Genomic DNA, 56,084 nt, shown 5'->3' on the forward strand with positions numbered 1-56,084 from the left:
TTTTCACAGCCCCCTACGGAATACGATATATGCACACGTATGGGGGGCTGGTATTTGTTTATAAGATACTGAATGTCGACTCTGCGGAACGCAGAGTCGACATTCGGCACGAATCAGTGCGCGGTGGGGGTGGGGACGACGCTCATGCCGAGGGCTTCGGCGAGCACGACGGCCTGACGCTCGTCGATGGTGGCGCCGCGCAGGCGCACGTCGGCCGGGTCGACACCCGTGAGGTCGCTGCCGACGAGGGAGGCCGCGGTGAAGTCGGCGCCGGTGAGCACCGCGGCCGAGAGGTCGCAGCCCTCGAAGCGGGACTCGGCGCACCGCGCCTCCCCGAGATCGGCCTCGCGCAACCGCACGCCGCGGAAGTCGGCTCCGCGCAGCTCGGCTCGCGACAGCCCGGTGAACGCCCAGTTGCCGCCTTCCACCTTCAGCAGCGCGAAGTCGCAGGAGTGGAAGGTGCTGCCGGTGAGCTTGCACCGCAGGAAGGTCGTGTCGAAGAAGTTGCAGCCCTGGAAGGTGCAGTTCACGAACGCCGAATCGGTGTGCTCGCTGACGTTGAACTTCACCGAGCGGAACGTGCAGCCGGTGAAGGTCGCGCCGGTGGAGCGCAGCTCCGTCATGTCGACGTCGACGAACTCGACGTCGACGAACTCGACGCCGTCGAGGTCGCGACCGTACCAGTCCTCACCGCGGACGATGCTCTCCGTGCTCACCCGTCGAGCCTAGCCATCGACCGCCGACACTCCCGCCCGCCCGGTCTCAGTCCTGGTTGCTGAACGCGGCGTCGAAGGACGCGGTGGGCGTCTTCCAGAGCAGCGAGCGGATGTAGCCGACGGCCTCCTTCGCACCGTGCAGGCGGTCCATGCCGGCGTCCTCCCACTCGATCGAGATCGGGCCGGTGTAGCCGATCGACTCCAGGGCGCGGAAGGAGTCCTCCCACGGCACGTCGCCGTGCCCGGTGGAGACGAAGTCCCAGCCGCGGCGCGGGTCGCCCCACGGCAGGTGCGAGCCCAGCACGCCGGCGCGACCGTTGCGCGGGCGCAGGCGTGTGTCCTTGCAGTCCACGTGGTAGATGCGGTCCTGGAAGTCGACGATGAAGCCGACCGGGTCGATGTCCTGCCACATCATGTGCGACGGGTCCCAGTTGAAGCCGAACGCCTTCCGGTGGTCGATGGCCTCGAGGGAGCGGACCGACGACCAGTAGTCGTACGCGATCTCCGACGGGTGCACCTCGTGCGCGAACCGCACGCCCTCGCCGTCGAAGACGTCCAGGATGGGGTTCCAGCGGTCGGCGAAGTCCTGGTACCCGGCGTCGATCACCGAGGCCGGCACCGGCGGGAACTGCGCCACGTAGGGCCAGATCTTCGATCCCGTGAATCCGACGACCGTGTCCACACCGAGCTTGCGGGCGACCTTCGCGGTCAGCTTCAGCTCCTCGGCAGCGCGCTGCCGCACGCCCTCGGGGTCGCCGTCGCCCCACACCTTGGAGCCGACGATCGCCTGGTGGCGGAAGTCGATCGGGTCGTCGCAGACCGCCTGGCCCTTGAGGTGGTTGGAGATGGCCCACACCTTCAGCCCGTAGCGGTCCAGGATGTCGAGGCGCCCCTGGAGGTACGCGTCGTCCTCCGCCGCACGCCACACATCCAGGTGCTCGCCGGACGCGGCGATCTCGAGGCCGTCGTAGCCCCACTCGGACGCGAGCTTAGCCACCTCCTCCAGCGTGAGGTCGGCCCACTGGCCGGTGAACAGGGTGACCGGGTGCGTGCGACCCGATTCGGCGTCAGTCATCAGTTGGTTCCCATCTCGATCCACGTGCCCGCCTCGGCGGAGTCGAGCACGGCGTCGGTGATCTGCACGGCGCGCAGGCCGTCGGTGAAGCGCGGCAGGCCGTCGGGGTCCTCCCCCGCGACCGCCGCGTAGCTGTCGGCGACGAACGCGTTGAACGCGTCCTGGTATCCCTGCGGGTGCCCCGAGGGGACGACGCAGAGCCGGGCCGCGTCAGCACTCAGCTGATCGCCGTCGCGCGGGATCAGGAGGCTGCCCGAGCGGCGCCCGACCCAGAGGGTCTCCGGCTGCTCCTGGTCGAAGGCCACGCTCTCCGCGGTGCCCGCGATCTCCAGCAGGAGACGGTTCTTGCGGCCCGGGGCGACCTGCGAGACGAGCAGGGTCCCGAGCGCGCCGCCCTCCGTCTCGATGACCACCGCGACGGCGTCCTCGGTCGTGATGGCCGAGTGCGACGCCCGCTCGGCGAAGACGGTCTTCTTCGTGGCGGAGACGCGGGAGACGCGGTCGCCCGAGACGAACTCCACCAGGTCGACGAGGTGCGAGCCGATGTCGGCGAACGCACGCGAACGACCGCCCTGCGCCGAGTCGACCCGCCAGTTGTCGTCACCGGATCCGAGGAGCCAGTCCTGGAGGTAGGAGGCGTTGATGCTGAGCACCTGCCCGGCCTGGCCGGAGGCGAAGCGGTGACGCGCCTCCCGCACCATCGGATGGAAGCGGTAGACGAACGGCACGGTGGCGACGCGCCCGTCGGCGGCACGGACCAGCTCCCGCGCATCGGCGGTCGTCGTCGCGAGCGGCTTCTCGCAGATGACGTCCTTGCCGGCCGCCAGCACCGCTCCCGCCTGCGCCGCGTGCAGGGCGTTCGGCGTGGTGACGTGCACCACGTCGATGCTGTCGTCCGCGAGCAGCTCGTCGAGCGATCCGTACGCCCGGGCGACGCCCAGCCGGTCGGCGGCCGCTGCGGACTTCTCCGGCGTCGACGACACGATGCCCGCCAGATCGGCCCGGGCCGCGCGTGCGGCCCGGGTGTGGACCTCGGCCATGAAGCCGCCGCCCACGATGGCGACCCGGAGGCGTTCGCCCGCCCGGCTCTCCTCGCGGCGGGTCAGCCCGCCGTTCGTCGCGTCTCCCACAGTCACGTCTCCCCTCCCGCGCCGGCTACGCCAGCGTCGCCGCTCGGGGGTCCCAGTCCTCGGGGAGGGCCGGAGCCACCTGCACGGTGCTCTCGATCTCGACCGGGACGCCGGACGTACCGGCCTCGATGGTCGCGACCATCACGTCGAGCACGTGGAACGCCTGCTCGCCGGAGGCGCGCTCGGGCACGCCGGCTCGGATCGCACGTGCCAGCTCGACCACGCCGGTGCCGCGGGTGGAGGTCGACCCGGTCGAGGCGACCGACTCCTCGCCGTCGGCGCCGTGGATGAGCAGCTCGCCCTCGAACGTGTTCGGGTCCGGTACCACGAGGGTGCCGTCGACACCGGCGACCTCGAAGAGCGTGCGGCCGAGCTTCGAGTCGAAGCTGAAGATCGCCTGTGCGGTCTGGCCGCTCTCGAACTGGTAGAGCGCGGACACGTGGGTGGGGACGGTGACCGCGAACTCCTCGCCGGCGCGCGGTCCCGAGCCGATGACGCGCGTCTCGCGCGACTTCGAGGCGACGGCCGTGACCCGCGCGACGGGTCCGAACAGCTGGACCAGCGCGGTGAGGTAGTAGGGTCCGATGTCGAACAGCGGACCCGCCCCCTCCTGGAACAGGAAGTCGGGGTTGGGGTGCCACGACTCCGGGCCGGGCGACTGCATCAGGGTGAGCGCGGTCAGCGGGGCGCCGATGCGTCCGGATTCGAGCAGACGTCGGGCGGACTGGATGCCCGCACCCAGGAAGGTGTCCGGGGCCGTCGCGACGCGGAGGCCACGGGCGTGCGCCGCCTCCAGCAGCTCCTGCCCGCTCGTGCGCTCGAGCGCGAACGGCTTCTCGCTCCACACGTGTTTGCCGGCGGCGAGCGCCTGCAGCGCGACCTCGACGTGCACCTTGGGGATGGTCAGGTTCACGACGATCTCGATGCCATCGTCGGCCAGGAGCTCCTCCACCGTCCCGAAGCCCGGAACGCCGAACTTCTCGGCCTGGGCGCGGGCCCGCTCCTGGTCGATGTCCGCGACGAAGCGGACCTCGAGGTCGGGGAACGTGGTGAGGTTCTCGAGGTACTGGGTGCTGATGACGCCCGCGCCGATGACGCCGACGCCCACGCTTCCCGCGCTCATGCGAGGCCCTTCTCGGTGAGGAAGGCGAAGCTGTCGGCGACGGCCTGGAACCGGTCGCCGCGCGAGTCGTCGAGCTCGACGACGCGCAGGGCGTTCGGAGCGGCGGCGATGATCTCGGCGATCGGGAGGGATCCCGCGCCGACGGCGACCTGGTCCTTGGTCTCCGTCGTGCCGGGGCCGTCCTTGATGTGGAGGGCGACGACGCGGTCGCCGAGGGCGGGGAGCAGCGTGAGCGGATCGTGGCCGCCGACGGTGACCCAGTACGTGTCGACCTCGAGCACGACCTCCGGCGCGAGCTTGCCCGCGAAGAACTGGAGGGCGGTGGTGCCCTCGATGGTGCTCTCGAGCTCGTGGGCGTGGTTGTGGTAGCCGGCGCGGACGCCGTAGCGGGCGGCGACCTCGGCCGCCTCGTTGAGCTGCTCGGCGATCGCGGCGACGTCTGCCGCCGTCTGCCAGCGCTCCGGCGCGACGTAGGGGTCGATGACGGTCTGGATGCCGAGGTCGCGTGCGGCGCCGAAGACCTCGTCGAGGTCGGCGCCGATGAAGCCCTGGTGGGTGGTCGGAGCCGTGAGGCCCGCCTCGGCGAGTCCGTCGCGCAGCGCGTCTCCGAAGGAAAGGAAGGCGAACGGCTCGACCTGGGTGAAGCCGATGTCCGCGATGCGGCGCAATGTGCCGACCGTGTCCTCGGTCAGCAGCTCGCGGACCGTATAGAGCTGCACGGAGAGTTTTGACGTCGACACAATGCTCCTCGTCGAGTGGTGGTGCGGATGGATGTCGCCAAGTGGCGGTGACCCCATTCAAGTCGGACTTCTGTCGATTGTCAATCAAAAGTCGCATACATGCGAATGATCTTTGGACGGAGCGCGACACGTGTGGTTCAATGACCGCATGACCGACACCGCGCGCGAGACGGGGCTGGTCGCGACGGACGCCGCCGACCTCCTGGCGATCCTGCGCGACGGCGTCCCGCGCACGCGCGCGCAGCTCGCCGAGCTGACCGGCCTGGCCCGCTCGACGGTCGCGGTGCGCATCGATTCGCTGACGGCCTCCGGCCTGATCGCCCCGGCAGGCGACGACGTGTCGACCGGCGGGCGACCCCCCGCGCGCGTCCGCTTCAATCCCGCCTCGCGCATCGTGATCGCCATCGACCTGGGCGCCACCCACGGCGTGGTCGCACTGGCCGACCTCGCCGGCGACATCCTGGCCCGCGACTCCCAGCGCCTGCGCATCTCCGACGGCCCGGAGGCCGTGCTCGACTGGGCGCTCGCGAGCGCCCGACGGCTATACAGGGCCAGCGGCCGCTCGGACGACGACCTCGTCGGGGTCGGCATCGGCGTTCCGGGCCCGGTCGAGCATTCGACGGGGCTTCCGGTCAACCCGCCGATCATGCCCGGATGGGACCGCTTCGACGTGCCCGCGTACGTCCGCCGCGTCTTCGATGTGCCCGTGCTCGTCGACAACGACGTCAACCTGCTCGCCCTGGGCGAGCACGCCCGCGTCTGGCCGGAGCAGACGGACTTGCTGTTCGTCAAGGTCGCGACGGGCATCGGCGCCGGTCTGATCAGCGGCGGCCGCCTCCAGCGCGGCGCACAGGGCTCGGCCGGCGACCTCGGCCACGTGCGGGTGCCGTTCGGCGCGGACACCCCGAGCCACGGCGCGCAGGACGCCGACCTGGAGGCTCTCGCCAGCGGGCCCGCGATCGCCCGATCGCTCACGGCGGCCGGCATCCCGGCCGAGACGACGGACGACGTCGTGGATCTCGCCCGTACCGGCAATCCGGTCGTCCAGCAGGCCATCCGCCAGGCGGGCCGCGACCTCGGCGAGGTGGTGGCCACCTGCGTCAACCTCCTGAACCCGTCGATGGTGATCGTGGGCGGCGGGCTCTCCCGCGTCGGCGAGCAGCTTCTCGCCGGAGTGCGGGAGGTCGTCTACCAGCGGTCGACTCCACTCGCCACCCAGCACCTGACGATCACGGAGTCCCGCTCGGGCGAGACCGGCGGCGTGATCGGCGCGGCGATCATGGTGATCCAGCACGTGCTCGATCCCGGCTCCGGTGCAGTGCGGGCGCTCTCGCGCTGATCTCCCCATCCGACCTCCTCCGTCCACCGACCATCGAATCGATTCGATCCGCTCCATCCCCCCTCTGAAAGGAACCTCGTGACCACCGAATCCCCCTCCTCCGGCACCGTCGCCGGTCGACCCCTGCGCGCCGGTGTGATCGGCCTGGGCTGGGCCGGTCAGCAGCACATGGAGGCGTACGCCACCCTTCCCGGCGTCGAGCTCGTCGCCATCGCCGGCATGGAGGACGAGCCGCGCGCCGCCCTCGGTGAGAAGTACGGCGTCGAGCGCCGTTACCGCGACTGGAAGGACCTCGTCGCCGACGGCGACCTCGACGTGGTCAGCGTCGCGGTCCCCACCTTCCTGCACGCACCGATAGCCGTGGGCGCGCTCGATGCGGGCATCCACGTGCTGAGCGAGAAGCCGATCGCACGCACGGCCGCCGAGGCGCAGACGATGGTCGACGCCGCGCACCGCTCCGGGCGCGTGCTCGAGGTCGCCTTCAACCACCGTCGCCGCGGTGACATCGAGGCTCTCAAGGCCGCGATCGACGACGGGCAGATCGGCCGCCCGTACCACGCCCGCGCCACCTGGCTGCGGCGCGCGGGCATCCCCGCCCTCGGCAGCTGGTTCACCAACCGCGAGATGGCCGGCGGAGGCCCCCTGATCGACATCGGCGTGCACGTGCTCGACTACGCGCTCCACCTCTTCGGCGAACCGCAGGTCGTCGCCGTCTCCGCTGTCACCCACTCGGAGCTCGGCGTGCGCGGCCGCGGCGGCTCGTCCGGCGGCAAGCAGCAGGTCGGCTCGGCGTACGAGGTCGAGGACCTCGCCACGGTCCTCCTCCGTCTCGAGGGCGGCGGCTCGATCGTGCTGGAGACGAGCTGGGCAGCCTACCGCCCCGCCGGCGACGAGTTCGGCATCACGCTCTACGGCACCGAGGGCGGCGCGGACCTCCGCGTGGTCGACTACGCCCCGGCCGGCGAGCTGACCGTCTTCACCGGCGACGGGGAGGAGACGGCGGATGTCCAGGTGACCGCCGATCCCGGCCGCGGCCACCTCGCCGTCGTCGAGACGTTCCTGGAGCATGTCGCCGACGAGGCGAACTGGGCCCGCTGGGACGGCTCCCTCGCCCTCGACCGGGCACGGGTGATCGACGCCGCCTACGCCTCGGCCGAGCGCGGAGCGGAGGTGCGCCTCCAGCCGGCGACCCAGGGCGCCGACGACGACACCGACACCCACACCCACACCCACACCGCGAAGGGAGCCTGACCCATGACCGCTCTGCGCGTCACCGTCTGGAACGAGGGGGTCCACGAGACGACCCAGCCTGCCATCGCCGCCATCTACCCGGACGGCATCCACGGCGCCATCGCCGAGGGCTTGCGTGAGCTGCTCGGCGAGGAGGTCGTCGTGCGCACCGCGACCCTCGCCGACCCCGAGCACGGTCTGAGCGAGGCCGCACTGGCCGAGACCGACGTGCTGCTCTGGTGGGGGCACATCGCGCACGACCAGGTCGCCGACGAGGTCGTCGAGCGGGTGCGCGAGCACGTGCTCGGCGGGATGGGCCTCATCGTGCTCCACTCGGGCCACTTCTCGAAGATCTTCATCCGGATGCTGGGCACCACCTGCTCCTTGCGGTGGCGCAACCCCGAGGGCGGCGAGCGCGAGCTGGTCTGGAACGTGAACCCCACGCATCCGATCGCCGCCGGCGTCGAGCAGCCGATCGTCATCGAGGCGCAGGAGATGTATGGGGAGTTCTTCGACATCCCCACGCCCGACGACCTGGTCTTCATCAGTTCGTTCACGGGTGGGGAGGTGTTCCGCTCGGGCGTGACGTTCACGCGCGGTCGCGGCAAGATCTTCTACTTCTCCCCCGGCGATCAGGAGTACCCCGTCTACTTCCACGCGCAGGTGCGCCGCGTCCTCGCGAACGGCGTGCAGTGGGCCGCACCCGTCGCCAGCGCTCGCCTGGCCCCCGCCGTCTCCAACCCCGAGCCGGTCTGACGCACCCGCGGCGAACGGAGGGGATCGCCACCGGTCCCGGCCCGATCTCCTCCGTTCCCCGCAGGGCAGACTGAGCACATGACCGACGCACTCGCGACCCTCCCCTCGCCACGGCATCCCGACCCCGCCGACGCCCCTTCTCTGCGGTGGGGTGTGCTCGGCCCCGGTGTGATCGCCGGGGACTTCACGGCGGCGATCCACGCCCACACCGGCCAGCGGGTGGTGGCGTGCGGGTCGCGTTCCGCGGAGCGCGCCGCAGCATTCGCGGCCCAGCACGGCGTGGCGCGGGCGCACGGATCGTACGAGGCGCTCGTCGGCGACCCCGATGTGGATGTCGTCTACATCGCGACCCCGCACAGCGAGCACCTCGAGCACGCACTGCTGGCCATCGCCGCGGGCAAGCACGTCCTCATCGAGAAGCCGATGGCCGTGACGGCGGACCAGGCGCGACGCATCGTCGTCGCGGCACGCGCCGCGGGCGTGTTCGCGATGGAGGCGATGTGGACGCGCTACCTCCCGCAGACGGACATCGCCCGGCAGCTCCTGGACGACGGGGCCCTGGGCGAGGTCCGGGTGGTGACGGCGGATTTCGGAGGCAATGCCACGTATGATCCGGCCGGGCGGCTCTGGAACCCCGCACTGGCCGGTGGAGCCCTCCTCGACCTGGGCGTCTACGTCGTGTCCTGGGCGTCGTTCGCGCTCGGCGCTCCGGCGGGGATCATCGCCAGCGGGTCCCTCGCGCCCACCGGCGTCGATGAGCAGGCCGCCCTGATCCTCAGCACGGTCTCCGGAGCGCAGGCCCTCCTCAGCACCAGTCTGCGCGTGGGCACTCCCTCGCTGGCGACGATCAGCGGAACGGCCGGGCGCATCGAGACCGACGCGCCGTTCTGGGGACCGAGCGGCCTGCGCGTCCATCGCGCCGACGGCTCCCTCGCTGCGCACTGGCGCGACCCGTACGGTCGCCCGCACCGGCAGGGGATGTCCTACGAGGCCGCGGCGCTCGCCCGCTTCGTCGCCGAAGGCCGCACCGAGTCGCCCCTCCATCCGCTCGACGAGGCGGTCTCCACTCTCGCGACGATCGACGAGGCGCGCCGCCAGCTCGGCGCCGCGGGCGTGGGCTGACCGCGGGCGTCTCCCGGGCGAGGCACAATGGAGAGGTGCTCGACCCTGCCCAGACCCGTACCGCCGACCTCTACCGGCCGGGCGTGCTGGCGGACCTCGGCCCGGTGCGCGCAGCTGCACCGGCACCCGTCCCGGTGATCCCCGCGGTGCCCGATCAGACCGGGCACCTCGCCCGCGTCGTCGCGCGGTCGAGCGACCGCGTGGGCTGGCTGCGCGCACGCAGCCGCGGCATCACGGCCACCGACGTCGCCAAGCTCTCCACCCCGCGATCGCTGCGCGCCGCCGTCTACGACAAGCTGCACGGCAGCGGCTTCTCGGGCAACTCGTTCACTCAGCACGGCCGCGTGCGTGAGCCCGAGATCGCCGCCTGGGTGGCGGCGACGCACGGCATCCAGCCCTCCGACGCGCTCTTCCACGCCGAGCGCGACCGGCGCCACCTGGCGACCCCCGACGGGCTCGCGGTGCGAACGGATGAGCGCATCGAGCTCTGCGAGATCAAGACGACCAACAAGCCGTTCCGGAGCATCCCGCGCAGTTACCTGCGGCAGATCTGGTGGCAGCAGTACGTGCTGGGGGCCGAGCGCACCCTCTTCGTCTGGGAGCAGCACGACGGTTTCGTCCCGCTGCACGACGAGCCTGAGTGCCGCTGGGTCGACCGCGACGACGCCGAGATCGCGAAGCTCGTCGCCCTCGCAGGCGACCTCATCGAGCTGCTCCGTCAGGCGACGGCTCCTCCGGTCACGGCGCCGACGCCTGCTCCCGCACCGGCCGCGTCCCTCTACTGAGCGCCAGCGAGTAGACGGCGATCCAGGCGATCGCGACCGTGGTCCCGATCAGCTCCAGCCAGGCGCCGACGTCGGTCGCGACGTGGACGATCGCCAGCATCCCCCCGACGATCGTGATGACCGCGACGGCGACACAGCTGGCGAGCGAGAACCGGGCCACGCGCGGCAGCCGTGCGGCGCAGGCGACCTGGAGCATCGCGTAGCACGCCGCGGCGAAACCGAGCACGGCGGAGACGGTGTGGGTGAGGTCCTGCACCGTCGAGCGGGGGTCGGCGATCGGCACCGGACAGTTCGCCGTGCAGGTCACCTGCGAGGCCACGACGAAGCAGACGGCCGCGAACCCCAGGCTGAGCGCGGGGGCCCAGCGGTCCAGGGGGCGCACGCGCGAACGGACCTGGCCGCTCGCGAGGGCGATGGAGAACCCGCCGACCGCGACGAGCAGGAGCGCGATCCGGAACATCCCGGCCGTCGGGGCGCCCTCCGCGCCCAGTTCGCTCACGTAGACCGGACGCGAGACGGTGAGTCGCGCGGCCCAGATGATGGTGAGTCCGCCCAGCACCGAGATGGTGCCGATCGCGTGCAGGATCGGCACGGCACGGTCCCATCCGCGGGCCAGTGGCGGCACCGCGAACGGCTGGCGCACGATGCGCAGGAATCGCTGCACGCTGGGCTCCTCGGGTCGGGTCGAAGCATCCTAACGCGACCCTCGCTGGAAACGTCCTGGGGGTATTCGAAACAGAGTGTTCACATGCGGTGACCCCGGCGTAACACCGGTGACGCAATCCCGGGATTGACTGGGTTCAGCTGATCGCGCCGCCGGAAGGCGCGAGCGGAGGCGACCGACGAGGGGACGACGAATGCCGAAGACCATGCGGGCCGCACTCCTGGACGCCGCGGGCAGCCCCGAGTCCCTGCGGATCGGCCAGACCGATTCCCCCGATCGTGTCAACGCCGAGTTCCTCGTGAAGGTCGTCGCCGCCGGTGTGAACCCGATCGACGCGAAGACGCGAGCAGGTCGTGGAGTGTTCGACGCCATCCACTCGTTCCCCGCGGTCCTCGGGCACGACTTCAGCGGCGTGGTCGTCGAGTCGCCCTACAGCGCCCATCCGCTCCGTCCCGGCGACGAGGTCTTCGGGATGGTCATGGTGCCGCGTTTCGGCGGCACGTACGCCGAGTACATCTCGGTGCCGAGCCTCAGCGTCGTCCGCAAACCGTCCACGCTCTCGCACATCGAGGCGGCAGCAGCTCCGCTGTCGGCGCTCACCGCCTGGGGCATGGTGGTCGAGGTCGCCAAGGCGCACGAGGGCCAGCGGATGCTCATCCACGCGGGCAGCGGCGGCGTCGGGCACTTCGCCGTGCAGTTCGCCTCCTACTTCGGTGCCCACGTGATCGCGACGGCCTCCGGCTCCCACGCATCCTGGCTGCGCACGCTCGGCGCGTCGGAGGTCGTCGACTACTCGACGACGCGGTTCGAGGACGCCGTCCGGGAGGTGGATGTCGTGATCGACCTGGTCGGGAACGTGCACGACGACACCGGATCGCGCTCGTTGAAGGTCCTGCGACCGGGCGGTCTGATCATCAACGCGCCCACGGGGAGCTGGCCCGGCTTCGACGACGAGGTCGCAGCGGCCGGGGTGCGGGGAACCCACTACCGCGTCGCCCCCGACGGCAACACCCTGGCCGTGATCTCCCGCCTGCTGGAGGCGGGGAACGTGCGCGTGCACGTCGACCAGATCTACGGGCTGGAGCAGGTCGCCGACGCGCATCGCGCCGTGGAGAGCGGCCACACCCGCGGCAAGGTCGTGCTCAAGGTCGCGGAGGGGTAGACCCCCGCCAGCGGACGCGTCAGGCGACCGACGCGCGCTCCATCACCCAGTCGTCCTCCCAGCGCTCTCCGACCAGGAAGCGCTTGGAGCCGACACGCTCGAAGCCGTGCTTGCCGTAGAAGCGCTGGGCGCGCGCGTTCTCCTCGTTGACGCCCAGCCACATCCCCTCGGCTCCCGCGGCGGCGGCCTCGCTCACGCTCTCGGCCATCAGCCGGCCGGCGATCCCTTCCCCGTGGTGGCCCGGGAGCACGTAGCACTTGCTGAGCTCGGCGGTCGGGCGCACCCGGATCGCCCGCCGCACATCCTCGTCGGACGGCTCGCCCAGGATCACCATCGTGTAACCGATCAGTTCTCCCGCCTCGTCCTCCGCGACCACGAGTCGACGCCCCGGGTCGGCGACGTACTCGGCGAACCTCTCGGCGGACAGGACGGTGGCGATGAACTGCGCCTTCGCCTCCTCCGTCGTGTGCGGCGGGCAGGCGAGAGGGAAGGTCACGGCGGCGACGGAGGCCAGCGCGGCGACGTCGGCGGTTCGGGCAGCACGGATGGTGGCGGTCACCGCACCAGGGTAGCGGGCTCCGCAAAGAAGGGACCGGCCGCCCCCGGGGGAATGGGACGGCCGGTCCAGTCGATCAGGCGCCGGTCAGTGCCGGCCCTGCGCCACCAGGTTGAGCAGGTCGAATGACACGTCGCCGAGTCCGGTCACGGGGTCGTAGCCCTTGGCCGTCTTCAGCGTGGTGTCCTGATCGAACGAGACCAGGTAGCTGTTGCCGCTGGTCTTGCTCGTGTACGCGACCGCCTGGGTCGGGTTCTGCGGGAGCACGTCGCGGAAGCTGTTCGGCAGCACCCGCTTGATCGCGTAAAGCGTCGGGTTCGCGAACCCGATCGTCGCGTGGGTCGACTGCTGGACGATGGCGATCTGCGCGGCCACGATCGGCGTGGCCAGCGACGTTCCGCCGTAGGTCTCGTTGACGTAGTCGCCGACCGCGAGCGTGTCGTCGTCCACGATCGGGCGCAACCCGATCAGGAACCCGGTGTACGGGTCGGCCAGGGCCGAGACGTCCGGCGACACCCGCTTGCCCGCGGCCAGGGCCGCCGGAACGATGCCGCGCTGGTAGTCGGGCTGCGCGAACACGGCGCTCGTGCCGCCTCCCGCGCCGCCGACGAACCGGCTGCCCGGCAGGGGCTCGGTGTAGCTCAGCGTGCCGTCGGCGTTCTTCACGATCTGGTCGACGGTGTCGCCCCAACCGGTCTCGAAGGCGATCTTGCCGTTCTTGTCGATCGCCATGCTGGTGCCGCCCACGGAGGTGACCCAGGGCGAGGACGCCGGGAAGTCCGGGGATGCGTAGCCGAGGTTCGCGACCTCGTCGCCGTTGTCACCGCTCGAGAAGTACAGGCCGATGCCCTCGCCGGCCGCCTGCAGCTGCAGGTTGACCTCGCCCTGGATCACGTCGGCCGGAACCGCTTCGCCGACGTTGCCGTAGCTGTTGCTCACGATGGTCGCGAGCTTGTTGTCCAGGATCTTGGACATCGCGACATCCAGTCCGCCGCCGCAGTTCGTGCCGCCTACATAGAGGATGCGGGCCCCGGGGGCGATCCCGTGCACCGACTCGACGTCGAGGGTCTGCTCGCCCTGCCAGCCGCTGGGGTACTGGCACAGCGCCTGGTCGGTGAACTCGCTCGGCTTCGGCACCAGCTGCTGGTACGACGAGTTGGTCAGGCCCGGCTCGCCGTTCTGCGCCGAGTAGTCGTTGACGTCCTTCACGATGCTGGGGCTGGCGTACGCGTCGATGATCGCGACCGTCTGCCCGGAGCCGTTGACTCCGCGCTTGTTGAGGTCGCTCAGGCCGTAGGCGCTGCGCAGCTGCTGCGGGGTGTAGCCGCAGTTGTAGGTGCTGTACTTCGTCTGACCGTTGTAGGCGGCGGGGACGGTCACCGTGTTCTCACCGAAGTAGTGCGAGCACGGCGTCGTGACGACCGGTGCGGCCGCGACCTTGCGCGACAGCTGGGGCTCGCCGGACGATCCGAGATCGCCCTGCTGGATCGAGTCCGGCCGGGTCAGGGTGCGCGACTGCTCGACGCTCACGCCCGACACCTTGGTGCCGATCGAGGCGGGCAGCGACGGTGCGGTCGCCGGAGCGATCAGCTGCCGTCCTGCGTAGTTGAACGAGTGGAGGGATGTGCCGAAGATCGAGCCGATCTGGTCCGGCGTCCCGCGGAACACGACGTACTGGCGGCTGTTCGGGACCGCGGTGATCGTGAGCCCCGCGGTGGTCAGGAAGCTGACCACGGCGTCGGAGTCGGCCTGCGTCGGCGAGAAGCGGCCGATCCACTGAGCCGGCGAGAGCGCCTTGCGGTAGCCGGCGATCGCCGGGTTCGACACCTGCTTCGCGAGCGCCTCGGCGCCCTTCTGATCGCGCAGCGGGAGGTAGATCTCGCCTTCGACCGTGGTGTCCGCGGGAGCGGCGCCGGCGTCGTTCGCGGCGGTCGCCCAGGAGGGCACGGAGTCGGCGTAGGTCACCCGGTCTGCGGCGGTGGCCGCAGAGGTACCCGCCAATGACAAAGCCACCGTGGCGGCCACGGTGGCGATGATTCCGACGACCCTCTTGTGGAGGGATCGTGTGGTGCGAGGAGTCATGGAAACGTCATCCTTCACTCGGACGGACTCGACAATGAGCCGACGCGCGGCGCGCGCCAGGGCGAGCGTAAACCCCGTGGTTCTGCCACACAAGATGGGGTAGACGGGTCTGTCGCGTTCCTTGACGTATGTGTACGTTCTCTCAGAAACGTCAGAGGACGCATCCGCAACGCCGAAGGGGCCGGCACCGGCTGCTGCCGGTCCCGACCCCTTCGAGAGTCTGACGAGACGATCAGATGGCGTTGACGTCCAGCGGGATGCCCGGGCCGAACGTGGTCGACACGGCGCCCTTCTGGATGTAGCGGCCCTTCGAGGCGGACGGCTTCAGACGGACGACCTCTTCGAGGGCGGCCGTGATGTTCTCGTCCAGCTGCTCCTGCGTGAAGCCCGCCTTGCCGACCACGAAGTGGACGTTGGCGTGCTTGTCGACGCGGAACTCGATCTTTCCGCCCTTGATGTCGGAGACGGCCTTCGCGACGTCCGGAGTGACCGTGCCGGTCTTCGGGTTGGGCATGAGGCCACGCGGGCCGAGCACCTTGCCGAGACGGCCGACCTGGCCCATGAGCTCCGGAGTGGAGACGGCCGAGTCGAAGTCGGTGTACCCACCGGCGACCTTCTCGATGAGCTCGGCGCCGCCGACCTCGTCCGCACCGGCTGCGATGGCCGCCTCGGCCGCGGGGCCGGTCGCGAAGACGATGACGCGCGCGGTCTTGCCGGTGCCGTGAGGAAGAATCACGGTGCCGCGGACCATCTGGTCCGCCTTGCGCGGGTCCACGCCCAGCTTCAGCGCGACCTCGACGGTCGAGTTGAACTTGGCGGAACCGGTCTCCTTCGCGAGGGCGACGGCCTCGGACGGGGTGTAGTACTTGCCGGCTTCGATCTTGTCGGCCGCGGCGCGGTAGGCCTTGGACTTCTGTGCCATGAGTTTTCTCCTAACGAGAATGTGGTGCGAGCCTGGCCGGCTCTGCCACGGTGATGCCTTTCGGCGGAGGGTGTGTGGGGGCGGTCGGGGCTTACGCCTCGACGGTGATGCCCATCGAGCGGGCGGTGCCGGCGATGATCTTCGACGCGGCGTCGATGTCGTTCGCGTTGAGGTCGACCATCTTCTGCTCGGCGATGCCGCGGACCTGCTCCTGGGTCAGCTTGCCGACCTTGTTGGTGTGCGGGACTCCGGAGCCCTTGGCGACGCCTGCGGCCTTCTTGATGAGCTCGGCGGCCGGCGGGGTCTTCAGGACGAACGTGAACGAACGGTCCTCGTAGACGGTGATCTCGACCGGGATGACGTTGCCGCGCTGCGACTCGGTCGCGGCGTTGTACGCCTTGCAGAACTCCATGATGTTCACGCCGTGCTGACCCAGGGCCGGGCCGATGGGCGGGGCCGGGTTGGCAGCGCCGGCGTTGATCTGAAGCTTGATCAGACCGGTGACCTTCTTCTTCGGTGCCATGTCTCTTCCTTCTTTGTGTATTCGAGCGGCAGTGGATCGCTCCGCGCCGCTCTCCCGGTTTCTCGGCCCTTCCGAGATCCGGTGATCTGAAAACTAGGGGGTCAGAGCTTCGTGACCTGGTCGAAGCTGAGCTCGACCGGCGTCTCGCGCTCGAACAGCGACACGAGCACGGTGAGCTTGCCGCTCTCGGGCTTGATCTCGCTGATCGATCCGGGCAGGCCCGCGAACGAGCCTTCCTTGATCGTGATGGTCTCGCCGATCTCGAAGTCCACCTCGGCCGGGATGACCCGGGCGGTGGCCTTCTGGCCCTTGGCGGCGCCCTTGACCGGGGCGGCCTCGATCTGGACGAGGCTCTTCAGCATCGAGAAGGCCTCCTCGAAGCGCAGCGGCGTCGGGTTGTGCGCGTTGCCGACGAACCCGGTGACGCCCGGCGTGTGGCGGACGACCGACCAGCTGTCCTCATTGAGGTCCATGCGCACGAGCACGTAGCCCGGGATGCGCACGCGGTTGACCATCTTGCGCTGGCCGTTCTTGATCTCGACCACGTCCTCCATCGGGACCTGGACCTCGTAGATGTAGTCCTCCATGTTCATCGAGACCATGCGGTTCTCGATGTTGGACTTCACCCGGCGCTCGAAACCGGCGTAGGAGTGGATGACGTACCACTTGCCGATCTTCCCGCGGAGCTCGGTGCGGAACTCCTCGTACGGGTCGGTCGCGACCTCGTCCTCGTCCTCCACGGCCTCCTGGGCGGCTTCGGCCTCGTCGTCGCTGTCGACCTCGAGGGCCTCGTCGACGGCGCGGTCGGCCTCGGGGTCGACGGCCTCCGCCATCGCGTCCAGCACGGCGTCGAGGTCGATCTGGGTGCCGTCCTCGGCCACGATGTGCAGTGCTTCGTGCTCGGCGGCGTCCGACGAGTCCTCGTCGTGCTCGAGCACGTTGCCGGTCTGCGCCTCGTCGTCCTCGGAGGACTGCTCGGCAGCGGTGGCCCAGTCCACGTCGTCGCGATTCGTCTCAGACACTGAATTCATTCCATTTCTGTCGGGGTGGCCGGTGGTCCGGCCGAGCCTGTCAGCTCGATTGGAGCAGCGCGCTCTAGGTGGGGTTACCGAAGACCCAGACCACACCCAGGCTGAACACCCAGTCGAGGAGGGAGACGAGCGCCATCATGATCACCACGAAGACGAGCACGACCCCGGTGTAGCTCAGGAGTTCCTTGCGCGTCGGCGTGACGACCTTTTTGAGCTCGCCGATGACCTGCCGGATGAACAGCGCGATACGCGCGAACGGGTTGCGCTTCGCAGCGCGATCCTTCTTCGCGTTGGCGACGATGTCCTCACTCGGCTCGTCGATTACTTTTCGGGCCACCTCGTTACACCTTTCATGGGCCGACATCGGAATGTCGACTTGCAGGGCGGACAGGAATCGAACCTGCAACCTGCGGTTTTGGAGACCGCTGCTCTGCCAATTGAGCTACCGCCCTAGGGAAGACGAACCCGCGAAGCCCTCCGCACGTCCTGAGACAAACCTAGCCTCGGTCAAGGCTAGCCGATCACGCATCCGAATGTCCTCCGAATGCCTGATCACAGCTCGGCACACCTGCCGTCGCCATCACCGAAAAAAGGCGCAGAAAAGCTTGGCAGATTCAACCACCGCGTCAAGTGTACGTGACGCCGCACCCCCGGCGCAAAAGCAGCCCACCGCCTCGGTGAGTGGTCACGACACGCCCACTTCTGCGACCACTCAGCCCCTTGGAAGGGCGTGTCACGACGTCTCACCGATTCGGTGCGCGAGCGGCCTGTGGATAACCGGATCCGGAGGACCCCGGCGCGGGAGGGTCGGGGCATGAACAGTACAGCTCCGCCCCGACTGCCGCACAGTCCGCTCTCCGTCCGAGCGGCGCGAGCCCTCGGCGCGTCCGAGAAGCGCCTCCGGGCACCGACCGTCCACCGCCCGTTCCACGGGGTCGTGACAGCGGCCCCGCCGACCCGCCTCGATGAATGGTGCCGGGCCTACCTGACCGTCGCACCACCGGGCGCATTCTTCTCGGGACCGACCGCCGCCGCCCTGCACGGCCTCCCGCTGCCCCGCCTCCCCTCCGGCCTGCACGTATCGGTCCCCGCCCCCGCACGCGCTCCACGCCGACCGGGGATCCACGGCCATTCGGTCAGGGTCGCCTTCGGCGACGTCATCGTCCAGAACGGGCTGCAGCTCAGTTCCGCCGCTCGAACGTGGTGCGAACTCGCCGAGACGTCCACCCTCGAGGACCTCGTCGTCACCGGAGACGCGCTCGCGCGCCGGTCCGCGGATCGCGATCGACTGCACGTGCTTCGCGACGCGCTGAACCGCTTCCCGTCCCGGCGCGGCCGGCCGGCACTGGTCCAAGCCCTCGGGCTCCTGGATCCACATGCGGAATCGCCGCAGGAGTCCCGGCTCCGCTTCCGGCTCGTGACCGCCGGCGTGGTGGGGTTCGAGTCCAACCTCCCTGTCCCGACCGCGAGCGGGGCGGACTATCGCGGAGATCTCGTGTTCCCCGAACGGCGGGTGATCCTCGAGTATCAGGGCGACCATCACCGAGAGAAGGAGCAGTATCGTCGCGATCTCAGGCGCCGCCTGGACCTGCAGGCAGACGGCTGGACGATCGTGGAACTGGGGCCGGACGACCTCGTCGACGCCGGCCTCGCGCGCCGGGTGCGGGCGATCCTCGCCGGTGCCGCCGATCAAAGAGTCGGCCGATGACCGCGCTACAGCAGCTTGCGCTCCAACGCCCACGCGGTGAGCTCGTGGCGCGACGAGAGCTGGAGTTTGCGCAGCACCGCCGAGACGTGGGTCTCGACCGTCTTGATCGAGATGAACAGCTCGGCCGCGACCTCCTTGTACGCGTAGCCGCGAGCGATCAGCCGCATCACCTCGCGCTCCCGCGCGGAGAGCCGGTCCAGCTCGTCGGTGGTCTCGGCCTGTTCGCCGGCCGCGGCGCCGAACGCGTCGAGTACGAACCCGGCGAGTTTGGGCGAGAACACCGCATCCCCGCCGGCCACCGCGACGACCGCATCGCTGACTTGGCCCCCGGAGCTTCCCTTGGTGAGGTAGCCGCGCGCGCCCGCCCGGATCACCCCGACGACGTCCTCCGCGGCGTCCGAGACGCTCAACGCCAGGAAGCGAGTGCGCGGGCACTCGGGAACGGTGCGGCGGGCGACCTCGGCTCCGCCGCCGCCCCCGCCGCCGGGAAGGTGCACGTCGAGCAGTACGACGTCGGGCTGCGTGCGCACGATCGCCTCGACTGCGGCATCCACGTCCGCCGCCTCGGCCAGCACCTCCAGACGGTCGTCGAGGTCGGCGCGCAGCCCCGACCGGAAGATGGAGTGGTCGTCGACGATCACCACGGTGATCCGCCGAGGCTCGGTCGTCGCGACGTCGGGGGTGGTGGTGCTGTCGTCTGTCATGGTTCCTCGCTCGCGAACTCGATGCTCAGGTGGACCTCGGTCCCGGTGGGCCGGGAGGTGACGGTGGCTGCGCCACCGGCTCTGCGCATGCGGCCGATGATGGACTCCCGCACGCCGAGCCGCCCCTCGGGAAGGGCGGCGACGTCGAACCCGGCCCCGCGATCCCGGACGAACACGTCGGCGGAGCCGGCGCCGTTCTCGATGTACACGGAGACCTCGCCGCCCGCGTGCCGTGCGGCGTTGAGCATGGCCTCGCGGGAGGCGGCGCCGAGCTCGGCTGGAGCGTTCCGCACCGGCTCGCCGACCGACACGACGTCGAAGTGGACGGCGTGGTCGACCTCGAGGGCGGCGGCGACCTCGCGCAGCTCCCCGGCGAGGTCGGCGCCGGCACGCTCGGCCGCGTGAGCCGCGTCGGCGTAGAGCCAGTCCCTCAGCTCCCTCTCCTGGGCCCGGGCGATCCGGCCGACTTCGCTCGACGCTCCCGCACGATTCTGGATGAGCGCGAGCGTCTGCAGCACCGAATCGTGGAGGTGCGCCGCCATCTCGGCGCGCTGCTCCTCTTTGATGCGGGCGGTCCGTTCCGAGATGAGCTCTCGCCAGAGCCGCAGGGCCCACGGCGCGACCAGCACGGCCGCTCCGGCGAACGTGGCCGCGATGATCCCGAGCCAGAGGGGTCCCGAGCTGCGGGCGTTCTGCAGCACGCTGAGCACCAGGGCGATGACGACCAGGAAGGCGCCCGCAGCGACCCGGAACGCCGTCGACGGGAGCGGGGTCGGGAGGCTGCTGTCGTCTTCGACGAGCTGATCCCAGGCGACGGCCGCGACGAGCAGAACGATCGAGAGGAAGAGGAGGCCGATCCCGGAGGCGACGCCACCGACGGCGACCAGCACGACGGACGCGACACCCGACGCAGCGCCGGCGACGCCGAAGAACCAGGGGATGTTGACCCGCCGATGGACGCGTTCGACCGGTGCGTCGCCGTCGGGGGCCCGCAGTGGCGCGAGCGCCCAGAGCCACAGATAGAAGAGGACGCCCGCTCCGGCGACGAACGAGGTCCCGACGAAGATCCAGCGCACCGTCGCGACGGGCCACCCCAGGTGGTCGGCCAGCGCGGCGCTCACACCCCCGAACACGCAGTCGCGCGGTCGCGCGAGCGGCGGCCGGGGTGCGGAGACGGTGGGGGTCATACCAAGGATCCAAGCAGACCCGGAGGCACCCGGACAGCCCGGAGGCCGGGGAATCAGGGTGCGCTCAGGGTGTCACCCCATGTCGCAGCGCCCCTGCGAGCGCCAGGATCGAAGCATGTCACAGAACGACTCCACCAACACGCCGCCGCCGTACGGCGGCCCGAGCACCGGCCTCTCCGGCCGCGGCTCCCGCTTCTTCGACTGGATGCGCAGCCTCGGCGTCGTCCGCGCCGACGGCTGGGTCGGCGGAGTCTGCGCGGGCGTCGCCTACCGCCTCGGCATCGACCCGCTGATCGTCCGCGGCATCGTGCTCGTCGCCGCCGTCCTCGGCGCCCCGGTCGTGCTCATCTACGCACTCGCGTGGGCACTCCTCCCCGATCGCGACGGCCGCATCCACCTCCAGCGCCTGTTCGAGGGCGATGTGGAGGCGCCGATCGTGGCGATCGGTGTCCTGATCGTCTTCTCCCTGCTGCCGTGGTCGAGCGGGCTCGGCTGGTTCGGCGGCGGCTTCTGGAACGACTGGGGCTGGGCCGAGATCGTCGGCCGGGTGTTCTGGACGCTCCTCGTGCTGGCACTAGTGGCCGGTCTGATCGTCTTCGCGGTCCGCGCCGCCGACAAGCGCCCCGGGACGCCGGCGACGGCCGCCGGTGCCGCACCAGCCGGCCCTGCTTCGGCCGCCGCCTCCTCCGCGGCTGCTCCCTCTTCCGCCGCGGCCGCTCCGGGCCCCGGGGTGTTCACGGCGAGCGCCGACGGCACCACCACGGCGGGCGCATCCGTTTCGGGCGGCGACGCGGGACGGCCGGACGCCGCAGGAGCCGAATCTGCCGCCCCCACCCCGCCGCTCGACATCACGGCCGAGCCCGTCGCCCCTCCCGCGCCGACGGTGGGCGCGAGTCCGCAGGACGTCGCGGACTGGCAGCAGCGCCAGGCCCAGTGGAAGGCCGAGCACGCCCGCTGGAAGGCGCGCCTCGCCGAGGACATGCGCGCGGTCAAGGCCCAGCGCTCCTTCGAGATGCGCTCCCAGGCGGCCGCAGCCAACTCCGCGGCGAACGCCCGGCGTGCGGCGTACCGGGCAGCCAACCCCCGCGTCGGCGCCGCGGTGGGCTGGCTGACGGTCGGGCTCGCGATCATCGCGGGAGCGGCGGTCTCCGCGCTCTGGATACCGCTGACCGGCTTGTCGGGTTACGCCGCGACTGCCGCTCTCGCCGCGGCGACCCTCGTCTTCGGCGTCGCCGCGTTCATCGCCGGTCTGTCGCGTCGACGCAGCGGCTTCCTGATCACCTTCGGGCTCATCCTCGCCGCGCTCACCGCTCTCAGCGCAGCACTGCCGGGCGGGGCGCGGGCGAGCTTCTCCGCGACCTCCATCGTCGCCGGCTCCGATCAGACGCTCGAGCCGTCATCCGACGCCGCGTACATCCAGGGCTGGGGGCACACGACCATCGACCTGTCGCACGCGGTCGCAGCCTCCGGAACCCCGACGATCGACCTGGCGAAAGGTGCCGACGCGACCACGCTGATCATTCCGGCGGACGCCACTGTCCGGGTGGAGGCGGCGACACCGGCCGCCCTCATCGTGACCGACCCGTCCGGCGCGGAGCACGTCCACCGCTGCGAACCCCGCCCGCTCGGCGGCTGCAGCACCGACATCCTGGTCGGACCGGCTGGGACCCCCGATGCCGTCGTGCGTGTCGCCCAGCTCGACGACGTGCTCGTCCAGCGCGAGCAGAAGTGAGGAACACCATGACCACCGACGAGACCGCCAACCACGCCGAGCCCGGCCCCGCCGAGACGCAGCCGACGAAGGCCCTCCCCACGGAAGCGCTCCCCACGGAAGCCTTGCCCACGGAGTCCCTCCCGGCCGAGACCCTCCCGGCCGAGCCGTGGCTCACTCCGCCCGCCCCCTCGGCCTGGACGCCGGCGGCCACCACGGCCTCGCATCCCCCGATCCGCTGGGGCGGTGTCGTGTGGGGCCTCCTCCTGATCCTCTTCGCCGGCGGGATGCTGTTCGTCCTGTCCGCTCCGGAGCGTCTCGCGGGGGTCGAGGTCTGGCTCGCCGCCCTCACCCCGGGGTCCGCCTGGGCCCTGTGGCTGGCGGCGGCCGGCGTGCTGATCGTCGTCTTCGCGCTGCTGGGTGCGATCCGATCGGCGCAGCGCCGCCGACACGCGGCATGATGGGGGCATGACACCCGTCCGCTCGGCCGTCTCGGTCCGGGACCTGCGCAAGACGTACGGCTCCTTCGAGGCGCTGCGCGGCGTCGACTTCGACATCGAGGAGGGCGAGACCTTCGCCCTCCTCGGCCCGAACGGCGCGGGCAAGAGCACCACGATCGAGATCCTCGAGGGCTACCGCGATCGCTCCGGGGGAACCGCGGAGGTGCTCGGGGTCGACCCGCAGCACGGCGGGACGGCGTGGAAGGCCCGCCTGGGCATCGTGCTCCAATCGGGCATCGAAGCGGCCGACGTCACCGTCCGCGAGCAGCTCGTCCATTTCTCCCGGTTCTACCCGAAGCGCCGCGATGTCGACGAGCTCATCGCCGCCGTCGGTCTGACCGACAAGGCCAAGACCCGCATCCGCAACCTGTCCGGAGGCCAGCGCCGTCGGCTCGACGTCGCTCTCGGGGTCGTCGGGAGGCCCGAGCTGCTGTTCCTCGACGAGCCGACCACCGGGTTCGACCCCGAGGCGCGGCACCAGTTCTGGGACCTCATCCGGGACCTCAAGCGCGAGGGGACGACCATCCTGCTCACGACCCACTACCTGGACGAGGCGGCGCAGCTCAGCGATCGCGTCGCGGTGATCGCCCGCGGCACCCTGATCGACCTGGGCGCCGTCGACGAGATCGGCGGTGCCGAGGCACGGGTCCCGATCGTCAGCTGGCGGGACGCGGACGGCGCGACACAGAAGCAGCGCACCGACGAACCCGGCGCACTGGTCTCCCGGCTCACGGCGGAGCTGGGCGGTGAACCGCGCGACCTCGAAGTGATCCGGCCGAGCCTGGAAGACATCTACCTCGAGCTCGTGCGCGAGTCGGGCGCGGCCCAGCAGGAGGCGATCGCGTGAGCACCGTGCCCCTCGGCCTCTCGCGGGCGCGCTACGAGACCATCACGTACTTCCGCCAGGGCGACACGATCTTCTTCACATTCCTGTTCCCGGTGGTCATGCTCGGGATCTTCTCCGTGGCGTTCCAGGGCCTCGGCAAAGTCGGCGCAGCTCCGGACGGCTCCGGCGGCATCACCCAGGCGGCCTACTACCTGCCGGGGATGATCGCCGCGGGCATCCTCCTGAGCGGCGTGCAGAACCTCGCCGTCGACATCGCCGTCGAGAAGAGCAACGGCACCTTGAAGCGCCTCGGTGGCACACCCCTCCCGGTCGTCTCGTACTTCATCGGCAAGATGGGGCAGGTCATCGTCACGAGCGCGCTCCAGATCGTGCTCCTCCTCCTGGTCGCCCGGCTGGCGTTCGGGGTCGCGCTGCCGACCGAGCCGGAGGTATGGCTGCGGTTCGTCTGGATCTATCTGCTCGGCATCGTGACGTCCGCCGTGCTCGGCATCGCGTTGTCCGCCGTTCCCCGCACGGGCAAGAGCGCCACGGCGGTGATCATCCCGATCGTGCTGGTGCTGCAGTTCATCTCGGGCGTCTATCTCGCGTTCAACCTCCTGCCGGTGTGGCTGCAGAACATCGCAAGCGTCTTCCCCCTGAAATGGATCGCTCAGGGCATGCGCAGCGTCTTCCTGCCTGCGTCGTTCGAGTCGCAGGAGCCGAGCGGGAGCTGGCAGCTGGGGTGGATGGCCGTCGTGCTGCTGATCTGGCTCGTGGCCGGCTTGATCGCGTGCCGGCTGACCTTCCGGTGGATCCGCAAGGACGGCTGACCCGCCGGAGTCGCGGCACTCGGTTCTGCACACCCCGCTCGACCTGGGACTTGTCCACCGATAGGCGTCCGCGGTGATCGGGCGTCGGCCCCCTCTGGAACGATGGCTCCATGAGCACCACCAGAGACCTCGCCGTCGCCAGCCTTCGCGCCCTCGTCGGCCGCGACGATGCCGACTTCCACTCCGGCCAGTACGAGGCGATCGCGGCACTCGTCGACGAGCAGCGGCGTGCCCTGGTGGTGCAGCGCACGGGGTGGGGCAAGTCGGCGGTGTACTTCGTGGCGACGATGCTGCTTCGACAGCGCGGCGCGGGGCCGACCATCCTGGTGTCGCCGCTGCTCGCCCTCATGCGCGACCAGGTCGCCGCCGCCGAGCGCGCGGGCGTGCGTGCCGTCACCATCAACTCGGCCAACCGTCATGAGTGGGACGACGTGTCGGCCCGGCTGCGGGACGACTCGGTCGATGTGCTGCTGGTCTCGCCCGAGCGCCTCAACAACCCCGACTTCCGCGACCAGCACCTCCCCGACCTCATCGCCCGCAGCGGGCTCCTCGTGGTCGACGAGGCGCACTGCATCTCCGATTGGGGTCACGACTTCCGTCCGGACTACCGGCGCCTGCGCGACCTGATCGCCTCGCTCCCCGACGGCGTCCCTGTGCTGGCGACCACTGCGACGGCCAACGAGAGAGTGGTCGCCGATGTCGCCGAGCAGATGGGCGGGGGCACCGGTCATGCCGAGGTCCTGACGATCCGCGGGCCTCTCGCCCGGCGCTCGTTGAGGCTCGGCGTCCTCGCCCTGGAGGATGCGACGGCGCGTCTCGCCTGGCTGGCGAGCAACCTCGACGCACTGCCCGGAAGCGGCATCGTCTACACGCTGACCGTCGCGGCGGCGGAGGACACCGCACGCGTGCTGAGGAGGGCCGGCTTCGAGGCGCACGCGTACACCGGTCAGACCGACACCGCCGAACGGGAAGACCTCGAGGGCCGGCTGAAGCGGAACGAGGTGAAAGTGCTCGTCGCCACGAGCGCCCTCGGCATGGGATTCGACAAACCCGACCTCGGTTTCGTCGTCCATCTCGGCGCCCCGTCCTCGCCCGTCGCGTACTACCAGCAGGTCGGCCGTGCCGGCCGGGCGACCGAGAACGCCGACGTGCTCCTCCTCCCCGGGCCCGAGGACCGCGCGATCTGGCAGTACTTCGCCACCGCGTCCATGCCGTCGGAAGAGAAGGCGACGGCCGTGCTCGACGCTCTCTCGCAGGAGACGCAATCGACCCGTGTCCTCGAGAGCCGGGTCGACCTCAAGGCGTCGACGCTCGAACTGCTCCTGAAGGTCCTGGATGTCGACGGCGCCGTACGCCGCGTGTCGGGAGGGTGGGTGTCGACCGGACGGCCGTGGGTGTACGACCGCGAACGGTACGAGCGGATCGCCGCCGCGCGCGAAGCGGAGCAGCAGTCGATGCTCGAGTACGAGCGCACCGGCATGTGCCGCATGCAGTTCCTGCAGGAGGCCCTCGACGATCCCGCCGCGGCACCGTGCGGCCGCTGCGACAACTGTGCCGAGGCGTGGTACCCGAGCGCGATCGCCGAGGAGACGTCCGGGTCGGTGTCGGCGATGCTCGACCGTGTGGGAGTCGAGATCGAGCCGCGCAAGCTCTGGCCGACGGGGGCGGATCGGCTCGGGGTCGCCGTGCGCGGCAAGATCCCGCCCGCGGAACAGCTCCAATCCGGCCGCGCTCTCGCCCGGCTCACCGACCTGGGCTGGGGCAACCGCCTCCGCGAGGTGCTCTCGCCTCAGGCCCCGGACGCGCCGTGCCCTCCGGAGCTGCTCGCCGCCTGCATCCGGGTGCTGGCGGACTGGGACTGGGCTGAGCGGCCCGCCGCAGTCGTCGCGATGCCGTCACGGCGGCGCCCGCAGTTCGTCGAGTCGCTGGCACGCGGCCTGGCCGAGGTCGGCAGGCTCCCGTTCCTCGGTTCGCTCTCCCTGCGTGGCGGAGGTCCGACCGGTGACCCCGGCGGCAACAGCGCATTCCGGCTCGCCGCCGTGTGGGACCGATTCGGCACCGAGGGACTGCAGGTTCCGGCAGGCCGGCCGGTGCTTCTCGTCGACGATCTGGTCGACAGCCGGTGGACGGTCACGGTCGCCGGTCGCGCCCTCCTCGAAGCGGGGGCCTCCGCGGTACTCCCCTTCGCTGCCGCGCTGCGCGGGTGACGGCGGGCACGGGGGCACGACGCGGCGGGGCGCTAGATGAAGTCGCCGCCCCCGAAATCGCCTCCGCCGAAGTCGCCTCCGCCGAAGTCGCCCCAGCCGCCGCCGTCTCCCCAGCCCCCGTCGGCGCCGGAGGCATCCGCGCTCGCGGTATCCGCAGACCCGCTGTCGCCAGAGCCGGCATCTCCTGAACCGGCGTCACCGGTTCCGGAGTCACCTGCGCCGCCGTCGGCTTGGCTGTCCGCCGGCGACGGGAGGAACGCCCCCACGAGCGCTGACCCGATGACGTATCCCGCGACGCTCCCGAGCAGCGAGCTCGCGAACATCCCGCCGAGGCCTGGCCCGCCGCCGGCGCGACCACCGAGCGACCGCTCGAGGGTGCCGGGCTGACGCAGCTCCGAACGGGTGGCTGCCTGAGCCAGGGAGCGCGGGTCGTCGCCGCGCGGCTGCTCGCCGGCCGGAGCGTTCTCGCTGAGCTGCTGGAACAGCAGTCGCCGCTGCTCGGGCGTGAGCTTCGTGAACGCTTCCTCGTGCACCTGCTCGATCGTCTCGGGTGGTGCAGTGCGCAGCAGGTAACGATAGCGCTCGACGGCGATCTCGTCCTCGCTCCGTGGCGAACCTCCACGAGCGGTCGACGACTGCGGCCCGGGCGCGGAGGGCTGCTGCTGCGGACGCGGTTCTTCGCGTCCGAGAAGGCGGTCGAGGAATCCCATGGTGTGCCCCTTCGGTCGACGGCTCCGGGTGCGCCGTGCTGGCGTCAGCCTAGGTTCGCAGCGTGTGAAAGTTCTCAGAGAGGGCCGAGCGTGCGCCTACAGCACCACGCCGACCAGCACAGGCTCGGGGCGCAGCAGCACACCGAACTCCGACTGCACCCGAGCCTGGATTAACGACGCGAGCTGGGCGACATCCTGCGCAGTCGCGCCGCCGCGGTTCACGATCGCGAGGGTGTGCTTGGACGAGATCCCAGCGGCGGACCCCGGGAGGGAGTAGCCGCGACGGATGCCCGCGTTCTCGATGAGCCAGGCGGCCGAGAGCTTCACATCGTAAGGCCCGTCGGCCAACGGAGGGATGTCACCCGGGTGCACGCCGCCGTCGGTCAGGCCGAGCACCGCGGCGGGCTCCGGCGGGGTCACCGGCCAGCGCGGGGCTCCCCGGGGCAGTTCGCGCGCGAAGCCCTCCGAGACGATGGGATTGGTGAAGAAGCTCCCGGCGCTGACCGAATCGGGGTCGGCCGGATCGAGCACCATTCCCTTGGACGAGCGCAGCGCGAGGACGGCGCGGCGCAGCTCCGCCACCGAGACGCGGGATCCGAGGGTGACGCCGAGGGCGTCTGCGAGCTGTGCGTAGGCGATCGGGGCGCTGAGCGGAGCCCCGACCCCGCCTGGGACGCGGTTGTCCGCCAATTCGAGATCGACCGAGAGCACGATGCCCTGCAGGCCAGCCTTGAGAACGGACGTCCGATAGCCGAGACCGAGGTCCGCCTTCGTGAGTGTCGTCACCTCGCCGCTCTGGTGGTCGAGGAACTCGACGCCGAGCAGAGCCGCCTCGATCTCCTGCCCGTACGCCCCGATGTTCTGCACCGGGGCCGCCCCCGTCGAACCGGGGATGCCGGACAGCGCTTCGATCCCGGCCCATCCGTTGCGGACCGCGAGCGCGACCAGGTCGTCCCACGGCTCACCGGCCTGGACCCGGAGTCGTACGCGTCCCTCCGGTGCGGGGAGCTGCTCGACCCCGCGCGTGACTATGCGGATGACCGTTCCGTCGAAGCCGTCGTCGCCGGCGATCGTGTTCGATCCGCCGCCGAGCAGCAGCCAGTCGTCGCCGCTCCCCCACACCTCGAGCGCCGCCGCGACGAGGCTGTCGCGGTCGCTCGGGCCGAGCAGGTGTGCGGGCACGCCGCCCACCCTCATCGTGGTGAGTTCGGCGAGCGCCGTGCGCGGCTGGGCGTCGGTCATGCCAGCGAGACCCGCACCTGCGCCTTGCCGAGCACGGTCTCGCCGTTGAAGGTGGTGGTCAGGTCGATGCGGGCGACGCGGGCGTCGCCGTCGAGCTGGCCGACCTTCGCCGTGACCGAGACGGTCGCGCCCGCGACCGGGTCCACAACGATCGGTCGCGTGAAGCGCACCTGGTAGTCGGCGACACGGGCTGCGTCCCCCGCCCAGTCGACGACCGGCTGCACGGCGAGGCCCATCGTGAGCATCCCGTGGGCGATCACACCGGGCAGGCCGACGGAGGTCGCGATGTCGTCGCGGTAGTGGATGGAGTTGAAGTCTCCGGACGCGCCCGCGTAGCGGACGAGGGAGTCGCGGCTCAGTTCGTAGCTGCGCTCGGCGATCACGTCGCCGACCGTCAGAGCGTCGAAATCAGGTGCGGCGGAAGTCTGCTGGGTCATCACTCGTCCCCTCGAACGACCAGGGTGGAGGTGGAGGTCACGACGTGCTCGCCCGCCGCGTCGACGATGACCGTCTCAGCGGTCACCATCGAGTGGGCGCCGAGCGACTTCACCGCGGTCACGGTGAGCGTTCCGGTGAGCTCGTCCCCGGCGACGATCGGGCGCGTGAAGCTGAAGCGCTGGTCGCCGTGGACGACCCGGCTGAAGTCGATGTCGGCCTCGGGGTCGGCGAGCAGCTGATCGAGCGAGAGCTGCTGGACGACGATCGAGAAGGTGGGGGGCGCGACGAGGTCGTCGTGACCGGAGGCGCGGGCCGCGTCGAGGTCGAACGACGCGGGGTCGGTCGCGAACACGGCCCGGGCGAACTCGCGCACCTTCTCGCGGCCGACGAGATACGGAGCGGTCGGCGGGAACGCGCGGCCTTGCAGAGCTGGATTGACTGGCACCCGTCGATTCTACGGGGACACGAAAAAAGAGAACCCCGGCCACCTGGCCGGGGTTCTCTCTACGTGTGGTCGGTGCCTACTGGCAGCTGTCGCACTGCAGCAGGTCCATCGGGTCCACGGGAACCGCGTAGCCGCCGACGCTGTCGTTTTCGTAGTCCATGATGGCCTCCCCTGAAGTCTAGTTTTTCACCGCTTCGTGCGGTGTTCACCCACTATATAACCCTAATGACACGATTGTCATTCCACTACATGTAGTGTTTTCGAACTTTTTCTTCTCGTCCCCCATCGTAGGGCCGACCACCGACATCGCCGACGCGTCCGGGCACCCGCGGCGGTGCGGATCGGCCCGCGATTTCCCGCATTCCACCAGGCGATTCGCCTACCGCCGGGTGCTGCGGAGCGGCCCCGAGAGCAGCGGCGACCGACGCGCCACAGCGGGTCCCGGAACCACTAATGCGGCGTGTCGTCGGCGTGTCGCAAGGGACGCCGGTGCGTCGATCCGCTCGGCCGCGTCTCATCACGGGCAGTCGGACGCACGGGTACGTCAGCAGAGGGGGCGCACCTACGCAACCCGGCCGGTCGGAATACTGAGCCGCCGAGTGCACTACCGATATGCGCTGATCGTCGCCGCACACTGGAATCCGATCCCAACCCGATCAGGATCTCCCCACACCCGAACCTCCCTCTCGATGCGATCGCATCGGGCGTCCTAGCGCCCGTGCCTCGCGCATCGTGCGGAGTCGGCGTTCGAGGGATCTCCAACGCACCTGACTCCAGACGAAGCGAGGTTTCCCATGTACCATGCCGGACCAATCGGCGGCGGACTGACCGTCGGCGGCGTCCTCGCCGCGACGGGCAGCGGTTCGATGATGACCGTCATCGGGGTCACCATCGTGTCCCTCTTCCTGCTGCTCGGCGGGCTGCTCCTCCTGCGTGCCGCGTCGCACCGACGCCAGGACCGGGCCGAGATCGCGCCGATCGCGGGAGCACGGCACTCGATGGGCGGCCGCCATGTCGGCTGAGGTCACCGAGACGATCGCCCTCCCCCGGCGCCGTGCGCGCCGCGGACTGCCGTTCGCCCGGATCGCCGCCTGGCTGACGGCGCTCGCGCTGATCGCCGCCGGCGTGCTGGTGATGATCAACGAGCACGTCGTGCGCGAGTTCGAAGCCCGAACGATGGTGACCATCGCGCACGACCTGCTCGGCACCGAGGCGATCCTCGCCTGGCAGAACGGCAACCCGAGCATCGCGTTCCCCGCGGGCTCGGGCTGGGTGCTCGCCGTCATCACGATCCAGTGCGCGATCGCGCTCTACCTCGGGCCGATCGCATTCGTCGCCGGGCTGCTCGCGCTCCGTCGTGGAGTGCGCCTCCACCGGGTGCTGTTGGCCGCGGCGGCCGGAATCATCGGGATGATGCTCCTCAGCCTCCTGCGCCTCGGGCTTCTCATCTACGCCTGGAGCAATTGGGGCATCGAAGCGTTCCGCTGGTTCCACGGACCGGTCGGCACCATCCTCATGCTGCTCGGGATGGCCGCCGCGCTCATCCTCATGGCGGTCGTGGCGTTCAAGCGCCCCGCAACGGGTGGACGCGCCCCCGCAAAGGGACGCCGCGCGGCCCGCGCCGACGGCGACGCCGCGCACGACTAGCTGTTCGGGTGGGTGCGCCCCGCACGCGCCCACCGTTCCTCCCCTTCCCCTCTCGCTCGCAAGGAGCCGCCCGTTCCGGATCGCACGCCGGAGCACCCACAGCAACGCCGACACCACCCGTTAGGGGTAGACCCATGGTTCCCATCTTCGCCGTCGCCGCATCCGTCGTCATCTGCATCTCGTTCGCCTACCTCTGGCTGATGTTCTTCGGCGGACTGCGCACGATGCGACAGAACGGCGCGAACCTGTCCACCCTGCGCGGCGCCGCCTACGAGGACCCGTTCATCGACGAGCCGGGCACCTTCCACACCTACTTCTTGATCCCGTGCCTCAACGAGGAGCGGGTCATCGGCGCCACGACGAAGGCCCTCGCCGGTTCGCCGCACTCGACGACGATCGTGATCGACGACGCGTCGGACGACCGGACGGAGGAGGTCGCCTACGAGAACGGCGGCACCAGCGTGATCGTCCACAAGCGCACCTTCCCGAACGCCCGGATGGGCAAGGGCGAGGCGCTCAACGACGCCCTGACGCTCGTGCGCCGTCTGGTCGAGGAACGCGGTCAGGACGTCGAGAAGGTCCTCGTCGCCGTGATGGACGCCGACGGGCGGCTGTCCGACGGAGCGATGAAGCACGTGCTGCAGCTGTTCGAGGACCCGACGATGGGCGCCATCCAGCTCGCGGTCCGCATCCGCAACCGCGACTCGTTCCTCACGCGTTACCAGGACTTCCACTTCTGGGCGATGACGGCGGTGACCCAGCTCGGTCGCGCCCAGACGGGCACGGTGTCGCTGGGCGGCAACGGTCAGTTCAGCCGCCTCTCGGCCCTCAACGAGACCGGCGAGAAGCCGTGGAGCGAGTCGCTCACCGAAGACCTCGACCTCGCCGTCACCCTCGCGATGCGCGGCTGGAAGCTCGGGACCACCCCGCTCGCAGCCGTCGAGCAGCAGGGGGTGACCACGATCCGTGCACTCTTCAAGCAGCGTCGACGCTGGTTCCAGGGCCACATGATGATGGCGAAGCGGGTGCCCGAACTCTGGCGCGACCGCCGGGTGACCCATCTGCGGGCGCTCGAGCTCTCGGCCTACATCCTGACGCCGTGGGTCACGATCCTCCCCTGGTCGATCCTCTTCCACTGGGGGATCCTCGGCATGATCGTCGACGGCGGGGCCTTCTTCGCATTCGTCACGAGTTCGTTGACCCTCCTGATCGGGGCCATCGCCTGGTATCTGGTCACGCTCGGCCCCGTCTTCGTCAGCGCATTCGTCTACTACCGCCGCGACGAGAGCCGGGAGCTCTGGCTCTCCCTCCTCCACGCCCATTGCTTCCCGCTGATCAACTATCTGGCGTTCGCCGCCGTCTGGAGCGCGCTCGCGCGCATCCTCAAGGGCCAGAACGACTGGGAGAAGACCCTTCGCGTCGACGAGTTCAACACCGAGCAGGCCCTGACCGCTCGCACCACCGCACCGCCCGGAAAGGAGGCAGCATGAGCACCACAGCAGATCCCGCCCGTCAGAAGCACGCCCGTCGCCGCCAGACGGGGACCTCCCACCGCACCCGCGCCATCGGCCGCCGCTCCCGCCGAGAGGCAAGGGCGACGGCTCCCCTGCGCCTCACCGCGTCCTACTTCCCCGCCGTCGACGGTCTGCGCGCCATCGCGATCCTCAGCGTCCTTCTGTTCCACACGGGGCTGTACAGCAACGGCCTGTTCGGCGTCGACATCTTCTTCACCCTCTCCGGGTTCCTCATCACGCTCACGATGCTCCGCGAGTTCCACCGCACGGGCGGGATCCACCTCGGCCGGTTCTACCTGCGCCGGGCCAAGCGGCTGCTCCCCCTGCTCTTCGTCGTGCTCGCATTCACGCTGTGGGCCGTCGCCGCGCTCGGCACCCGCGCCGAGCTCGAACGGTTCGGTCAGCAGGCGGTCGCATCCCTCATCTACCTGACCAACTGGGAGCAGATCAACGCCGGCCAGGGGTATTGGGACGGCTTCGGCGCGCTCAACCCGCTCGGCCACATGTGGTCGCTCGCGATCACCGAGCAGTTCTACCTGGTCTGGCCCGTGGTGATGTTCCTGGTGCTGGCCCTCGGCAAGAAGCTGTCCCGCGGTCGCGGGACGCACGCGTGGCAGTGGTCCCGGCGCAGTGCTCTGCTCGTTCTCGTGATCGGCGTGGCCGGCCTCGTCGTCGCCGCGGCGATGCCCATGCTCCGCTTCGACGGCTCGAACTGGGACCGCCTCTACCTCGGCACGGACACCCACATCGCCGGGCTGATCGCCGGATCGGTCGCGGCAACGATCAACTACCTCTGGCTGCAGCGCACCAGCCTCCGGACCGCCCGCGCGCCCCGCGTCGTCGCAGCACCCGGACGCGCGTCCGCCTTCTTCCGCATGGTCATCACCTCGACCGTGTCGATCGCGGCCCTCGGCGCGATCGTCGTGCTCTCGCTCAACGCGACCACCTACGAGGAGCCGTGGCTCTACCAGTGGGGATTCCTCGCGGTCGCGATGATCGGCTCGGCCGTGATCCTGACCCTCACCAGCCCGCACAACATCCTCACCCGCATCCTCGCCTTCCCGCCCCTGGTCGGGATCGGCAAGGTCTCTTACACCCTGTTCCTCGTGCACATGCCCGTCTACTGGCTCATCCTCGCGCTCGCGCCGTACAGCACCCCCTGGGACCTGGTGATCCTCGGCCTGCCGATCTCCCTCCTGCTCGCGGGAGGCCTCCATCACCTCGTCGCCGAGCCGATCCGGCTGCGCAAATGGCGGATCAAGGGCTCCATCGCGTTCACCACGCTGGTCGCCGGCGTCACGGCCGCCGTCATACTCGTCCCCGGGCTCGTCCTGGCCTCACCGGTCGGAGGAGGCTCCGTCAAGGTCCTGACCCTGGGCGACTCCCTCGCGAACGACTTCGCATCGGCGCTCGGCACCTACGAGGGCGACCGCTTCACGGTCATCGACGGCGGGCTCCCGGGCTGCGGTATCTCCGGCAGCACCGCCCAGCGCACCAAGGCCGGCATCACGCAGAGCGCACCGGCGACCTGCAACCCCTGGGAGAGCAGGTGGGAGAAGCTGATCGATGAGAACACACCCGACTACGTGGTCGCGAACATCGCCTGGGACGCCGTGACCCAGCAGATCGACGGCGCATGGACCGACCTGACCGACCCCGCGTTCGCCGCCGACTACCGCGACTCGCTGGACGCGTTCGCGAAGGTCACCAGCCGACCCGGGCTCACCGTCATGGTCGCGAACTCCCGGCTCTACAACGGGGTCGTCACGACCGAGCAGGCCACAGCGTTCAACGCCATCCTCGACGGGTTCCTCGCCGACCACCCCGAGATCGTGAAGCTCGACCTGCAGGGCGCCGTCTGCGACGCCGACGCGTGCGCCGTCTCGGTGGGCGACGAGCGGATGTATCTCGACGACCGCGTGCACTTCAGCGCGGCAGGCAAGCAGCACATCGCTCCCTGGCTGGCCGAGCAGATCGGCTCCGCCGGATCCGGAGCACGCGGGTCGGGTACCCCGGGCACCACCGGAACCCGACGTGACTGAGTATGCGTGGGCGCTCCACGCGGGCGTCTGCATACCGTCGAAGCGTGTCTGCCCAGTTCGCCGCCTTTCCCCACGGATACCTGCGATCGCACCACCTATTCGCCGGGCGGTCCCGGCTACTTTCGCCCCGAAGCGTGCGTTTCCGCGACCCGATCGGGTCACTCGGGGACGATTCGGGGCGCGTGAAATGCAACCATCTACGTAGTAGATACGCATAATTAAGCACTGCGAAGATCAACTCTAGACATGGCTAGGTATTGCGTCCTAGCTTGAGCGCATGACCACATCGCCCGACGATCCGCACCGTGCGGACATCCCCCTCATCCAGGCCGACGACATCGGCGTGGACGCTTCCTGGGGGCACATCTACGGTCCGGCCAGCGTCACCGTGCGCCGCGGCGGCGTCACGGTGATCCGCGGCGCGGGCGGCCGCGGACGCACCGCACTGCTGCTGACCCTCGCCGGACGGATGAAGCCGACGACAGGGTCCGTCACCGCGTTCGGCCGGACGGACGACCCCAAGCACCTCTTCGCCAACGCGACGATCGCGAACATCGACGAGGTCGACGGAATCGGCCAGACGATCCGGGTCCACGACGTGGTGACGGAGCAGCTGCGCTGGCGGGCGCCGTGGTACCGCTGGGTGCCGCAGTCGACCCAGGAGGACCTCGAACGCATCTGCCGTCCGGTCTTCGGCGACTTCACGGTCCCGTCGCTGCAGACGATGGTCGAGGAGCTCCCGGAGCTCACCGGTGCGCTGCTGCGGATCTCCCTCGCCAACATCGATCGGCCGCCCCTGCTCGTGGTCGGAGGCGTCGACGAGCTGGCGAGCGTGGCGGCCGCTCACAACCTCCTGGAGCGGCTCGTCGTTCTGGGGCGGGATCAGACGGTGATCACGGCGGACGTCAACGCCGTGGCCTCCGACACCGGCGTCCACAGGGTCGTCGACGTGGAGAACCTCACCGACCAGGAGTTCGCCGTTCTCGAACAGGAGGCGTTGTCGCGATGATCGCAGCATTCTCACCGGGGAGCGATTTCAAGCGCTACTACCGGGGCCGTATGCCCCGGTTGGCCCTGATCGTCATCATCCTGATGCCGCTCCTGTACGGCGCGCTCTATCTCTGGGCGTTCTGGAATCCCTTCGGCCACGTCGACAAGATCCCCGTCGCGATCATCAATCTCGATCAGGGAGCCACGGTCAAGGGCGAGAAGCTCGAGGCCGGCAAAGACGTCGTGGACGGCCTCATCGCGTCCAAGCAGCTCGACCTGCACCGCACGAGCGAGAAGGCCGGCGTCGACGGGCTGGCCCACGGCACGTACTACTTCACCATCACCCTGCCCAAGGACTTCAGCGAGGCGGTCGCCTCCGCGGCGACGGACGACCCGCGATCCGCCGGGCTCCAGTTCACCTACAACGACTCGAACAACTACTTGTCGACCGTGATCGGGCAGGATGCCGCCGAGGAGGTCATCAACCAGGTCTCGGCCCAGGTCGGCCAGCAGACGTTCGAGACGGTGCTGACCGGCGTCAAGGGCGCGATACCGAAGATCAAGGCCGCCGTCTCCAGCGTCGACGAACTCAACACGGGCATGCAGACCGCGAACAGCGGCGCCCAGGAGCTGGCCACGAACCTCGTGACGGCCAAGGAAGGGTCGTCGCAGCTCGCCGGCGCGATCGACGAGCTCGACACGGCCGTCCAGAGCGCGGTCACGAAGGCGAACAACGTCGTCGCGACCTCCGGGCTCACCGGCGACGAGATCCGCCAGATCGTGGCGCGCCTCGACTCGAACACGAACGCCATCGCGGACGCGATCGATCGAGCCGCGTCCGCGCAGTCCGCGGCGGCGAGTCAGCTGCAGAGTGTGATCGACGACGCGTCGGCGAGCGACGACCCGGAAGTGCAGGCGCTCGGCGTCCGCCTCGCATCCGTGCAGCAGAGCTTCGCAAAAGCCCAGCTGACGCAGGAGGTCAGCGCACTGTTCGACGCGGTCCACACCGATGTCGATCGGCTGGCCGGGGAGTTCAACGACCCGCAGAGCCGGGTGAACGTCGTCATGCGGGCGGTCGAGGGCGGCGCCGTCCAACGAGACCTGTCGACGGTTTCCTCCGCGGCGAACCAGCTCCGCTCCGGCGCCGATCAGCTGAACAGCGGCATCGGACAGCTCTCCGACGGCGCCAACCAGCTCGCGACCGGCACGACGCAGCTCGCAGCGGGGACGGACGAGCTCTCGGGCGCCGCGGGCCTCGGCCTGAAGCTCATCCCCAGCTGGAGCGACTCCCAGCAGGGCAACTTCATCAAGGCGCTCGCCCAGCCGGTGCAGTTGCACGAGACGGTCAACAACGCCGCCAAGACCTTCGCCTACGGGTTCGCACCGTTCTTCCTCGGCCTGGCACTGTTCGTCGGCGGGGTGATCGCGTGGATGCTCTTCAACCCGCTCCAGGCCCGGCCACTCGCCCAGGGGCTGGGATCGTTCCGTGTGGTCCTCGCGTCGTACGCGCCCACGCTGTTCGTCGGCATCCTCCAGGCCACGATCCTCTTCCTCGTCGTCCGGTTCGCGATCGGGCTGCAACCGGTGAACGCCTGGGGCACCTACGGGTTCATGGTGCTCATGGTGGCGATGTTCATGGCGATGATCCAGATGTTCAACGCGCTGCTCGGACCGGCCGTCGGCCGCGTGCTCACCCTGGCGTTTCTGATGATCCAACTGACGTCGGCCGGCGGGATCTATCCGGTGCCCACGACCTCGCTGCCGTTCCAGTACATCAACGTCATCGATCCGATGACCTACACGAACAACGCGCTTCGACAGCTCATCCTCGGCGGCGCCGACTACCGCCTCTGGGTCGCGATCGCGGTGACGGTCGGCCTGACGGCCCTCTTCGTGGCGGTCTCCACCTGGGCTGCTCGACGAAACCGGCAATACAACATGGATCGCCTGTACCCGCCGGTCGAGGTCTAGCCATCCTTTCCATCCATCCGCAAGCAGAGGAACGAACATGACCATCAACACCAGCAGTGCCCGCCAGACGACGAACGTGGACCCGAATCTCAGCCTCAACCCGGTGTTCGTGCGGCCCGGCGAGGCGACCACGTTCGAGAAGTTCCGGATGCCCGACGGCCCGAGCCTCCCGTCGACGGCGTATCAGATCGTGCACGACGAGGCGATCCTCGACGGCAACTCGCGCCTCAACCTGGCGACGTTCGTCTCGACCTGGATGGACGACGAGGCCAAGAAGCTCTACACCGAGGCCGCCGACAAGAACATGATCGACAAGGACGAGTACCCGGCGACCGCGGCGATCGAGGACCGCTGCTGGCGCATCCTCGCCGACCTGTGGCACGTGCCCGACACGAAGGACACGATCGGCACCTCGACGATCGGTTCGTCGGAGGCTTGCATGCTCGGCGGGCTGGCGCTCAAGCGGATCTGGCAGGAGAAGCGCGCGGCCGAGGGCAAGCCGGCGGACAAGCCGAATCTGATCATGTCCGCGGCCGTCCAGGTGGTGTGGGAGAAGTTCTGCAACTACTGGGACATCGAGGCGCGCTACGTCCCGGTCAGCCCCGATCACATCATCCTCGACGGGTACAAGCTCGAGGACTACGTGGACGAGAACACGATCGGCGTGGTCGCCATCCTCGGCCAGACGTTCACGGGGTTGTACGACGACGTCGTCGCGATCGCGGCGGCGCTCGACGCGATCCAGGAGAAGACCGGACTCGACGTCAAGATCCACATCGACGGCGCGTCGGGCGCGATGGTGGCGCCGTTCTGCCAGCCCGAGCTGGAGTGGGACTTCGCCGTCACCCGGGTCAACTCGATCAGCACCTCGGGTCACAAGTACGGCCTCGTCTACCCGGGCGTCGGGTGGGTCGTCTGGCGGAACACCGTGGTGCTCCCGGAGAGCATGATCTTCCACGTCAGCTACCTCGGCGGCGACATGCCGACGCTCGCGCTCAACTTCTCGCGACCGGGGGCACAGGTGCTGCTGCAGTACTACCAGTTCCTCCGCCTCGGCAGAGAGGGCTACCGCCAGGTGCAGCAGAACTCGATCGACGTCGCGACCTACCTGTCGGCCGAGATCGCCGACGTCGGCCCGTTCGAGCTCGTGAGCCGCGGTGACACCATCCCGGTGTTCGCCTGGGTGCTCAAGGACGGCTACACCGACAAGTGGAGTCTGTACGACCTGGCCGACCGTCTGCGGATGAAGGGGTGGCTCGTCCCGGCCTATCCGATGGCGGACGACATGGCCGACGTCGTGCTCCAGCGCATCGTCGTCAAGGTGGGGCTCAGCCGCGATCTCGCGACGGCCCTGCTCTCCGACATCAAGGGCGAGGTCGAGTTCCTCGACGCCCTCGAGATGCCGCTTCCGCGAATGGCGGACAGCGGATCGCACTTCCACCACTGAGGCGCCGTCCGACGAGGAGAGATCACGACCGTGTCCCAGCTCGAATCGGACGTCGGCGGGCGGAGGCCGCTCGCCGCACTCGTCCCCACCCTCACCAAGCAGTGCTGGGGCTTCATGATCGGATCGGCGCTGTTCGCGCTGGGGTCGGCGCCCGGTTTCGGGCAGTGGGCCGGGGCCTCCACCTCGAATCTCTGCTACTTCTTCGGCGCCTGGTTCTTCACCTTCGCCGCTCTGCTGCAACTGCTCATGAGCGGCAGGGCCACCGTCCCCGTCTCGTACGGGTCGGGCACGATGGTGCGCGCCGCCTGGCTCGCCGCGGCGACCCAGTTCTTCGGCACGTTGCTGTTCAACGTCAGCACGTCGGCTGCGATCGGAGCGAAGGCGATCGAGACCGAGAAGCACCTCGTCTGGACACCGGATGCCGCCGGATCCGTCGCCTTCCTCATCAGCGGCGTGTTCGTCCTCGTGGCCTTCGCCCGCACGGATCGTTTCTGGAATCCGCGGTCGATCGACTGGTGGTCGGGGCAGATCAACTTCCTCGGCTGCGTCGCCTTCGGGGTGTCCGCCGTCGGCGCGTACATCCTGGCGAACGGCGATGCGAAGAACGACGCGCTCGCCAACGGCGGCACCTTCATCGGCGCCCTCTGCTTCTTCTTCGCCTCCCTGATCGTCCTGCCGCTGTGGCGGGCGCGCGCCCCACTTCAGGGGAATGACATTGAGGAATAGCGTACGGATCAACCGCGAGAACGGAGGAACCGTCATGTTCCACTTCCAAGAGACCGCTCGCGTGATCGCGTCCCATGTGGCGGAGGGACGCAATGTGCGGCTGGTGGGGGGCGCCGGGAGCGGACGCACCAGCACGCTGCGCTACGCCGCCCGCTTGATCGAGGCACGTGGGCTCGAGGTGCTGCGCACTCCGGAAGTGTCAAGGCCTCCTCAGGTGCCCGGCTTCGCCGTGGCAAGCCTCCAGCTCGGCCCGAAAGAGGATCGTCGCAGTCCGCTCGATCTGGCCCTCGCCAGCCGGCGGGCCCTGCTCGAGTCGCCCGGGCTCATCCTCCTCATCGACAATGCCGACCTGCTGGACACGGTGTCGCTCGAGATCCTGGATTCCGTCACGCCTCCACTCACGAGTGTGCGAGTCGTGCGCACCGGCGATCTGCGCAGCAAGCCGATCTGGCCCGAGGTGACCATCGCGATGCCCGAACTGGGTTTCGAGGAGGTCGCCGAGCTCCTCCGGGAGGTCCTCGACGGGGAGAGCCCGGCCGCGTCGCTCACGGCCCGGATCCTGTCGAAGTCGGGCGGCAATCCGGAGCTGGCGATCGCCATCGCCGAGTCATCGCTGATGTCGGGGCTGCTCCAGCGGGAGGACGGCCTCTGGCGTCTGGCGTCGCGATCGCTCTGGAACGATCACCTCGTGCCTCTGGTCCGCTGGCGCATCCGCGACCTGGCGCCGGAGGGGCTGACGGTGCTGCGCTCGCTCTCCCTCGACGGCCCGACGCAGTTCGCCGGCCCGTCGTTCGACGGTCACGATGAGCACACCTCGGCCCTGATCGCTCGCGGCCTCCTCCGGGTCGTCGACGTGACGCCGACCGAGCGGCTCGTGCACGTGTGGCCGCCGCTCGTCGCCGATCTCTTCAAGTACGAGCGCAGCGCTGCCGCCGACAACTCCCCCGGCGCGTTCCACCCGGTCTCGTGGGCCCCGACCGCCTCCGCGACGGCCCGCATCTTCCAGCTCGCGGCCGACGTCGACGCGGCCGAGCGCTTCCGCCAGTGGGAGCTGACGCCGACGACCGACGCGGCGACCAAGTACGTCGCCCGGGCGACGGGCAACTCGTTCGACCGGGCGAACGCCGAGGAGGTCTTCGCCCACACATCGCATGTGAATGCGAGCCGCGATCAGCTGTTCCTCTTCGAGTTCCAGCGCGCGCAATGGCTCGCCCTCGAGCGCGACGACCTGGATGCGGCGCTCGACGTCATGGACGGGATCGCGCACAACGATCCCGCGGAGCACTCGCGTGCTCGAGCGGGATCCCTCCTCCTCCGCGCCTTCCTCGACGCCATTCCCGCCGATTTCGCCGACCAGCTCGCCGACGGTCGCGGTCACGATCTCACGGGGTTCACCGACAACGCCCTCGCGTGCCTCCACCTGTTCAGCGGAGACATGGACCAGGCTCGGGCGGCACTGCCGGATGGTCACGGCCGCCCGGGTCAGTGGCAGGGCCCTGGCATCCTCTCGCCCTTGATCACCGCCTATTCCGGCGATCTGCGCGGCGGGTACGCCGAGGCGTTGGCGCAGCGCGATCGCGCCCTGCTCGACAAGGACCGCACCGGCTACGTCGCCGCCTCGTACGTCGGAATCCTGGCCAGCATGTTCTCCGGCCGCATGGCGCAGGCGGAGGACGTCATCAGCTCGGCGCTGGGGCTCGCGCCGGTGACGATGTTCGCGCGCCCCATCTTCGGCGCGATCCTCAACCTCGCTTCCACGATCGCCCGCATCACCCGACGGGATTCGCCGGTGGTCGACGCGTTCTCCCGTGACGTGGCCAACTACGCAGCCTACGCCGGGCCACTGCATGCCACGGGCTCCGATCTCACTCCCAGCGTGACGATGGCGGGCAACGACCGCGCGGCGTTCGACCGCAGCGTCGCCGCCGGGGTCCGGCTGCGGAGGTCTCGCGGATACATCTCAGCAGCGTGGACGACCGCGGTCTCGGCGGCGTGCTTCGACACCGGCGACGAGGTCGTGACGCAGATCGAGGAGTTGTCGCACACCGCTCCGATCGCCCTGTTCGCGAACAGTGCCCGTGCCGTGAGCGCCGTACGTCACCGCCGGGTCGACGACCTGAGGGCCCTCGTGATGGGTGGCGGCATCGGTCAGGACGCCCAGCTCCTTGCGCAGATCGTCCGTGCGGGTCAGCGCCGCGCGATGGCGGAGTCGCATTCACGCATCGCCGAGGACTTGGAGCCCATCGCCCGCCGCCTGGAAGATCTCTCGGAGAGCCCGATCGGCCCGGTCTTCGCCACACTGGACGCCGGAGAGCGCCTGAGTCCCCGCGAACGCGAGATCGCGCTGCTTGCCGGGAGCATGACGAACGCGCAGATCGCCGCCCGGCTGAACATCAGCGTCCGCACCGTGGAACACCACATCTCCAACGGGCTGCACAAGGTCGGCCGGCAGACCAGAGGAGAGCTCGCGAGCGCCGCCTCGGAGGACGAGACCTGAGGGGACGACGATGCCCCGCCAGTGGAGTTCACTGGCGGGGCATCGATTGGTGTCACGGTACGCGACCTGTGCGGCCGCTCCGTGGGGTTACTGCTGGGCGGCCTCGCGGCGACGACGGATCAGCAGGAACGATCCAGCCGCGGCGAGCAGGGCCAGGGCCGTACCGCCGGCGATGGTCGGATCCATCAGCGGGGTGCCCTCCTCACCACTGACCACGACGACAGCGCCAAGGTCGATGTCCTGCGGCTCGTTGCCCGGGACGGTGATGGTGGCGGTGATGTTGTTCGGGCCCTCGGTCAGACCAGTCACCGGGGTGGACCAGTCGCCGTTGCCGTCGACGGTGGCCTCACCGATGACGGTGCCGTCCTGGTCGGTCAGCACGATGGTGGTGCCGGGCTCACCCGTACCGGTGAACACAGTGCCCTCGGTGATCGAGTTGTCGCCCGTGCCGAGCGTCGGGGACACGACCACGAAGTCGGCCACCTGCGGGGTGTCGTCGATGATCTGGAGGTTGTCGAGGACGACGGTCTGGTCGCCGGCGGTGACGGTGATCGGGGCAGAACCCTCGGGAACCTTCACACTCGTGGTCCAGTTGCCGTCCTTACCGACGGTGGTCTCGCCGAGGACGGTGCCGTCCTTGTCGGTGATGGTGACCTTCTCGTCCGGCTGCCCCTTGCCGGTGAACTCGGCACCGTTCGTGCCGATCGTGGCGTCCGCCTTCGGGGTGGTGACCTCGAGCTTGGCGATCACGTTCAGATCCTCGATGGTGACGGTCTGGTCGCCGGCCTCGATGGTGATGCTGCCGCCGCCGGGGAGGGGGACGGTGAGGTCCCACGAACCGTCGGGGTTGACCGTGGTCTCGCCGATGGTCTTGCCGTCGTTGTCCTTGATGACGACCGTCTCGCCGGGCTGGCCGGTGCCGTCGAAGGTCACATCCGGACCCACGATGGTGGCGCCGCCCTGCGGGGTGGTGACCACCAGAGCAGCGGTGTCATCGACAACCGTGACCTTGTCGAGGACAACCGTCTGGTCGCCGGCGGTGACGGTGATCGGGGCGGAACCTTCGGGGACCTTCACGCTGGTGGTCCAGTTGCCGTCCTTTCCGACGGTGGTCTCGCCGAGAATGTTGCCGTCCTTGTCGGTGATGGTGACCTTCTCGTCCGGCTGACCCTTGCCGGTGAACTCGGCACCGTTGGTGCCGATCGTGGCGTCCGCCTTCGGCGTGGTGACCTCGAGCTTGGCGATGACGTTCAGATCCTCGATGGTGACGGTCTGGTCGCCGGCCTCGATGGTGACGCTGCCGCCACCGGGGAGGGGGACGGTGGTGTTCCAGCTGCCGTCGGGGTTGACCGTGGTCTCGCCGATGGTCTTGCCATCGGCGTCCTTGATGACGACCGTCTCACCGGGCTGACCGGTGCCATCGAACGTCACATCCGAACCCACGATCGTGGAGCCACCCTGCGGAGTGGTGACCACCAGAGCAGCGGTGTCGTCTACGACGTTCACCTTGTCCAGAACAACGGTCTGGTCGCCGGCAGTGACGGTGATCGGGGCAGAGCCCTCGGGAACCTTCACACTCGTGGTCCAGTTGCCGTTGCCGTCGACCGTGGTTTCACCAAGAACGTTGCCGTCCTTGTCGGTGATGGTGACCTTCTCGTCCGGCTGACCCTTGCCGGTGAACTCGGCACCGTTGGTGCCGATCGTGGCGTCCGCCTTGGGGGTGGTGACTTCGAGCTTGGCGATGACGTTCAGGTCCTCGATGGTAACCGAACGGGTGTCCGTCGCGACCGTGGCCGAGGTGGATCCCTCCGGCAGAACGACCGTGACCGTGTATGAACCATCGCCAGCGGCGACCGTCGACCCGACCGGGTTACCGCCCGCGTCCTTGATCGTGACCGTCGCACCCGGCTCCGCCGTGCCCGCGAACTCCACGCCCGCACCCACCACAGTGGACCCGGCCTTCGGTGTGGTGACGACCAGCGGAGCGCTGTCATCGATCACGAGCAACGTCAGCGGCTCCGTCTTCGTACCCGACGCGAACGACAACGAGGCGATTCCCTCGGGAAGCGTCAGACGCATCGTCCACGCGCCAGCGCTGTCGGCGATCGCCGAACCGATCGACACACCTGCGTTGGACACCTCCACGGTCGCATCCGGTCGCGCCGTGCCCTTGACGGTCACCCCTGACATTCCGACCGTCGCACCAGTCGTCGGCGTGTCGATCGTGAGCACATCGACCTGGACTTCCTGGTACCCCCTGATGCTCCAGTAGCTGACCTGGTCGGCCTTCACACCGAGTGTGATCAGGGTATTAGCGGATGCGTTCGAAGCCATTCTGAGATATGCGTTCGGATACGTGACAGATGCGTAAGTGTAATTGGAACCGAAGGAACCCGCTCCCCTGCCCGTCAAGAACGCCTGGGCGTCTGAGCCGTCGCACGTCGCCCAGGCAAGGGTAGTGGCGCTGTTCGCCTGAAGGCAGCTTCCATCTCGGCCCCAGTTCTCGATCTTGATCGGCCCCGTCGTACCGACTGCCGGCCGCGACCAGATCACCCTGCTCGCGTCAGCGAGCCATGTAGCGTCCGGGACTGCATTCACGTTCGCCTTCACGGGCTGGTTGATCGTCAGCCCCATGTAGTGGCCCATCGAGCCGACGAGTCGGTCGCCTTGGACAGCGGCGTTCGCCGGGGTTGCGGCGACGAACGCGCCTGCGCTCAGCGCTGCGATCATCCCGGCCGCGGCGAGGCCGCGTCCGAGCTTTCTGGACTTCTTCAATTGCTTTCCTTTCATCGGGAGTGCCGGCGTGGCCGACTGAGAGCGCCGCACGGGTGCGGCTGGAGCTTCTACGCGGTGTGCGCCCGTCGGGCGGACCGGACAGCGAAGAAGAAGAACGTGAGCACACCGGCGACGGCGACGATCATCGCGGCGCTGCCGAGCGGGTGGTCGAGAGGGTGCGCCCCCTGCTGGGCCGTGGAGCCCATGTACAGGGCGGTAAGAACCAGTCGCGCCTGGTTGAGGATCAACAGCGCCACCACACCGAGAACGCTGATGGTCAGGACCCGGGGGGCCGGAATCCGGCCCGTGAGGGCGAGCAGGCCACCGACGATCGCGACGGCGCCCACGAAGAACGCACTGCCGCTGACCACGGTGGCCTGGGCGGCGAACCAGCCGTGCCCCATCGTGAACCCGATCACAGGGTCACCGGCGTTCGACGCGAACATCGTGCCACTGGCGAACAGCGACCCGACCAGAGAGGTTGCGGCCTGCGTCTCAACAACACGGATTGCCTGCTCGAACAGGACGGCCAGGACTCCGGCGACGACCAGCGCCGACCCGGTGATCCACCGCGACGCGGTACTGCGGGTTCGGGCAGCGCCGGATGCGGCTCTCGACGCCGACGGAGTCTTCGACTGCAGGATCGTTGACATGGATATTTCCCCTTACGGTGGCAGTCGACTCGCGGGCACGGTCGAACTACGGGAGCGCGGCGCGTACCGCGCTCGCGGAGGTGGTGAATTAGTGGAGCCCCGGACTTGAGACGAGCCCAGACGCCGCGGTGCGGCCAGCTGCAGCACGGAAGAGCAGCGGAGTGGTGCACAACCCGACGTCAAAAATGCGTCGAGGCGGCTATCAGGTCAGTTGCTCGAGTGAGTACCGCACAGGGGTGCGGCCGTGACATAGTGCAGAGCAGCGCCCCCGAAAGTGGCAGGAGTGACTCGGGGTGCAGGAGATGTCGGCAGGCAGCCGGAATTGTTCTTCACGTCGTCCTCGGTTTCGGGTTCTAGGAATGGGCAGCAGCGAGCGCCTGTCGGGATCGTGCGGTTAGGTGATCCCTCCCGAATGGAACTGCGGGAGATATGACAAAGCGAAGTTTGCGTCTACAAAAACGTACGAGCACGCGCAGCCGAACGCCGGTGTCGAACGCTGCACCTCAGTGATCGAGACGTCGCAATTGAGGGGCGCGGGACGCACATTTGCGTAGCCAGGCCCGACCGGGCAAGCAGTCCTCCATCACCGAGGCGATCACCGATATATACCGACATACGGCCACTGGCCTCGGAGATCTGCAACCGGAGTACGGAGACGGAAGATCCGGTCCACAACCTCGATTCAGACGCACGTGCTGATCCCGTCCGACCCGTTCTGGGTGACAGCACGACCGGACTTCCACTCGTTCCCCGACGATCGAGGAAGCGCTGGCCACCATCCCGCCGCCGGCGTCACTCACCCGACGAGGAGAGTGCCCATGACGAACGAGCCCACCACCCAGCAGACCCGCCGATCGGCCGAGGGCGCCACCCGAAAGACCCCGCCGAGGGAGCGTACCCGCGCCCGGGCGTCGCGACGTACGACCTCAAGGCCGGCGAGTGCTTCACGGCCGCGACCAGCTCGATCACGCCGGGCGTCCCCACGATCGACTGCGGACAGCCGCACACGGGCGAGGTCTACAACGCCACCGGGCTGACGGGCAGCGCCTATCCCGGCAAGGGCGTGATCGTGGAGGCCGCCTCGAACGAGGCGGGGGCGTCGTCGTTCCGACGGCCGGTGCGACCGGAAGTGGTTATGGGGAGGCCGACCCCGGCCGCACCGGGCGGGACCGGTCGCCGCCGAAGGGTGCGGTCCCGCTCGCCGAGACTCCCATCCGACAAGCGCAGTCCCGGAACTCTGCGACGGAGTTGGGTGGTGGCGCCGCTCCACCACGAGTATTCGGCCCACGCATAGGTGCCCCAGGACGACCCGCCTAGGGCACGAATCCGGATCCCGTTCCGCAACCCGGGCCGATCGAGCGCGAGATCGCGGCACGGCTGTACCCATTCCTCCGCACTTCGGCACCCGTCGCGACCCGAGCCGGCACCGGCCCGCTCCCGACTACGAGATTCTGTGCCCACGACGAATCGACCTGGGGAGGCTTCGCGATGACGACGACAGATGGGTACACCGGGCTGCTGCCCAGCAAGAACAGCGAGATCCACCTCGTCCGCTGGGTGAGGAAGGACGGCAACTGGGCGGCCGAGACGCTGTTCGTCACCTACAAGGGCTTCACGGGCGACCACTGGGCCGTCCGGTCCCACCGAACCGAGATGCTTCTCCCGTGCGACGAGTGGCAGATCTTCGCAGTCTGACGGGTGCACTGCGGAGGATGCACCCGTCTTGTACGGCATTCCGCGTCACTACCTACGGGGCATATGATGCCGTCCTCAGTAGGTCGACGACCTCGCCGGTAGGTTGTGGCGGGCCACACGGAACACCGGACGAGAGGGACTGACGTGACGACACGGGAACAGTTGCTGAATCAGGCTCTCGACATCATCGAATCCGGCTCCTCCATCAGCATCGTGGGTACACGCGGGAGCGGACGCTCCACCTTCGTCCGACGGTTGATCGACCACTATGCAGCACGCGGCTGGCGCGTCCTCGAGGTGAAGGGAGTGGCATCCTTCAGCGAGTACCCGCTGCTCGCGCTCTCGCTGGCCGGGGTCGAGTCCGCCCGCGAAGCACGCGTGTCGGCGATGCCGGGCGTCGTCGAAGACCTCGTGCAACTCCTGCCGCCCCCGTACTCGCTGCTCGTCGTCGACGACTGGGACGACCTCGACGAGGTCAGCTGGGGCGCGATCGCGTACCTGCGCTCGACCACGCCGATCCCTCTGGTCGTCACCCGCCTGGCGAACCGCATCGCCCGCGACACCCCCACCGGCCTCAAGACCTCGACCCTCGACCGCCTGTTCGAGATCCGCCTTCCGGCGATGCGCTACGACGAGATCGAGAACGTGCTCCAGCGCAGCCTCGGTCAGCCGCCGGACCCCGCGACGCTCTCCCGCATCTACGCCAAGTCGGGCGGCATCTCCGGCATCGCCGTCGCCCTGGCGGAAGCGGCACGACGCGAAGGCAAACTGGAGCTCAAGGACGGCATGTGGACGGCGTCCCACGATCTGTGGTCCCCGTCGCTCAATGCCCTGATGGAGTCGTTGCTGATCGGTCTCGAACCGGAGCAGCGCGCCCTGCTCGAGGTGCTCGCCATGGGCGGGATCAACGAACTCGAAGCCGTCACCGGCGTGGCGACGGCCGGTGAAGTGGAACGACTCGAGCAGCTCGGGCTCATCGAACTGTACGGTTCCGCGGACCGCGTGATCATCGGGGTCAGGCCACCGGTCCTGGCCGAGTACTTCCGCCACACCCCGAGTCCTGCGCGGAGCAGCCGGCTGCACGACCGGTTCGGATCCCTCCTGAACGACGACGACTTCGGCTATGACGACGCGCTCGGCGGCGAACGCAACCTGGTGCCCCAGTTCGTCCGCCTCATCAACGAACGCGTCCGGACGGGCGTCATCGCGCGGCACGACACGTGGGAGCGGCAGGGCACGCTGCCGGCCTTCATCGCCTACGCCGAAGTCATGATGGTGTCGACGGCGAGCGTCGAGGAGCTCGACGAGGTCTTCGCCGCGGGCGAAGCCGTCACAGGCGAGGAGGAGGCGGAAGTGCGTCGTCACATCCTCTTCGCCGAGCATCTCGCGTACACACGCGGCGAATCTCAGAAGGGCATCGACCTCCTCCAGGGCCTCGCCGAGCAATACCCCTCGTTCGGGCCGATCCTGGTGGCGCGGGCGGCGGAGATCTCCGCGGATCTCCTCGTCGTTCCCGACCCGCTGACCCTGCCCGACCCCGCCCTCCCCGGCCTGCGGCCGTCCGTGAAGGTCGCGCTGCATCGCGCCCGCGCCTACCTGCACATGCTCCGGGGCGACATCGCACAAGCGTTCTGGCACGTGCACGCGTACGAGTACCACTCGGATCCGCTGGCCGACGCCCAGGCGGCGACGATCGCCGGCATGTGCCTGATCATGAACGGCGACACCGCCGCGGTCCACGTCCTCGCCGCGAAAGGAATGGAGGAGGCACGCCGCGCGCTCGACCCGATCTCCATGCGGGCATACGGGAACCTCAGCGCCTTCGCCTCGATGCTCGACGGACGCTACGACCACGTCCAGCAGATCCTCGACGCCGTGCTGCCCCTTGGCGAGCCGTTCCAGTGGCCGCCGTCCGCGCAGCTCTCGCTGATGAACATGGCGAGCGTCGCCGCCAGCCGGCAGGGGCGACGCCGGGTCGCGCTGCAGCGCATCGCGGACGCCGACACCCTGTCGATGCCCGACGGCGCGCTGCCCGGGAGTGCACGCGGGTGGGCGCGCACGCAGTCGGCGGCGGCGGAGGGGCGACTCGACGACGCGATCGCCATCGCCATCCAGACCGGTGACGAGCTCTGGGACCGCTGTGCTCGCCTCGCGGCGGCGATGGCCTACGTCGCTGCCGTCGAGCTCGATCCGAACCCGACCATCCTGGAACGCGTACGAGAACGGGTCGAACAGGTCGAAGCGCCGGTGCTGCAACTCCAGGTCCACTACCTGAAGGCGCTCGTCGCGGATGACCGCCACGGGCTCCTCAGCACCGCCGAAGAACTCGAGAAGAACGGCCGGTTCGGACTCGCACTGAACGCCTACGAGCGAGCGGCGTCCGCCGCCGACCATGCAGGAGCCACGGCCGACGCCCGCGCTGCGCGATCCCGTCGCAAGCGACTGCTGAACGCACTGCCTGCGGACGAGTACGACGCCATCCGGTGGGGACCGCGATACATCGACCTCACCTCGCGCGAAGAGGAGATCGCCCTCCTCGCCTCCGACGGACTCACCAATCAGCAGATCGCCAACGAGCTGATCCTCTCGGTGCGCACCGTCGAGAGCCACCTCCTGCGCGCGATGAAGAAGATCGGCGTCGATCGGCGCACCCTCCTGCGCGAGTACTTCGAGAACGAAGTCTCGGACTGACCGGTCTCGACCCCCTCGTCTGCTGAACGGCACCGTTTCAGCTACTCGAGAGGCACTATCCGGCTACGGAGATCGCGGGAAAGCCCACGCAGAGCGGCCGTTTCGTGTTCGAGAGTAGAGGCACGTCAGTCGCGATACGGAGTTCGGGTACCACTCCGCGGCGACGTTTGCGTATTCGGACTAACGGGTGGTCCGTGCGCTTGAGAGGTCGGCTGTCCCTCCCTTGGGCAGCCGGCCTCTCCACTCCTTGAACCCGAACCGGACTGAACCCGAACCGTACTCCCACCCGCACCCGCTGATCACCCTCCCGGCCCCTCGCTCCACTGCGGCCGATGCGCGACCCGACACACCCGTCCCTCCCGCGCACCCGACTGAGAGGAATCCCCCATGCCCGCCACCCCCCACGGCATCGCCATCGTGCTCGGAACCCGCCCCGAGATGGTCAAGCTCGCCGGAATCGTCCACGCTCTCGGCTCCGAGAGCCGCGTCTTCCACACCGGCCAGCACTACGACCCGGCCCTCTCCGGATCCGTCTGGGACGCTCTCGGCCTCCCCGAGCCCGAGGCGGTCCTCTCGGTCGGCGGCAGCGGCCGGGCTGCTCAGATCGCCTCCACGCTGAAACAGCTCGACACCGTCTTCACCGCCCGGCCGCCGAAGGCCGTCGTCGTCCAGGGCGACACCAATGCGGGTCTCGCCGGCGCCCTCGCCGCGAACGCCCTCGACATCCCCCTCGTACACGTGGAGGCCGGTCTGCGCAGCTTCGACCGCGCCATGCCGGAAGAGCACAACCGGGTGATAATCGACCACATCGCCGATCTGCTCTGCGCGCCCACCGCCACCAACGTCGAGAACCTGCGCGCCGAGCAGATCCCAGCGGAGCGCATCGTGCTGACGGGCAACACCGTCGTCGAGGCCGTGCAGGCGCAGCTGCCGTCGTCGGCCGTCACGGACACCGTGCTCCACGCCCACGGGCTCAGCGCCGACCGCTACGTGCTCACGACCATCCACCGCCCCGAGAACACCGACGACCCGGTGGCTCTCGCGACGATCCTGACGGAGCTCACGACCCTCAGTCTCCCGGTCGTCCTCCCCCTCCATCCGCGCACCCGCGCACGGATCCACGCCTTCGGGCTCGATCCGCTGCTCGAGGGGCTGCGGGTGATCGACCCGGTGACACCTCCCGAGTTCCTCGCGCTCGCGGCCTCCTCAGCCGTGCTGGTCTCCGATTCGGGCGGGGTGCAGGAGGAGTGCAGCGTGCTCAAGCGTCCCCTGCTCGTCGTGCGCGCCTCCACTGAGCGCCCGGAGGTGATGGGATCGTTCGCCGACCGCGTGCTGCCCGGACCTCAGATCTCGGAGATCGTCGAGCGCTGGATCGCCGACCTCGCAGAGACGCACGCGACGCTCGCCGCACTCCCCAGCCCGTACGGCGACGGATCCGCGTCCGAGACCATTGCGCGCGAGATCCGCCGACTCGTGAGCGCACCGATGGAGGACCGCCGCGCGGCCTGAGCCGCATCTCGACGTACGGGCGTCACGGTCGGCCGGCGCTCGAATGCTTCCCTGTGCCGAGGTCGACGTACGACGCCCGCCGCTGGGAAGGCTCGGCTCGCCAGCGCAGGATCGCGGCGCAGCAGATGGCTCCGGCTGACCCCGCGAGCGCAGCCGCAGCGATGAGGAGGACGCTTCCCGCGGCGTCCTCGCCGTCGGGAAGCAACGGAATACCGATCAGGACCTGAGCGAGCGCCACGAGGCAGAAGAGCCCGACGGCCCCGAAGAGAGCGCCGACAACTCCGACGGCGACCTTCTGCGGGCGGGTCATGACGTCGGGACAGCAGAAGCGGCCGCGGGATCGTCGATGAGCTGGAACGCGGCCACGAGCGGGCCGTGGTCGCCGCGCCCGTCGCACAGGCATCCGACCCGGATCGGCTCGCCCGACAGCTGACTGATGTAGACCTCGGCGTGCACGGCGGTCATCCCCTCGAAGCGACGTGATCCGCACGCGGGCACGTGCGGTCCGCCGAGTTTAGGAGGGCGTGACCCGAACGGAAGTGGCGCGCCGCCCGATCGCAGTAGTCCTCGCTCCGGACCTGGGTAGCCCGCTGCGTCAACCGCGGGATTCCTGCCCGATGACAGGGAGGGACGGTCCTGCGCGCCCGGTACCGTTGACGACATGGACACCTCCCTCGACACCCTGAAGGACGAACTCAGCCGCCGCGGTCTGATCACCGCGCCCGAGATCGAGGGCTCCTTCGTGTACGGCCCGGCGCACTTCTCCGCCGTCGGCGGGGAGGTGATGCTCAACGTCGACCCCGAGATCGAGGAGCGGGAAGCACCCGACGTCGGAGGGCTCTGCGAGAAGGTCGGTCGCCTGCTGGCCCTCTCGGCGACCGCCTGGCGCGAAGTGATCGAGGCAGCGGCATCCGAGATCGAGGAGGCCGTCGGTCCCGAGCCGATCGCCGAGCCGACGGACCTGCGCGACGACCTGGAGCTGAAGTCGATGGTCGTCTTCGTCGACGCCGTACTGCTCTCGTTCGATGCGCCTCGGCAGTTCCCCGACAGCGTGATCCGGGTCCTCCTCGACGAGGATCTGGTCTTCGACGACGTGGAGGTCGACGAGCGCGACGACGACCACGGCGACGTGCTCACCTTCGGGAGTCTCGACGAGCTGCTCGATCACCTGTCGTCGGGAGCGAGCTCCACTGCGGACGAGAAGAACCGTTCGGACGATTCGGGGACCGGCACGACCGTGTAGGCGACTCCGGGCGAGAGGTGCCCTGCCAGTACACGTCTCGACAGGGCCTCCCACGTGAGCACGTCGAGCGGTGGACTGGGAGGACACCGAGACGAAGGAGCGCAGCCGTGCGTGGAGTCATCATGAACGCCCCCGGAGTCGTCAGCGTCGTGGAACGCGACGACCCGACGATCCTCGAGCCGACGGATGCGATCATCCGACTGACGGCCACCTGCATCTGTGGGTCGGACCTGTGGCCGTACCGCGGCGTCGATCACGCCGACCATTCCCCGATGGGGCACGAGTACGTCGGGGTGGTCGAGGAGATCGGAACGGACGTGACGACCGTGAAGCCCGGCGACTTCGTGGTCGGCTCGTTCGTCGCATCCGACAACACCTGCGAGATCTGCCGGGCCGGCTATCAGTCGCGCTGCGTCCACAACGTGATGATGGGCGCGATCGGCACACAGGCCGAGAAGGCGCGCATCCCCCTCGCCGACGGGACCCTCGTAGCCACACCCGGACAGCCCGACGCCGACCTCATCCCGTCGCTGCTGGCCGCCTCGGACGTGCTCGGCACGGGGTGGTTCGCCGCCTCCGCCGCCGAGGTGGGGCCCGGGAAGACGGTCGTCGTCGTCGGCGATGGAGCGGTCGGTCTGATGGGAGTCCTGGCGGCCAAGCAGCTCGGCGCGGAGCGCATCATCGCCATGTCGCGGCATGCCGACCGTCAGGCGCTCGCCCGCGAGTTCGGCGCGACCGACATCGTCGAGGAGCGTGGCGATGACGGCGTGGCGAAGATCAAGGAGCTCACCGGCGGCCTCGGCGCCCATTCGGTGATCGAAGCGGTCGGCACCCAGGAGTCCCTGCTGCAGGCGATCCGCTCGACGCGACCGGGCGGTCATGTCGGATTCGTCGGCGTCGCGCACGACGGCGTCGCCCTGCCTGCCGACGAACTGTTCTTCTCCGAAGTGCACCTGCTGGGCGGCCCGGCACCCGTCCGGCGCTTCCTGCCCGAGCTCATCCGCCTGATCTGGGACCGCGAGATCGATCCGGGCCGCGTCTTCGACCTCGCGTTGCCCCTCGACCGCGCAGCCGAAGGGTACGACGCTATGGATCGACGGCTCGCGACGAAGGTCCTCCTCACGTTCTGAGACTCCCCCTCAAGGAAAGGAACACCCCATGAACATCGAACCCCGCACCCCGACCGTGAAGAACACGCCCGACAAGTTCCAGGGCGATGTCTGGGTGGACGCCATCGTGACGCCCCACGATGGCGACCAGCGCGCGACGGCCGCCATGGTCCGCTTCGCTCCCGGCGCACGGACCGCGTGGCACAGCCACGCCCGCGGGCAGTACCTGCGCGTCACCCAGGGCGTCGCCCGGTTCGGCGACTGGGACGGCACCGTGATCGAAGTGCACCCGGGCGAGACCCTCTACACGCCTCCCGGACAGGACCACTGGCACGCGGCCGCCCCGGACTGCTTCATGGAGCACCTCGCGGTCCTGGAGGCCGCCGACGACCCGGCCGCGACGACGACCTGGAAAGAGCACATCACAGACGCCGAGTACGACGGTCGCGGAGCATGAGGGATCACCCCCAGTACAAGCGCCGTGACCGCAATCGGATCATCCGCAGCGCCTAAAAGCCGGGCCTGAGCACCCGGCGGCCCCGAGGGGCGCCCGAGACTGTGACCTCTGGAGGTTACAGAGGGTGCGCGGCAATCGGGACGTTCGCGCATCGGGCTGGATGAGCACATTCCCCCGGTGCTCATCCGGCCCGTCCGAGTATCCGGCCCGTCCGCTCGTCAGGCCTTGCTGCCGCGGCGGAGCCAGCCGACGATCGCGGTGATCACGAAGAACACCAGGCCCAGGATGGCCAGCCAGAGCAGACCCTTGACGGCGAAGCCGAGGACGGCGAGGACGGCCCAGACGATGAGGAGGACGATGATGAGTGCGAGCATGGCTCAGCCTTCTTTCTTCACGGTGTTCTTCTAGGCGAGGGAAGCGGTCTCGGGCTCCGCCGCGACGGACGCGGCGGTCCCGTGGTTCAGGAACCAGCGGGCGTAGACGGCGAGCTGAGCACCCTGCAGGGTGGGGAACACTCCCAGATCCTGACCGGTCGCTCCCGTCCCGACGAATCCGTCGGTGCCCAGGTCCACCATTCCGAGGTAGTCGCTGGGTGTCTCAGCGACCCAGAGTCCGTCGACGGGCGTGTGCCATTCGACGCGCGACGTCTCCTGGAATTCGCTGCTCATGGGGACTCCTTCTCGGTGGCGATACCTTTCGATCATCGGGACTCGGCGCTGACGCGGCAACTTTCGGCCGAGGGGTTGATCGGTCGTTCGAGCGATGGTATTCGCGGGCCGAGCTAGGCTCGCACCATGCCCGCAACGGAATCGGCCGACTGGCGACCGATCGTGGCCGCCCTCGCCAACGTCGAGACGCGCCGCCTGTTCGCCGAGATCGAGCTCGGCGCCGATCTCGAGTCGGCAGGTGCTGGCCTCAGCCCCTCGCGGCGGCAGCGTGCGCTGGACGCGTTGACGCGGGCGGGGCTCGTCGCGGTCGTCGACGGGAGCGTCGCGGTCGTCGGCGAGCGATTCGTCCGCGCCCTCCGCGATGCGCCGGCGCGGCCTGCGCGCACCGGCGTCGACCGCTTCCTCGACGCGGAGGGCCGGATCGACCGATTCCCCTCGTCCGCGGCCGATCGCGACGCGTTGCTCCGGCACATCGCGGCACAGGTCCTGCCCCACGGCGAGGCGGTCGGCGAGGCCGAGCTCGGCGAACGCCTCGCCCGGTTCGGCGACGACACCGCTGCCCTGCGTCGCCACCTGGTGGATGCCGGGATCCTCGGCCGGACCGCGTCCGGGTCGTCCTACACCCGTATCACCGGGGACTGAGACTGTCGGGAGGGCGCGGTAGCGTCCCGCCATGACCACGATCCACCCGGTCGGCTGCGCGCTGTGCGGGGCGCCGGCGCACCCGGGCGCGCCGCTCCCGCTGTGCCTGATGCATCTGCTGGAGGCGCACGACTGGGTCGCCGGCGACGTCGGGGTGACCGATCTGCTCCCGGCGCCCTGTGCGTTCTGCGGCTCACGGCTCGGGGTGCGCTACCCGTCCGGCTGGCTCTGCGCGGTCTGCGAATGGCGCGTCGGCGAGCCGCCCCCGGAGGCTGCGGCCGCCTCCCGTGTCGACGTCGTCTACTACCTGCGATATCGCGATCGGATCAAGATCGGGACGACCG

At 69.4% G+C, this 56,084-nt stretch carries 53 protein-coding genes and 1 tRNA gene (1 of these 54 cut by a window edge); 29 read left to right on the forward strand and 25 right to left on the reverse strand.

Going from position 1 to position 56,084, the window contains the following annotated elements; genetic code table 11:
* Positions 1 to 113: 113 nt before the first annotated feature.
* From ACFVU2_RS00930 to ACFVU2_RS00950, 5 genes are read right to left on the reverse strand one after another with little or no spacing between them, the layout of a single operon-like run.
* The gene (locus tag ACFVU2_RS00930) at positions 114 to 716 is read right to left on the reverse strand and encodes a pentapeptide repeat-containing protein (RefSeq protein ID WP_387869933.1); all 603 of its coding nucleotides are present in this window, start codon (positions 714 to 716) and stop codon (positions 114 to 116) included.
* Between the two features lie 46 nt (positions 717 to 762).
* Positions 763 to 1,791: a sugar phosphate isomerase/epimerase family protein gene (locus ACFVU2_RS00935; protein ID WP_387869935.1), complete on the reverse strand. Its 1,029-nt coding sequence runs from the start codon at positions 1,789 to 1,791 to the stop codon at positions 763 to 765.
* Entirely contained in the window at positions 1,791 to 2,921 is a 1,131-nt protein-coding gene (locus ACFVU2_RS00940) for a Gfo/Idh/MocA family protein (RefSeq protein ID WP_387872375.1), read from the reverse strand. The genes ACFVU2_RS00935 and ACFVU2_RS00940 overlap by 1 nt, the downstream gene beginning before the upstream one ends.
* Positions 2,922 to 2,946: 25 nt before the next feature.
* Entirely contained in the window at positions 2,947 to 4,044 is a 1,098-nt protein-coding gene (locus ACFVU2_RS00945) for a Gfo/Idh/MocA family protein (RefSeq protein WP_387869936.1), read from the reverse strand.
* Complete coding sequence (locus ACFVU2_RS00950) at positions 4,041 to 4,763, reverse strand: sugar phosphate isomerase/epimerase family protein (RefSeq protein ID WP_387872376.1); 723 nt, start codon at positions 4,761 to 4,763, stop codon at positions 4,041 to 4,043. The genes ACFVU2_RS00945 and ACFVU2_RS00950 overlap by 4 nt, the downstream gene beginning before the upstream one ends.
* 169 nt (positions 4,764 to 4,932) lie before the next feature.
* On the opposite strand from ACFVU2_RS00950, the gene ACFVU2_RS00955 reads away from it, so the two are divergent.
* The 5 genes from ACFVU2_RS00955 to ACFVU2_RS00975 all read left to right on the forward strand — a co-directional run bounded on the left by ACFVU2_RS00955 (position 4,933) and on the right by ACFVU2_RS00975 (position 10,016).
* Positions 4,933 to 6,123: an ROK family protein gene (locus ACFVU2_RS00955; RefSeq protein WP_387869938.1), complete on the forward strand. Its 1,191-nt coding sequence runs from the start codon at positions 4,933 to 4,935 to the stop codon at positions 6,121 to 6,123.
* Positions 6,124 to 6,291: 168 nt separating this feature from the next.
* Positions 6,292 to 7,374: a Gfo/Idh/MocA family protein gene (locus ACFVU2_RS00960; protein ID WP_387872377.1), complete on the forward strand. Its 1,083-nt coding sequence runs from the start codon at positions 6,292 to 6,294 to the stop codon at positions 7,372 to 7,374.
* A 3-nt stretch (positions 7,375 to 7,377) separates the two neighbouring features.
* Positions 7,378 to 8,109: a ThuA domain-containing protein gene (locus tag ACFVU2_RS00965; RefSeq protein ID WP_387869940.1), complete on the forward strand. Its 732-nt coding sequence runs from the start codon at positions 7,378 to 7,380 to the stop codon at positions 8,107 to 8,109.
* A gap of 78 nt (positions 8,110 to 8,187) precedes the next feature.
* Positions 8,188 to 9,231: a Gfo/Idh/MocA family protein gene (locus ACFVU2_RS00970; RefSeq protein ID WP_387869942.1), complete on the forward strand. Its 1,044-nt coding sequence runs from the start codon at positions 8,188 to 8,190 to the stop codon at positions 9,229 to 9,231.
* 35 nt (positions 9,232 to 9,266) lie between these two features.
* Positions 9,267 to 10,016, forward strand: a complete 750-nt coding sequence (locus ACFVU2_RS00975) for a YqaJ viral recombinase family protein (RefSeq protein ID WP_387869944.1) — start codon at positions 9,267 to 9,269, stop codon at positions 10,014 to 10,016.
* On the opposite strand, the gene ACFVU2_RS00980 is transcribed toward ACFVU2_RS00975, so the two are convergent.
* Positions 9,970 to 10,680: a DUF998 domain-containing protein gene (locus tag ACFVU2_RS00980; RefSeq protein WP_387869946.1), complete on the reverse strand. Its 711-nt coding sequence runs from the start codon at positions 10,678 to 10,680 to the stop codon at positions 9,970 to 9,972. The genes ACFVU2_RS00975 and ACFVU2_RS00980 overlap by 47 nt on opposite strands.
* A 193-nt stretch (positions 10,681 to 10,873) precedes the next feature.
* Between ACFVU2_RS00980 and ACFVU2_RS00985 the strand changes: the two genes are divergently transcribed.
* The gene (locus ACFVU2_RS00985) at positions 10,874 to 11,842 is read left to right on the forward strand and encodes an NADP-dependent oxidoreductase (RefSeq protein WP_387869947.1); all 969 of its coding nucleotides are present in this window, start codon (positions 10,874 to 10,876) and stop codon (positions 11,840 to 11,842) included.
* A 19-nt stretch (positions 11,843 to 11,861) separates the two neighbouring features.
* On the opposite strand, the gene ACFVU2_RS00990 is transcribed toward ACFVU2_RS00985, so the two are convergent.
* From ACFVU2_RS00990 to ACFVU2_RS01020, 7 genes are all read right to left on the reverse strand, one after another.
* Positions 11,862 to 12,401 (reverse strand): GNAT family N-acetyltransferase, encoded by a 540-nt coding sequence (locus ACFVU2_RS00990; protein ID WP_387869949.1) that lies wholly within the window; start codon positions 12,399 to 12,401, stop codon positions 11,862 to 11,864.
* 84 nt (positions 12,402 to 12,485) lie between these two features.
* Positions 12,486 to 14,480, reverse strand: coding sequence for a protease pro-enzyme activation domain-containing protein (locus ACFVU2_RS00995; protein ID WP_387869951.1), 1,995 nt, complete (start codon positions 14,478 to 14,480; stop codon positions 12,486 to 12,488).
* Between the two features lie 232 nt (positions 14,481 to 14,712).
* Complete coding sequence (gene rplA, locus ACFVU2_RS01000; protein ID WP_387869952.1) at positions 14,713 to 15,402, reverse strand: 50S ribosomal protein L1; 690 nt, start codon at positions 15,400 to 15,402, stop codon at positions 14,713 to 14,715.
* A gap of 91 nt (positions 15,403 to 15,493) precedes the next feature.
* Positions 15,494 to 15,925 carry a 50S ribosomal protein L11 gene (gene rplK / locus ACFVU2_RS01005; protein ID WP_021764077.1) on the reverse strand — a complete coding sequence of 144 codons (432 nt, stop codon included), beginning with the start codon at positions 15,923 to 15,925 and terminating at the stop codon, positions 15,494 to 15,496.
* 101 nt (positions 15,926 to 16,026) lie between these two features.
* Positions 16,027 to 16,947 (reverse strand): transcription termination/antitermination protein NusG, encoded by a 921-nt coding sequence (nusG, locus tag ACFVU2_RS01010; RefSeq protein WP_387869953.1) that lies wholly within the window; start codon positions 16,945 to 16,947, stop codon positions 16,027 to 16,029.
* A 73-nt stretch (positions 16,948 to 17,020) separates the two neighbouring features.
* A complete protein-coding gene (gene secE, locus ACFVU2_RS01015) occupies positions 17,021 to 17,293 on the reverse strand; it encodes a preprotein translocase subunit SecE (RefSeq protein WP_025158052.1) in 273 nt (90 codons plus the stop codon).
* A 42-nt stretch (positions 17,294 to 17,335) separates the two neighbouring features.
* Positions 17,336 to 17,408, reverse strand: a tRNA-Trp gene (locus ACFVU2_RS01020).
* 362 nt (positions 17,409 to 17,770) lie between these two features.
* Between ACFVU2_RS01020 and ACFVU2_RS01025 the strand changes: the two genes are divergently transcribed.
* Complete coding sequence (locus ACFVU2_RS01025) at positions 17,771 to 18,664, forward strand: hypothetical protein (protein WP_387869955.1); 894 nt, start codon at positions 17,771 to 17,773, stop codon at positions 18,662 to 18,664.
* A gap of 5 nt (positions 18,665 to 18,669) precedes the next feature.
* On the opposite strand, the gene ACFVU2_RS01030 is transcribed toward ACFVU2_RS01025, so the two are convergent.
* Together ACFVU2_RS01030 and ACFVU2_RS01035 are read right to left on the reverse strand one after the other, a co-directional pair.
* Positions 18,670 to 19,368 carry a LuxR C-terminal-related transcriptional regulator gene (locus ACFVU2_RS01030; protein ID WP_387869957.1) on the reverse strand — a complete coding sequence of 233 codons (699 nt, stop codon included), beginning with the start codon at positions 19,366 to 19,368 and terminating at the stop codon, positions 18,670 to 18,672.
* On the reverse strand, positions 19,365 to 20,555 hold the full coding sequence (locus ACFVU2_RS01035) for a PspC domain-containing protein (RefSeq protein WP_387869958.1): 1,191 nt from the start codon (positions 20,553 to 20,555) through the stop codon (positions 19,365 to 19,367). The genes ACFVU2_RS01030 and ACFVU2_RS01035 overlap by 4 nt, the downstream gene beginning before the upstream one ends.
* A gap of 115 nt (positions 20,556 to 20,670) precedes the next feature.
* On the opposite strand from ACFVU2_RS01035, the gene ACFVU2_RS01040 reads away from it, so the two are divergent.
* The 5 genes from ACFVU2_RS01040 to ACFVU2_RS01060 all read left to right on the forward strand — a co-directional run bounded on the left by ACFVU2_RS01040 (position 20,671) and on the right by ACFVU2_RS01060 (position 26,629).
* Positions 20,671 to 22,287, forward strand: coding sequence for a PspC domain-containing protein (locus tag ACFVU2_RS01040; protein ID WP_387869960.1), 1,617 nt, complete (start codon positions 20,671 to 20,673; stop codon positions 22,285 to 22,287).
* Between the two features lie 8 nt (positions 22,288 to 22,295).
* Positions 22,296 to 22,727, forward strand: coding sequence for a hypothetical protein (locus tag ACFVU2_RS01045; RefSeq protein WP_387869962.1), 432 nt, complete (start codon positions 22,296 to 22,298; stop codon positions 22,725 to 22,727).
* A 7-nt stretch (positions 22,728 to 22,734) separates the two neighbouring features.
* Complete coding sequence (locus ACFVU2_RS01050; protein ID WP_387869964.1) at positions 22,735 to 23,613, forward strand: ABC transporter ATP-binding protein; 879 nt, start codon at positions 22,735 to 22,737, stop codon at positions 23,611 to 23,613.
* Complete coding sequence (locus tag ACFVU2_RS01055; RefSeq protein WP_387869966.1) at positions 23,610 to 24,422, forward strand: ABC transporter permease; 813 nt, start codon at positions 23,610 to 23,612, stop codon at positions 24,420 to 24,422. Before ACFVU2_RS01050 ends, ACFVU2_RS01055 begins: the two co-directional genes overlap by 4 nt.
* 110 nt (positions 24,423 to 24,532) lie before the next feature.
* Positions 24,533 to 26,629, forward strand: coding sequence for a RecQ family ATP-dependent DNA helicase (locus tag ACFVU2_RS01060; protein WP_387869968.1), 2,097 nt, complete (start codon positions 24,533 to 24,535; stop codon positions 26,627 to 26,629).
* Between the two features lie 32 nt (positions 26,630 to 26,661).
* Here ACFVU2_RS01060 and ACFVU2_RS01065 read toward each other — a convergent pair whose 3' ends face one another.
* From ACFVU2_RS01065 to ACFVU2_RS01080, 4 genes are all read right to left on the reverse strand, one after another.
* On the reverse strand, positions 26,662 to 27,339 hold the full coding sequence (locus tag ACFVU2_RS01065) for a hypothetical protein (protein WP_387869970.1): 678 nt from the start codon (positions 27,337 to 27,339) through the stop codon (positions 26,662 to 26,664).
* Between the two features lie 96 nt (positions 27,340 to 27,435).
* A complete protein-coding gene (locus ACFVU2_RS01070; RefSeq protein WP_387869972.1) occupies positions 27,436 to 28,581 on the reverse strand; it encodes a UDP-N-acetylmuramate dehydrogenase in 1,146 nt (381 codons plus the stop codon).
* Positions 28,578 to 29,018, reverse strand: coding sequence for a MaoC family dehydratase (locus tag ACFVU2_RS01075; protein ID WP_387869973.1), 441 nt, complete (start codon positions 29,016 to 29,018; stop codon positions 28,578 to 28,580). Before ACFVU2_RS01075 ends, ACFVU2_RS01070 begins: the two co-directional genes overlap by 4 nt.
* Positions 29,018 to 29,464 carry a MaoC family dehydratase N-terminal domain-containing protein gene (locus ACFVU2_RS01080; RefSeq protein ID WP_387869974.1) on the reverse strand — a complete coding sequence of 149 codons (447 nt, stop codon included), beginning with the start codon at positions 29,462 to 29,464 and terminating at the stop codon, positions 29,018 to 29,020. Before ACFVU2_RS01080 ends, ACFVU2_RS01075 begins: the two co-directional genes overlap by 1 nt.
* Before the next feature lie 794 nt (positions 29,465 to 30,258).
* Between ACFVU2_RS01080 and ACFVU2_RS01085 the strand changes: the two genes are divergently transcribed.
* The 9 genes from ACFVU2_RS01085 to ACFVU2_RS01125 all read left to right on the forward strand — a co-directional run bounded on the left by ACFVU2_RS01085 (position 30,259) and on the right by ACFVU2_RS01125 (position 42,298).
* Entirely contained in the window at positions 30,259 to 30,486 is a 228-nt protein-coding gene (locus ACFVU2_RS01085; protein WP_387869976.1) for a hypothetical protein, read from the forward strand.
* A complete protein-coding gene (gene xrtR / locus ACFVU2_RS01090) occupies positions 30,476 to 31,111 on the forward strand; it encodes an exosortase R (RefSeq protein WP_387869978.1) in 636 nt (211 codons plus the stop codon). The genes ACFVU2_RS01085 and xrtR overlap by 11 nt, the downstream gene beginning before the upstream one ends.
* A 134-nt stretch (positions 31,112 to 31,245) precedes the next feature.
* The gene (locus ACFVU2_RS01095) at positions 31,246 to 32,601 is read left to right on the forward strand and encodes a glycosyltransferase family 2 protein (protein ID WP_387869980.1); all 1,356 of its coding nucleotides are present in this window, start codon (positions 31,246 to 31,248) and stop codon (positions 32,599 to 32,601) included.
* Positions 32,598 to 34,667, forward strand: a complete 2,070-nt coding sequence (locus ACFVU2_RS01100; protein WP_387869982.1) for an acyltransferase family protein — start codon at positions 32,598 to 32,600, stop codon at positions 34,665 to 34,667. The genes ACFVU2_RS01095 and ACFVU2_RS01100 overlap by 4 nt, the downstream gene beginning before the upstream one ends.
* 277 nt (positions 34,668 to 34,944) lie before the next feature.
* Positions 34,945 to 35,676 (forward strand): ATP-binding cassette domain-containing protein, encoded by a 732-nt coding sequence (locus ACFVU2_RS01105; protein WP_387869983.1) that lies wholly within the window; start codon positions 34,945 to 34,947, stop codon positions 35,674 to 35,676.
* Positions 35,673 to 37,628 (forward strand): YhgE/Pip family protein, encoded by a 1,956-nt coding sequence (locus tag ACFVU2_RS01110; RefSeq protein ID WP_387869985.1) that lies wholly within the window; start codon positions 35,673 to 35,675, stop codon positions 37,626 to 37,628. Before ACFVU2_RS01105 ends, ACFVU2_RS01110 begins: the two co-directional genes overlap by 4 nt.
* Before the next feature lie 37 nt (positions 37,629 to 37,665).
* A complete protein-coding gene (locus ACFVU2_RS01115; RefSeq protein ID WP_387869987.1) occupies positions 37,666 to 39,075 on the forward strand; it encodes a glutamate decarboxylase in 1,410 nt (469 codons plus the stop codon).
* Positions 39,076 to 39,105: 30 nt separating this feature from the next.
* Entirely contained in the window at positions 39,106 to 39,801 is a 696-nt protein-coding gene (locus tag ACFVU2_RS01120) for a hypothetical protein (protein ID WP_387869988.1), read from the forward strand.
* Positions 39,802 to 39,835: 34 nt separating this feature from the next.
* The gene (locus tag ACFVU2_RS01125) at positions 39,836 to 42,298 is read left to right on the forward strand and encodes a LuxR C-terminal-related transcriptional regulator (protein ID WP_387869990.1); all 2,463 of its coding nucleotides are present in this window, start codon (positions 39,836 to 39,838) and stop codon (positions 42,296 to 42,298) included.
* A gap of 87 nt (positions 42,299 to 42,385) precedes the next feature.
* Here the strand turns inward: ACFVU2_RS01125 and ACFVU2_RS01130 are convergent, their stop codons facing one another.
* Positions 42,386 to 44,632, reverse strand: a complete 2,247-nt coding sequence (locus tag ACFVU2_RS01130) for an Ig-like domain-containing protein (protein WP_387869992.1) — start codon at positions 44,630 to 44,632, stop codon at positions 42,386 to 42,388.
* Between the two features lie 509 nt (positions 44,633 to 45,141).
* A complete protein-coding gene (locus ACFVU2_RS01135) occupies positions 45,142 to 45,726 on the reverse strand; it encodes a hypothetical protein (RefSeq protein ID WP_387869994.1) in 585 nt (194 codons plus the stop codon).
* Between the two features lie 1,488 nt (positions 45,727 to 47,214).
* Here ACFVU2_RS01135 and ACFVU2_RS01140 point away from each other — a divergent pair.
* The 3 genes from ACFVU2_RS01140 (at position 47,215) to wecB (ending at position 51,621) form a co-directional block, all read left to right on the forward strand.
* Entirely contained in the window at positions 47,215 to 47,421 is a 207-nt protein-coding gene (locus ACFVU2_RS01140; RefSeq protein ID WP_387869996.1) for a hypothetical protein, read from the forward strand.
* Between the two features lie 144 nt (positions 47,422 to 47,565).
* Entirely contained in the window at positions 47,566 to 50,112 is a 2,547-nt protein-coding gene (locus tag ACFVU2_RS01145) for a LuxR C-terminal-related transcriptional regulator (protein ID WP_387869999.1), read from the forward strand.
* 387 nt (positions 50,113 to 50,499) lie between these two features.
* Complete coding sequence (wecB, locus tag ACFVU2_RS01150) at positions 50,500 to 51,621, forward strand: non-hydrolyzing UDP-N-acetylglucosamine 2-epimerase (protein ID WP_387870000.1); 1,122 nt, start codon at positions 50,500 to 50,502, stop codon at positions 51,619 to 51,621.
* Positions 51,622 to 51,643: 22 nt separating this feature from the next.
* Here the strand turns inward: wecB and ACFVU2_RS01155 are convergent, their stop codons facing one another.
* Both ACFVU2_RS01155 and ACFVU2_RS01160 read right to left on the reverse strand, forming a co-directional pair.
* Complete coding sequence (locus tag ACFVU2_RS01155) at positions 51,644 to 51,931, reverse strand: hypothetical protein (RefSeq protein ID WP_387870002.1); 288 nt, start codon at positions 51,929 to 51,931, stop codon at positions 51,644 to 51,646.
* On the reverse strand, positions 51,928 to 52,086 hold the full coding sequence (locus ACFVU2_RS01160) for a hypothetical protein (RefSeq protein WP_387870004.1): 159 nt from the start codon (positions 52,084 to 52,086) through the stop codon (positions 51,928 to 51,930). The genes ACFVU2_RS01155 and ACFVU2_RS01160 overlap by 4 nt, the downstream gene beginning before the upstream one ends.
* 196 nt (positions 52,087 to 52,282) lie before the next feature.
* Here ACFVU2_RS01160 and ACFVU2_RS01165 point away from each other — a divergent pair, with 196 nt between their 5' ends.
* The 3 genes from ACFVU2_RS01165 (at position 52,283) to ACFVU2_RS01175 (ending at position 54,430) form a co-directional block, all read left to right on the forward strand.
* Positions 52,283 to 52,864, forward strand: a complete 582-nt coding sequence (locus ACFVU2_RS01165) for a cytochrome C5 (protein WP_387870005.1) — start codon at positions 52,283 to 52,285, stop codon at positions 52,862 to 52,864.
* Positions 52,865 to 52,971: 107 nt separating this feature from the next.
* Positions 52,972 to 53,994: a zinc-dependent alcohol dehydrogenase family protein gene (locus ACFVU2_RS01170; protein WP_387870007.1), complete on the forward strand. Its 1,023-nt coding sequence runs from the start codon at positions 52,972 to 52,974 to the stop codon at positions 53,992 to 53,994.
* 28 nt (positions 53,995 to 54,022) lie between these two features.
* Positions 54,023 to 54,430: a cupin domain-containing protein gene (locus tag ACFVU2_RS01175; protein WP_387870009.1), complete on the forward strand. Its 408-nt coding sequence runs from the start codon at positions 54,023 to 54,025 to the stop codon at positions 54,428 to 54,430.
* A 218-nt stretch (positions 54,431 to 54,648) separates the two neighbouring features.
* Here ACFVU2_RS01175 and ACFVU2_RS01180 read toward each other — a convergent pair whose 3' ends face one another.
* Together ACFVU2_RS01180 and ACFVU2_RS01185 are read right to left on the reverse strand one after the other, a co-directional pair.
* Positions 54,649 to 54,804 carry a hypothetical protein gene (locus tag ACFVU2_RS01180; RefSeq protein WP_387870011.1) on the reverse strand — a complete coding sequence of 52 codons (156 nt, stop codon included), beginning with the start codon at positions 54,802 to 54,804 and terminating at the stop codon, positions 54,649 to 54,651.
* Positions 54,805 to 54,834: 30 nt separating this feature from the next.
* Positions 54,835 to 55,098: a hypothetical protein gene (locus ACFVU2_RS01185; protein WP_387870013.1), complete on the reverse strand. Its 264-nt coding sequence runs from the start codon at positions 55,096 to 55,098 to the stop codon at positions 54,835 to 54,837.
* Positions 55,099 to 55,224: 126 nt separating this feature from the next.
* Here ACFVU2_RS01185 and ACFVU2_RS01190 point away from each other — a divergent pair, with 126 nt between their 5' ends.
* The gene (locus ACFVU2_RS01190) at positions 55,225 to 55,740 is read left to right on the forward strand and encodes a DUF2087 domain-containing protein (RefSeq protein ID WP_387870015.1); all 516 of its coding nucleotides are present in this window, start codon (positions 55,225 to 55,227) and stop codon (positions 55,738 to 55,740) included.
* Between the two features lie 31 nt (positions 55,741 to 55,771).
* On the forward strand, positions 55,772 to 56,084 hold the 5' portion of the coding sequence (locus ACFVU2_RS01195; protein ID WP_387870016.1) for a GIY-YIG nuclease family protein. It continues 242 nt past the right edge of the window; the window shows 313 of its 555 coding nt (coding positions 1-313); its start codon is at positions 55,772 to 55,774; its stop codon lies beyond the right edge, outside the window.

The sequence above is a fragment of the Leifsonia sp. NPDC058194 genome, assembly GCF_042883605.1.
Taxonomy (GTDB): Bacteria; Actinomycetota; Actinomycetes; order Actinomycetales; family Microbacteriaceae; genus Leifsonia.

What these genes read in the sequence shown, in the direction of transcription:
- ACFVU2_RS00935 (WP_387869935.1), bottom strand. Translation starts at nt 1,791, where the DNA reads ATGACTGACGCCGAATCGGGTCGCACGCACCCGGTCACCCTGTTCACC.
- ACFVU2_RS00945 (WP_387869936.1), bottom strand. Translation starts at nt 4,044, where the DNA reads ATGAGCGCGGGAAGCGTGGGCGTCGGCGTCATCGGCGCGGGCGTCATC.
- ACFVU2_RS00955 (WP_387869938.1), top strand. Translation starts at nt 4,933, where the DNA reads ATGACCGACACCGCGCGCGAGACGGGGCTGGTCGCGACGGACGCCGCC.
- ACFVU2_RS00960 (WP_387872377.1), top strand. Translation starts at nt 6,292, where the DNA reads ATGGAGGCGTACGCCACCCTTCCCGGCGTCGAGCTCGTCGCCATCGCC.
- ACFVU2_RS00965 (WP_387869940.1), top strand. Translation starts at nt 7,378, where the DNA reads ATGACCGCTCTGCGCGTCACCGTCTGGAACGAGGGGGTCCACGAGACG.
- ACFVU2_RS00970 (WP_387869942.1), top strand. Translation starts at nt 8,188, where the DNA reads ATGACCGACGCACTCGCGACCCTCCCCTCGCCACGGCATCCCGACCCC.
- ACFVU2_RS00985 (WP_387869947.1), top strand. Translation starts at nt 10,874, where the DNA reads ATGCCGAAGACCATGCGGGCCGCACTCCTGGACGCCGCGGGCAGCCCC.
- ACFVU2_RS00995 (WP_387869951.1), bottom strand. Translation starts at nt 14,480, where the DNA reads ATGACTCCTCGCACCACACGATCCCTCCACAAGAGGGTCGTCGGAATC.
- rplA (WP_387869952.1), bottom strand. Translation starts at nt 15,402, where the DNA reads ATGGCACAGAAGTCCAAGGCCTACCGCGCCGCGGCCGACAAGATCGAA.
- rplK (WP_021764077.1), bottom strand. Translation starts at nt 15,925, where the DNA reads ATGGCACCGAAGAAGAAGGTCACCGGTCTGATCAAGCTTCAGATCAAC.
- ACFVU2_RS01025 (WP_387869955.1), top strand. Translation starts at nt 17,771, where the DNA reads ATGAACAGTACAGCTCCGCCCCGACTGCCGCACAGTCCGCTCTCCGTC.
- ACFVU2_RS01030 (WP_387869957.1), bottom strand. Translation starts at nt 19,368, where the DNA reads ATGACAGACGACAGCACCACCACCCCCGACGTCGCGACGACCGAGCCT.
- ACFVU2_RS01035 (WP_387869958.1), bottom strand. Translation starts at nt 20,555, where the DNA reads ATGACCCCCACCGTCTCCGCACCCCGGCCGCCGCTCGCGCGACCGCGC.
- ACFVU2_RS01040 (WP_387869960.1), top strand. Translation starts at nt 20,671, where the DNA reads ATGTCACAGAACGACTCCACCAACACGCCGCCGCCGTACGGCGGCCCG.
- ACFVU2_RS01045 (WP_387869962.1), top strand. Translation starts at nt 22,296, where the DNA reads ATGACCACCGACGAGACCGCCAACCACGCCGAGCCCGGCCCCGCCGAG.
- ACFVU2_RS01050 (WP_387869964.1), top strand. Translation starts at nt 22,735, where the DNA reads ATGACACCCGTCCGCTCGGCCGTCTCGGTCCGGGACCTGCGCAAGACG.
- ACFVU2_RS01060 (WP_387869968.1), top strand. Translation starts at nt 24,533, where the DNA reads ATGAGCACCACCAGAGACCTCGCCGTCGCCAGCCTTCGCGCCCTCGTC.
- ACFVU2_RS01065 (WP_387869970.1), bottom strand. Translation starts at nt 27,339, where the DNA reads ATGGGATTCCTCGACCGCCTTCTCGGACGCGAAGAACCGCGTCCGCAG.
- ACFVU2_RS01070 (WP_387869972.1), bottom strand. Translation starts at nt 28,581, where the DNA reads ATGACCGACGCCCAGCCGCGCACGGCGCTCGCCGAACTCACCACGATG.
- ACFVU2_RS01075 (WP_387869973.1), bottom strand. Translation starts at nt 29,018, where the DNA reads ATGACCCAGCAGACTTCCGCCGCACCTGATTTCGACGCTCTGACGGTC.
- ACFVU2_RS01085 (WP_387869976.1), top strand. Translation starts at nt 30,259, where the DNA reads ATGTACCATGCCGGACCAATCGGCGGCGGACTGACCGTCGGCGGCGTC.
- xrtR (WP_387869978.1), top strand. Translation starts at nt 30,476, where the DNA reads ATGTCGGCTGAGGTCACCGAGACGATCGCCCTCCCCCGGCGCCGTGCG.
- ACFVU2_RS01095 (WP_387869980.1), top strand. Translation starts at nt 31,246, where the DNA reads ATGGTTCCCATCTTCGCCGTCGCCGCATCCGTCGTCATCTGCATCTCG.
- ACFVU2_RS01100 (WP_387869982.1), top strand. Translation starts at nt 32,598, where the DNA reads ATGAGCACCACAGCAGATCCCGCCCGTCAGAAGCACGCCCGTCGCCGC.
- ACFVU2_RS01105 (WP_387869983.1), top strand. Translation starts at nt 34,945, where the DNA reads ATGACCACATCGCCCGACGATCCGCACCGTGCGGACATCCCCCTCATC.
- ACFVU2_RS01110 (WP_387869985.1), top strand. Translation starts at nt 35,673, where the DNA reads ATGATCGCAGCATTCTCACCGGGGAGCGATTTCAAGCGCTACTACCGG.
- ACFVU2_RS01115 (WP_387869987.1), top strand. Translation starts at nt 37,666, where the DNA reads ATGACCATCAACACCAGCAGTGCCCGCCAGACGACGAACGTGGACCCG.
- ACFVU2_RS01125 (WP_387869990.1), top strand. Translation starts at nt 39,836, where the DNA reads ATGTTCCACTTCCAAGAGACCGCTCGCGTGATCGCGTCCCATGTGGCG.
- ACFVU2_RS01130 (WP_387869992.1), bottom strand. Translation starts at nt 44,632, where the DNA reads ATGGCTTCGAACGCATCCGCTAATACCCTGATCACACTCGGTGTGAAG.
- ACFVU2_RS01135 (WP_387869994.1), bottom strand. Translation starts at nt 45,726, where the DNA reads ATGTCAACGATCCTGCAGTCGAAGACTCCGTCGGCGTCGAGAGCCGCA.
- ACFVU2_RS01140 (WP_387869996.1), top strand. Translation starts at nt 47,215, where the DNA reads ATGACGACGACAGATGGGTACACCGGGCTGCTGCCCAGCAAGAACAGC.
- wecB (WP_387870000.1), top strand. Translation starts at nt 50,500, where the DNA reads ATGCCCGCCACCCCCCACGGCATCGCCATCGTGCTCGGAACCCGCCCC.
- ACFVU2_RS01155 (WP_387870002.1), bottom strand. Translation starts at nt 51,931, where the DNA reads ATGACCCGCCCGCAGAAGGTCGCCGTCGGAGTTGTCGGCGCTCTCTTC.
- ACFVU2_RS01160 (WP_387870004.1), bottom strand. Translation starts at nt 52,086, where the DNA reads ATGACCGCCGTGCACGCCGAGGTCTACATCAGTCAGCTGTCGGGCGAG.
- ACFVU2_RS01165 (WP_387870005.1), top strand. Translation starts at nt 52,283, where the DNA reads ATGGACACCTCCCTCGACACCCTGAAGGACGAACTCAGCCGCCGCGGT.
- ACFVU2_RS01175 (WP_387870009.1), top strand. Translation starts at nt 54,023, where the DNA reads ATGAACATCGAACCCCGCACCCCGACCGTGAAGAACACGCCCGACAAG.
- ACFVU2_RS01180 (WP_387870011.1), bottom strand. Translation starts at nt 54,804, where the DNA reads ATGCTCGCACTCATCATCGTCCTCCTCATCGTCTGGGCCGTCCTCGCC.
- ACFVU2_RS01185 (WP_387870013.1), bottom strand. Translation starts at nt 55,098, where the DNA reads ATGAGCAGCGAATTCCAGGAGACGTCGCGCGTCGAATGGCACACGCCC.
- ACFVU2_RS01190 (WP_387870015.1), top strand. Translation starts at nt 55,225, where the DNA reads ATGCCCGCAACGGAATCGGCCGACTGGCGACCGATCGTGGCCGCCCTC.